The sequence below is a fragment of the Pseudomonas sp. Ant30-3 genome, assembly GCF_000690905.1.
Classification (GTDB): Bacteria; Pseudomonadota; Gammaproteobacteria; order Pseudomonadales; family Pseudomonadaceae; genus Aquipseudomonas.
In genome coordinates this window covers 1-57001 of sequence record NZ_JMCL01000093.1, presented here as the reverse complement: position 1 = coordinate 57001, position 57001 = coordinate 1, and the positions used below count along the sequence as shown (strand labels likewise).

Annotated in this window: 52 protein-coding genes and 3 pseudogenes (1 of these 55 cut by a window edge); 29 read left to right on the top strand and 26 right to left on the bottom strand. The window is 58.6% G+C overall.

The genetic code is table 11. The features are described 5' to 3' along the window. From DU29_RS0121510 to yaaA, 10 genes are all read right to left on the bottom strand, one after another. Window positions 1-101, bottom strand: the 5' end (the start) of a protein-coding gene (locus DU29_RS0121510) for an MBOAT family O-acyltransferase (RefSeq protein WP_028623553.1). Its footprint begins 1465 nt before the window's first position; only the first 101 of its 1566 coding nucleotides appear in the window; the start codon lies at window positions 99-101; its stop codon lies beyond the left edge, outside the window. Window positions 102-315: 214 nt separating this feature from the next. Then, entirely contained in the window at window positions 316-1437 is a 1122-nt protein-coding gene (locus DU29_RS0121505) for a mannuronate-specific alginate lyase (RefSeq protein WP_028623552.1), read from the bottom strand. A 7-nt stretch (window positions 1438-1444) separates the two neighbouring features. Next, window positions 1445-2893, bottom strand: a complete 1449-nt coding sequence (locus DU29_RS0121500; RefSeq protein ID WP_028623551.1) for an alginate O-acetyltransferase — start codon at window positions 2891-2893, stop codon at window positions 1445-1447. A gap of 10 nt (window positions 2894-2903) precedes the next feature. Further along, window positions 2904-4475, bottom strand: coding sequence for a mannuronan 5-epimerase AlgG (gene algG, locus DU29_RS0121495; protein ID WP_028623550.1), 1572 nt, complete (start codon window positions 4473-4475; stop codon window positions 2904-2906). Window positions 4476-4501: 26 nt separating this feature from the next. Then, window positions 4502-5986 (bottom strand): alginate export family protein, encoded by a 1485-nt coding sequence (locus DU29_RS0121490; RefSeq protein WP_028623549.1) that lies wholly within the window; start codon window positions 5984-5986, stop codon window positions 4502-4504. After that, window positions 5983-7488, bottom strand: a complete 1506-nt coding sequence (gene algK / locus DU29_RS0121485; RefSeq protein WP_028623548.1) for an alginate biosynthesis TPR repeat lipoprotein AlgK — start codon at window positions 7486-7488, stop codon at window positions 5983-5985. The genes DU29_RS0121490 and algK overlap by 4 nt, the downstream gene beginning before the upstream one ends. A 15-nt stretch (window positions 7489-7503) precedes the next feature. After that, on the bottom strand, window positions 7504-8673 hold the full coding sequence (locus DU29_RS0121480; protein WP_028623547.1) for an alginate biosynthesis protein Alg44: 1170 nt from the start codon (window positions 8671-8673) through the stop codon (window positions 7504-7506). Window positions 8674-8708: 35 nt separating this feature from the next. After that, entirely contained in the window at window positions 8709-10190 is a 1482-nt protein-coding gene (gene alg8 / locus DU29_RS0121475) for a mannuronan synthase (protein WP_442961322.1), read from the bottom strand. 188 nt (window positions 10191-10378) lie between these two features. Then, complete coding sequence (locus tag DU29_RS0121470; RefSeq protein WP_028623545.1) at window positions 10379-11695, bottom strand: nucleotide sugar dehydrogenase; 1317 nt, start codon at window positions 11693-11695, stop codon at window positions 10379-10381. A gap of 828 nt (window positions 11696-12523) precedes the next feature. Further along, entirely contained in the window at window positions 12524-13303 is a 780-nt protein-coding gene (gene yaaA, locus DU29_RS0121465; RefSeq protein ID WP_028623544.1) for a peroxide stress protein YaaA, read from the bottom strand. Between the two features lie 230 nt (window positions 13304-13533). On the opposite strand from yaaA, the gene DU29_RS0121460 reads away from it, so the two are divergent. The 14 genes from DU29_RS0121460 (at window position 13534) to DU29_RS0121395 (ending at window position 26464) form a co-directional block, all read left to right on the top strand. Further along, entirely contained in the window at window positions 13534-14658 is a 1125-nt protein-coding gene (locus DU29_RS0121460; protein ID WP_028623543.1) for a polysaccharide deacetylase family protein, read from the top strand. 337 nt (window positions 14659-14995) lie between these two features. Continuing rightward, entirely contained in the window at window positions 14996-16390 is a 1395-nt protein-coding gene (locus DU29_RS0121455) for a PhoH family protein (RefSeq protein WP_028623542.1), read from the top strand. A 243-nt stretch (window positions 16391-16633) separates the two neighbouring features. Then, entirely contained in the window at window positions 16634-17107 is a 474-nt protein-coding gene (gene moaC, locus DU29_RS0121450; protein WP_028623541.1) for a cyclic pyranopterin monophosphate synthase MoaC, read from the top strand. Continuing rightward, complete coding sequence (gene moaD / locus DU29_RS0121445) at window positions 17104-17346, top strand: molybdopterin converting factor subunit 1 (RefSeq protein ID WP_028623540.1); 243 nt, start codon at window positions 17104-17106, stop codon at window positions 17344-17346. The genes moaC and moaD overlap by 4 nt, the downstream gene beginning before the upstream one ends. 3 nt (window positions 17347-17349) lie before the next feature. Then, entirely contained in the window at window positions 17350-17802 is a 453-nt protein-coding gene (gene moaE / locus DU29_RS0121440; protein WP_028623539.1) for a molybdopterin synthase catalytic subunit MoaE, read from the top strand. A 435-nt stretch (window positions 17803-18237) separates the two neighbouring features. Further along, window positions 18238-19014: an ABC transporter substrate-binding protein gene (locus DU29_RS0121435; protein WP_028623538.1), complete on the top strand. Its 777-nt coding sequence runs from the start codon at window positions 18238-18240 to the stop codon at window positions 19012-19014. Between the two features lie 363 nt (window positions 19015-19377). Further along, window positions 19378-19887: a disulfide bond formation protein B gene (locus DU29_RS0121430; RefSeq protein ID WP_028623537.1), complete on the top strand. Its 510-nt coding sequence runs from the start codon at window positions 19378-19380 to the stop codon at window positions 19885-19887. Between the two features lie 813 nt (window positions 19888-20700). After that, window positions 20701-21648, top strand: coding sequence for a ubiquinol oxidase subunit II (gene cyoA / locus DU29_RS0121425; protein WP_028623536.1), 948 nt, complete (start codon window positions 20701-20703; stop codon window positions 21646-21648). 3 nt (window positions 21649-21651) lie between these two features. Beyond that, window positions 21652-23682 (top strand): cytochrome o ubiquinol oxidase subunit I, encoded by a 2031-nt coding sequence (cyoB, locus tag DU29_RS0121420; protein ID WP_028623535.1) that lies wholly within the window; start codon window positions 21652-21654, stop codon window positions 23680-23682. Window positions 23683-23685: 3 nt separating this feature from the next. Then, complete coding sequence (locus DU29_RS0121415; protein ID WP_028623534.1) at window positions 23686-24312, top strand: cytochrome o ubiquinol oxidase subunit III; 627 nt, start codon at window positions 23686-23688, stop codon at window positions 24310-24312. Further along, complete coding sequence (gene cyoD / locus DU29_RS0121410; protein ID WP_028623533.1) at window positions 24313-24648, top strand: cytochrome o ubiquinol oxidase subunit IV; 336 nt, start codon at window positions 24313-24315, stop codon at window positions 24646-24648. 11 nt (window positions 24649-24659) lie between these two features. Beyond that, window positions 24660-25547, top strand: a complete 888-nt coding sequence (gene cyoE, locus DU29_RS0121405) for a heme o synthase (RefSeq protein WP_028623532.1) — start codon at window positions 24660-24662, stop codon at window positions 25545-25547. A 261-nt stretch (window positions 25548-25808) separates the two neighbouring features. Continuing rightward, a complete protein-coding gene (locus DU29_RS0121400) occupies window positions 25809-26153 on the top strand; it encodes a hypothetical protein (RefSeq protein WP_028623531.1) in 345 nt (114 codons plus the stop codon). Continuing rightward, the gene (locus tag DU29_RS0121395; protein ID WP_028623530.1) at window positions 26150-26464 is read left to right on the top strand and encodes a helix-turn-helix domain-containing protein; all 315 of its coding nucleotides are present in this window, start codon (window positions 26150-26152) and stop codon (window positions 26462-26464) included. The genes DU29_RS0121400 and DU29_RS0121395 overlap by 4 nt, the downstream gene beginning before the upstream one ends. 44 nt (window positions 26465-26508) lie before the next feature. Here DU29_RS0121395 and DU29_RS0121390 read toward each other — a convergent pair whose 3' ends face one another. After that, complete coding sequence (locus DU29_RS0121390; protein WP_028623529.1) at window positions 26509-27933, bottom strand: aminotransferase-like domain-containing protein; 1425 nt, start codon at window positions 27931-27933, stop codon at window positions 26509-26511. 148 nt (window positions 27934-28081) lie between these two features. Between DU29_RS0121390 and DU29_RS0121385 the strand changes: the two genes are divergently transcribed. The 10 genes from DU29_RS0121385 (at window position 28082) to DU29_RS0121340 (ending at window position 37303) form a co-directional block, all read left to right on the top strand. Next, complete coding sequence (locus DU29_RS0121385) at window positions 28082-29182, top strand: hypothetical protein (RefSeq protein WP_028623528.1); 1101 nt, start codon at window positions 28082-28084, stop codon at window positions 29180-29182. Window positions 29183-29223: 41 nt separating this feature from the next. Further along, window positions 29224-30504 (top strand): ATP-grasp domain-containing protein, encoded by a 1281-nt coding sequence (locus DU29_RS0121380; protein WP_028623527.1) that lies wholly within the window; start codon window positions 29224-29226, stop codon window positions 30502-30504. 34 nt (window positions 30505-30538) lie between these two features. Beyond that, window positions 30539-31036: a RidA family protein gene (locus DU29_RS0121375; protein ID WP_028623526.1), complete on the top strand. Its 498-nt coding sequence runs from the start codon at window positions 30539-30541 to the stop codon at window positions 31034-31036. A gap of 81 nt (window positions 31037-31117) precedes the next feature. Continuing rightward, window positions 31118-31582, top strand: a complete 465-nt coding sequence (locus DU29_RS0121370; protein WP_028623525.1) for a cupin domain-containing protein — start codon at window positions 31118-31120, stop codon at window positions 31580-31582. A gap of 188 nt (window positions 31583-31770) precedes the next feature. Beyond that, on the top strand, window positions 31771-32415 hold the full coding sequence (gene yfcF, locus DU29_RS0121365; protein ID WP_028623524.1) for a glutathione transferase: 645 nt from the start codon (window positions 31771-31773) through the stop codon (window positions 32413-32415). A gap of 30 nt (window positions 32416-32445) precedes the next feature. After that, on the top strand, window positions 32446-33786 hold the full coding sequence (locus DU29_RS0121360; protein WP_028623523.1) for a KamA family radical SAM protein: 1341 nt from the start codon (window positions 32446-32448) through the stop codon (window positions 33784-33786). Between the two features lie 24 nt (window positions 33787-33810). Then, complete coding sequence (locus DU29_RS0121355) at window positions 33811-34683, top strand: branched-chain amino acid aminotransferase (RefSeq protein WP_028623522.1); 873 nt, start codon at window positions 33811-33813, stop codon at window positions 34681-34683. A 20-nt stretch (window positions 34684-34703) separates the two neighbouring features. Further along, window positions 34704-35462, top strand: coding sequence for a TauD/TfdA family dioxygenase (locus DU29_RS0121350; protein ID WP_028623521.1), 759 nt, complete (start codon window positions 34704-34706; stop codon window positions 35460-35462). A 66-nt stretch (window positions 35463-35528) separates the two neighbouring features. Then, on the top strand, window positions 35529-36488 hold the full coding sequence (locus DU29_RS0121345; protein WP_028623520.1) for a diiron oxygenase: 960 nt from the start codon (window positions 35529-35531) through the stop codon (window positions 36486-36488). 14 nt (window positions 36489-36502) lie between these two features. Further along, entirely contained in the window at window positions 36503-37303 is an 801-nt protein-coding gene (locus DU29_RS0121340) for an N-acyl homoserine lactonase family protein (protein ID WP_028623519.1), read from the top strand. Window positions 37304-37419: 116 nt separating this feature from the next. On the opposite strand, the gene DU29_RS0121335 is transcribed toward DU29_RS0121340, so the two are convergent. From DU29_RS0121335 to DU29_RS0121320, 4 genes are all read right to left on the bottom strand, one after another. Further along, on the bottom strand, window positions 37420-38847 hold the full coding sequence (locus tag DU29_RS0121335) for an aminotransferase-like domain-containing protein (protein ID WP_028623518.1): 1428 nt from the start codon (window positions 38845-38847) through the stop codon (window positions 37420-37422). A 283-nt stretch (window positions 38848-39130) separates the two neighbouring features. Next, window positions 39131-39835: a hypothetical protein gene (locus DU29_RS0121330; RefSeq protein WP_028623517.1), complete on the bottom strand. Its 705-nt coding sequence runs from the start codon at window positions 39833-39835 to the stop codon at window positions 39131-39133. Between the two features lie 108 nt (window positions 39836-39943). Continuing rightward, window positions 39944-40957, bottom strand: a complete 1014-nt coding sequence (locus tag DU29_RS0121325) for a sensor domain-containing diguanylate cyclase (protein ID WP_028623516.1) — start codon at window positions 40955-40957, stop codon at window positions 39944-39946. 72 nt (window positions 40958-41029) lie between these two features. After that, a complete protein-coding gene (locus DU29_RS0121320; RefSeq protein ID WP_028623515.1) occupies window positions 41030-41935 on the bottom strand; it encodes a LysR family transcriptional regulator in 906 nt (301 codons plus the stop codon). A 101-nt stretch (window positions 41936-42036) separates the two neighbouring features. Here DU29_RS0121320 and DU29_RS0121315 point away from each other — a divergent pair, with 101 nt between their 5' ends. Continuing rightward, complete coding sequence (locus DU29_RS0121315) at window positions 42037-43212, top strand: aspartate aminotransferase family protein (RefSeq protein WP_028623514.1); 1176 nt, start codon at window positions 42037-42039, stop codon at window positions 43210-43212. A 5-nt stretch (window positions 43213-43217) separates the two neighbouring features. On the opposite strand, the gene DU29_RS0121310 is transcribed toward DU29_RS0121315, so the two are convergent. The 3 genes and pseudogenes from DU29_RS0121310 to DU29_RS01000000130300 all read right to left on the bottom strand — a co-directional run. Further along, window positions 43218-43472, bottom strand: a complete 255-nt coding sequence (locus DU29_RS0121310; RefSeq protein WP_028623513.1) for a Txe/YoeB family addiction module toxin — start codon at window positions 43470-43472, stop codon at window positions 43218-43220. Continuing rightward, window positions 43469-43723 carry a type II toxin-antitoxin system prevent-host-death family antitoxin gene (locus DU29_RS0121305; protein ID WP_028623512.1) on the bottom strand — a complete coding sequence of 85 codons (255 nt, stop codon included), beginning with the start codon at window positions 43721-43723 and terminating at the stop codon, window positions 43469-43471. The genes DU29_RS0121310 and DU29_RS0121305 overlap by 4 nt, the downstream gene beginning before the upstream one ends. Before the next feature lie 164 nt (window positions 43724-43887). Beyond that, window positions 43888-44799, bottom strand: a pseudogene (locus tag DU29_RS01000000130300) (alkaline phosphatase family protein); the annotation flags it as partial. A 40-nt stretch (window positions 44800-44839) separates the two neighbouring features. Here DU29_RS01000000130300 and DU29_RS1000000133810 point away from each other — a divergent pair. After that, window positions 44840-44971 (top strand): annotated as a pseudogene (locus tag DU29_RS1000000133810) (hypothetical protein); the annotation flags it as partial. On the opposite strand, the pseudogene DU29_RS01000000130295 reads toward DU29_RS1000000133810, so the two are convergent. The 4 genes and pseudogenes from DU29_RS01000000130295 to DU29_RS0121285 form a co-directional block, all read right to left on the bottom strand. Beyond that, window positions 44969-45829, bottom strand: a pseudogene (locus tag DU29_RS01000000130295) (alkaline phosphatase family protein); the annotation flags it as partial. The pseudogenes DU29_RS1000000133810 and DU29_RS01000000130295 sit on opposite strands and share 3 nt — an antisense overlap. A 112-nt stretch (window positions 45830-45941) precedes the next feature. Beyond that, the gene (locus DU29_RS0121295; RefSeq protein WP_236645637.1) at window positions 45942-46940 is read right to left on the bottom strand and encodes an Abi family protein; all 999 of its coding nucleotides are present in this window, start codon (window positions 46938-46940) and stop codon (window positions 45942-45944) included. Window positions 46941-47128: 188 nt separating this feature from the next. Then, window positions 47129-47386 carry a hypothetical protein gene (locus DU29_RS0121290; protein ID WP_028623510.1) on the bottom strand — a complete coding sequence of 86 codons (258 nt, stop codon included), beginning with the start codon at window positions 47384-47386 and terminating at the stop codon, window positions 47129-47131. Next, window positions 47376-48167, bottom strand: coding sequence for an MlaA family lipoprotein (locus DU29_RS0121285; protein WP_028623509.1), 792 nt, complete (start codon window positions 48165-48167; stop codon window positions 47376-47378). The genes DU29_RS0121290 and DU29_RS0121285 overlap by 11 nt, the downstream gene beginning before the upstream one ends. Before the next feature lie 170 nt (window positions 48168-48337). On the opposite strand from DU29_RS0121285, the gene DU29_RS0121275 reads away from it, so the two are divergent. From DU29_RS0121275 to DU29_RS0121265, 3 genes are read left to right on the top strand one after another with little or no spacing between them, the layout of a single operon-like run. After that, on the top strand, window positions 48338-49048 hold the full coding sequence (locus DU29_RS0121275) for a response regulator (RefSeq protein WP_028623508.1): 711 nt from the start codon (window positions 48338-48340) through the stop codon (window positions 49046-49048). Continuing rightward, the gene (locus DU29_RS0121270; protein ID WP_028623507.1) at window positions 49045-50388 is read left to right on the top strand and encodes a sensor histidine kinase; all 1344 of its coding nucleotides are present in this window, start codon (window positions 49045-49047) and stop codon (window positions 50386-50388) included. Before DU29_RS0121275 ends, DU29_RS0121270 begins: the two co-directional genes overlap by 4 nt. Before the next feature lie 28 nt (window positions 50389-50416). Beyond that, on the top strand, window positions 50417-50785 hold the full coding sequence (locus DU29_RS0121265; protein ID WP_028623506.1) for a PH domain-containing protein: 369 nt from the start codon (window positions 50417-50419) through the stop codon (window positions 50783-50785). Between the two features lie 670 nt (window positions 50786-51455). On the opposite strand, the gene DU29_RS0121255 is transcribed toward DU29_RS0121265, so the two are convergent. Genes DU29_RS0121255 through DU29_RS0121240 form a run of 4 tightly spaced genes read right to left on the bottom strand, consistent with a single transcriptional unit; the run spans window position 51456 to window position 56588 of the window. After that, a complete protein-coding gene (locus tag DU29_RS0121255) occupies window positions 51456-51677 on the bottom strand; it encodes a formate dehydrogenase subunit delta (RefSeq protein ID WP_028623504.1) in 222 nt (73 codons plus the stop codon). Beyond that, window positions 51674-54556: a formate dehydrogenase subunit alpha gene (gene fdhF, locus DU29_RS0121250; RefSeq protein ID WP_028623503.1), complete on the bottom strand. Its 2883-nt coding sequence runs from the start codon at window positions 54554-54556 to the stop codon at window positions 51674-51676. The genes DU29_RS0121255 and fdhF overlap by 4 nt, the downstream gene beginning before the upstream one ends. After that, entirely contained in the window at window positions 54553-56115 is a 1563-nt protein-coding gene (locus DU29_RS0121245; RefSeq protein ID WP_177326975.1) for a formate dehydrogenase beta subunit, read from the bottom strand. Before DU29_RS0121245 ends, fdhF begins: the two co-directional genes overlap by 4 nt. After that, window positions 56112-56588, bottom strand: coding sequence for a formate dehydrogenase subunit gamma (locus tag DU29_RS0121240; RefSeq protein ID WP_028623501.1), 477 nt, complete (start codon window positions 56586-56588; stop codon window positions 56112-56114). The genes DU29_RS0121245 and DU29_RS0121240 overlap by 4 nt, the downstream gene beginning before the upstream one ends. Window positions 56589-57001: the final 413 nt, after the last annotated feature.

The following is a 57001-nucleotide window of genomic DNA, read 5'->3' as shown; positions in this document are numbered from 1 at the left end:
AGCAGCAGCAGCAGATTGCGATAGCGTATTCCGCTCAAGTAGTACATGCCGAGAAAGATCGGCAAGAACAGAAACAGGAACACGTTGGATGAAAATACCATCCCGATCTCTCCAGTTTTAACCAACAGTCAAGGGCCGCAGCCCCCCCAAACCCCCCACCGTAAAACCGGGGGGTTAACTCAAAACACTCCAGACTTGCACTGACCCTGTGGGAGCGAGCCTGCTCGCGATGGCGGTGTATCAGTCGACATCATTGCTGGATATCAGACCGCAATCGCGAGCAGGCTCACCCCCACATGGGATTCGTGTTCGGCGTCAGGAACCTTTGCCTTTCTCACTCGCCGGGTCGTAGACCTTGGTCAGGTCACCCCCCAGGCGGAAGGTTTTGAAGGGCTGCATCTCGTGTTTCATTTTCAGCACGTCCGGCGAGCAGGTGTAGAGCGTGCAGTACGGTTCGAGCCAGGAGAATTTAGAGTCGACTTTCAAGTCGGTCATGTCCTGTTTCTCGCCGTTTTTCTTCTCGAAATCATCCGGGTCTTCAACGCCGGAGAGCACACGCTCGCCCAGACGTTTCAGTGCGCCGTTGTTTTCCTGACGCAGATCCACACCATTGACCTGAGCAAAACTGGCGATCATTGCCAGCGGCGGCAACGAGTAGTTGTGGTAGGCGAGGGCGCGTTGCTGGCGTTTCAGTTCGTTCGGCAGGTAACCCTCGGCATCGACCTGATTGACGCCAACCTTGTATTCCTTCACGGCCCAGTCGAACAGGTCACGACGGTTGGTGGCGATCGACGTTGCCATCACCGACCAGGCGGCCCAGTACGAATGGTTGTTGGTTTTTTCCAACGGCAGGTTGTCCCAGTCGCTGACCACCTGATCGCCCATCTTGCTGAACCAGGCTTCGATCAGCTGCGATTCCTGCTGACGGTTCGCCAATGGATGCGATTCCGAAAACTTCAAGCGGATGTACGCAGACGCCATGCTGCCCAGCGCCCACTTGCGCATGGACTTGCCGGTGTGGTTGAACTCCTTGGACATCAACGCATCGGCCTTGGCCCAGGTGGTCAACCAGTTCAGCGTGCATTCGAGCTGTTCCGGGCGACCGTCGCGCATGAACTGCATGACGCGCTTGCTGGTGCCGCGCTCTATTTTGGTAATGTCGGCGGTGCTCTCGCGGAAGGCTTTTTCCGACTGCTTGTTCAGGGTCGAACGAGCCTTGTCGGAACCTTCGTATTTGCTGCGAAATTCCAGCGAACCGGTGTACGGCGTCGGCGTCGCGTCACAGCTGTCCTTGTGGTCGCCGGTTTTGACTTTCTCGATCGGCGCAAAGTAACCCTGTGGCGGGCGCAGTGGCGCGGCGGCCTGAGTGGCGCCGGCGAACATCGCCAGCGTCAGCAGGGAGGGCGCGAGCAATCTTTTCAAAGTTCGGGTTTGCATAGTTGCCTCATTGCCCGGCCTGAGCGGTTTTCAGCCCAGCGCCCGGGAATACGTTGCGTTTGCAGATTTTCGCTTCGACTTTCTGAGGTGCGGCACCCGGTTGCGGGCCCTGGATTTCGACAGCCAGCAGGTTCTGCGAGGCCCAGTCGGTGTCCGTACGCATCTCAAAGGCGAAACGCCCGTCAGTTTCGGAGGTTTCCGGTTTTTCCAGCTTGATGTCCTCATGGCGACCGTTCATGTACCAGAGGGTGGCTTGCAAGGTTTTCACCGATGTATCGGCGAAACGGATGTCGAGCTGATGATTGCCGTTTTGCAGGTTCAGGTTGTTGCTGTTGACCATCACTTCGTTCTTGCCCGGTTTCAAAGTCTTGCTGGCGGTCAGTTGAGCATCCTTACCCTCGCAGCCGTTATCCAGCAGCGCCATCACCTGGCGGTACATGTTTTCCTGGTCGAGGGGGTAAAGCGGCGAGAATTCCCAGATCAGAATCTTCGGCGGCTTGGTCTGGAATTCTTCACTGCCCAGGTACTGCAGCATCGAACCTGACAGGCCACCGCCGGGGAACGCCACGTTAAGGATGTCAGCGCCGATGGCCTCCTGGAGGAAACCGGCGAAGTTGTAGTTCTTGCCGCTGTGGCTGGTGCCGACCAGGGTGATTTCCGGATTGCCGGAATCACTGAACAGGTCGCCGTCGCCGGCCTCGCCTTTTGGTTCTGTGGTGAACTGGTCCATGTACTGGACCGCGTAGCTGGTGCCACAGAGTTGACCAGCCATGTTGTGCAATGTTCCGGTCTTGCCCATGCGACCCGACTTGTGGGTCTCGAATTCACGCTTGGGAATGTCAGCGAAGGCCGGAAGCTGCTTGACCTTTTCACCGACGATTTTCGCCGTGCGCTGAGCACCGTAAGGCGTCCAGTGCTGGTCGCCACGGAAGTAGAAGTCGTGGGCGGGCAGGGTTTCTGGCAGCGATTCGTTGGTCAATGGCGACAGGTCCGGCACGACATAACCCATGGCGGCCAAGCGGCCGAGCATGGTTTTGTAGTTCTTCAGTGCCTTGTCGAAATCAAAGGCAGCCTTGTCCTGAGGATTAAGCTTGTCGCGGTTCACCAGACCACGGGTCGGCTGGTAAACCAACACCAGTTCTACGCCTTTGCTCTTGAACGCATCGTGCAACTGTTGCATGCGTTTGTAGCCTTCGGGCGTGGTATTGAACTCGGTGCGCAAGTCTTCCTGGGTACGGAACAGCCAGTCGCCCTGAGCCTGCACCAGCGTGGTGAAGTTCTGCTGATAACGCGTGGTGTAATTCTTCGCGTCGTGGGCGGCCGGGCACAGGTTGCAGCACGGCTCAGCCGTGAATTTCGGCGCCTGGACTTCATCCGCGCGAGCGCCGGTGCTGGCCGCGAGAATCCCGGCGGTCAGGGCCGACAGGCTGAGTAATTTGATCAAGTGTGGGTGCATAAAATTATCCTCAGTCCTGCAGGTCGGTCTGGCGTTCGACAGGGTCGATCAGCACGGCTTTCTGCTGGCGCACCAGCAGGTCAAGAATTTCGTCCTGACGCTCGCCAAGAATCCCGGTGAAACTGATGCCACTGGATTTGGTCGGAGCGAGCATGGACACGCGATACAACTCGACACTCAAGGGTGAGTCGATGGACAGCGGGCCGCTGCCGTTGCCGGCCAGTTCGCCGCCAACGATGATCAACGACACCTGGGCATCGAACGGATCGAGCTTGAAGTCGCGGTCGGTGTCGCTCAGGTCTTTGATGTGGCCGTAAACGCCAGTCAGGCCGTTGGCCATGGAGAGGTTTTCGTAAAGGCGAATGTTTACGCTGTTACGAACCCGGATACCGTGGCGACGGTTGCTGATCACTTTGTTGCCGTACAGCAGGTTGTCACCACTCTCGTAGAGCGTGATGCCGTCCGTGTGGTTCTTGTAGATCTCGTTGTAGGCAATGATGTTGTTCACGCTGTTACGGTCGATCACCAGGCCTGACAACTTGTTGTCGTAGCTGCGGTTGTTGAAGATGAAGCTGTCGTTGACCTCACGGGAAATAATGATCCCGTGCTTCTTCTTGGTCCCGTAAACGGTGTTGTCGGCAATGATCAGACCGTGGGAACGGTCATGCGGGTCAATGCCGTACACGATGTTGTCTTTGTAGGTGTTGCCCTTGACGATAAAGTCGCGGGTTTCGTAGCAGTAGAAGCCATACCACATGTCCGAGAACTCGGAATCGATGATCCAGCCGCTCGGGTCAGGACGCTTGAGCACCTTGGCCATGTTCGGCGTGTATTGGGAAATACTGACGCCGTAGGACTTACTGTTGGCGTAGCCGAAGCTGGCCATCTTGCTGTTGGAGATGTAGGTCTCGGTACCACCCCAGGACAGCAGAAACGGACGGAAAGCATTCGCCGACTTGAACGTCGCCGGGCCGTTGGCCTTTTCACGCCAGCCAGTGATTTTGGTATCACGCACAAACAGCTGGCCGTCGTTGACCAGGAATGAGCCGGCCTCTTCGGACAGGCGCAGTTCCTGAGTCTGCTTGTCGATTTCAAGGATACCTTTCTGGCCGACTACAATCGGCAACTTCGCCAGGAATACACCGGGCGAGGTTTCGCTGAGGTACTGCTTGGGCACCTTCTTTACGAGGTCCTTGAGGTTCATGTAGCCGTCGTCGATGAAGATCGCCTGCGGGATGCCGTGCTGACGCACTACCCATTCGGCCATCTTGTTGTCACCGCCGATGAAATCCTTGAGCGCGTTTTCCTGCATCATCCGACGCACACTGACCTTGCCGACCTTGGTGCGAACGATCTTCGCGGCGATGGCCTGGTCGGTGTAGCCCGTGATATCGGGCATGACCGGTTTCGCCAAGTCCAGCGGCGCAGTCGGAGCGCTGCTGACGGTGTACGTCTTGGCCTCTTGCAGTTCTTTTGCCATGGTAACCGGCTTCGCCGGCTCCACTTTGGCGAAGGCGGCCGAGCTTGCCAGCAGCATGGCGCCGGCCAGCAAGGTCAACGAGCCTCTCTTTGGTCTGTTCATGTGAGGAACTCCCTTCGCGGTTTGCATCAGAAGCGCCAAATCACGTCGACAAACGCGCGGTGCATGTACGAATCGACTTCTTTGCCATAAGCATCGCCCGGCTTGAACACACCGCCACGGAAGCGCACGAGGGCCGAAGGCTCATCGATCGACTGGCTCAATGCGGCTGGCAGCAGGCCTTGCTTGAAGTACTTGGTGACCACCAGGTCCACTTCCTGACCGAGGTCTTTTTCGCCATCCTGCAGCGGCAGCGACGAGGTCGAGAGAATCGCGCCGGTTGGATCGGTGTTGTTCTCGACGGCGTTGATGCCATTGCTGCCGACCGGCTTGTTGCCGTCGACACGCCAGAACTTGTGGTAGACCAGGCTGGCGTCGTAATCGTCGTTGAGCATCCACGAACCGAACAGCGTCGCGGTTTGCATGTTGTTCATTTCGCCGCGGAAGGCTTCGCCGAAACGGTGAACCCGCGAGCGAGTGCCGGTATAGTTCGAGCGGTTGCTTTCCAGGCCGTTCTGTTGGTATTCAGCGCTGGCGCGGGCATAGGCAGCGCCGACTTGCCATTGCGGATCGAGGCGCAAACGTACGCCGATATCAGTGGCCCAGCCGTTGAGATCTTCACCACGTTTGGCTTCGGTCGGGCGCGTGCCATCAGCGTTCAGCGCATTGACCGTATCGGTGTCACCATTCATGCCGGTGATGCTGCCCCAGTAATTGAGGGTGTTGGTGTTGCGGTAGTTGTAAGCATCGCTGTCGGCGGTGAGGCCGAGCCAGCTGATGTCACCGTTCTGTTTCTTGTCCAGCGAATCACCAGCAACACCCGGTTCCGGGTAGTCGAGCTTGCCGTCATCATAGGTTTGATGACCGCGAATGCCGACCCAATTGCCCGGCATCCATTGATAGGCGGCATCGGCGTAGAGGTGCAGGCGATCTTCGTCTTGCGGCGACAGCTCTTTGAGGTCTGTGCGGTATTCGCTGAAGCGTTCGGCAACACCGACGTTGGCGCGCAACAGGGTGGTGTCGAAGGTCCAGTTCAGGGCTTCGATGTTAGTGTCGCGCCATTGGCCGTCGTCATTGCGCAGGCGTTGGCGACCCAGCTTCAACTGCTCGCCCGGGTACGGGGTGAGGCCGCGGTAGCCAATCCAGAATTCACGCATGGCCAAGTAGTTTTTCTTGGTCTCGCGATCGCTGTTTTGAGTGGCCTGGGTGGCACTGTCGTCAGACTGCTGCAAGGTGTCGGTTTCGATGATATCGGTCGACGTGACAGCCTGACCCATCGCGTAGGCGCTCCACGCACCACGTTCGCCGTAAATCCATGGACGCAGGTCAAGGCCGACGCCGCTGACGTCGCCGCCGCTGGCGGTGCCAAGGTCACGGTCGTCTTCGGACTGGCCGGTGATTTTCACATCCAGACCGAAATTTTTGGATTCGGTCAATGCCGCCAGGGTCGGGCACGACCACAGCAAAGCGCACGTCAGGCCGATACCGGCCTTCACAAATGGGTTCAACTTCATAGGGCTTCCTCGCCTTCTTCTTCTTTCAGGGCGTGCAGTTCCAGCGTGTTCTGGCTCGAGGTGCCACGAATGGCCTGTTCTTGTTTCAACAGGCGTTGGGCCTCGGCACGTTGGGCAGGCGGCAATTGGGCTTCAAGTGTTAGTGCAAGCTCGGTGGCCTGCGGGGTGTTCTTGGCCTTGGCCAATTGGCTGAAGACGTAGGCATTCAGCGGATTGGGCTTGGTGCCACGGCCTTGGGAAAACAACTGGGCGAGAGCAAAGTCGGCGCTGTTCTGACCATTGCGTGCAGCGGTCAGCAAATGATCCAGCGCTTTTTGCGGATAGACCTGACCCAGGTAACCGCGACGATAGATTTGGCCGAGGTAGTAATCGGCGGCCACTTCGCGGCCAACGGCTTTCTGGAAATGAGCTACGGCCTGGTTGGCGTCCGCCGGTACCATTTTGCCTTCGTAGTACAGCTTGCCAAGCAACAGTTCAGCGCGCGGTTGGTCCGCAGCCCGGCCGTTGTCGAGGTACTTCATCATCTGATCGACATCGCCCAGTTCAGGGAAGTCGTAGAGCAATTGCGCCAGGCTCACCCACGAAGCGGGGTTACCCGGAGCAATGTCTTCCAGCAGCGCCTGGGCAGTTTTTTCGTCGGTCTTGCCCAGGGTGGCGTCGCCCAGCACGCGCGCGACACTGTCCACGCGTTGCGCGGAAACGGTGCCGCGGCTGTAGCCGGCCTGCATCTGCTTGATCAACTCGGCTTGCTGCTCCGGTTTGCCTTGTTTCTGGTAAACCGTGGCCAGTTCGACGTAGCAGATGTCGGTGCTGTTCAACGCGGCTTTGCAGATGGTTTCGACTTCGTCCAGATGCTGGTCGTAAGTGCCCTGGGTGCGATAGAGCAGCACCTGAGCCAGACCTGCTTCCGGCTTGCCTTCAGCGCGCCATTGGCTGATCTGCTGTTGTGCGTTGACGTTGGGGAAACTGTGCGGGTATTGCAGGTAGAGCATCGCCAGCGGGATCAGCGTGTTGCCTTCGCCTGCGGCCGAGGCTTTCTTCAACAGGCCTTCGGCTTCGTGCTGTTCGGCTTCGGTGGAACCGGGCTTGGCCACCAGCAGACGACCCAGGCGAGCCTGGGCCCGCGGCGAAACGCTGGCCGCAGCGCGGTAAGTCGCCTCAGCCTGTTTCATCTGCGCCGGGTCACGACTGTCGACCTGGATATCGGCCAGGCCCACTTGGGCCTCGCTGTAACCGAGGTCGGCCAGTTGCTGATAATTCTGCGCCGCCAGCGCGGTGTCGCCGCGCTTGAGGGCTTCGTTGGCCAAACGCTGGTCGGGCAGACCGGCGCAACCGGCCAGGCTGACGGCCAACGCCACTGCACACAACGCATAACCTTTGTGGACGCCAGTCTGCTGGCGATTCACGCGCGCAGATGCTTCAGACAGATCGCGCCGATCCCATCGCGAGCAGGCTCGCTCCCACAGGGATTGCGGTGTTCTGAGGATAAATGGAATCGTCACAGGCATGTCCTCGACTTAAAGACCGGAAGCCATGGCTTTGTCGATCAGCCAGTTCAGGTTAGGGCCGCGGTCGCTGTTCACTTCAACCGGGCGACCGGCGAACTTGCTGTCCAGTGGCTCGTCCGGCTGGATCAGGACGCGGATGTCGGAAGACAGGTCGGCGCTTTTCAGGCTGGTGCTGCTGACGATTTTGCCGGTGCGGACGGTGTCTTCGCCGGCGATCTGGAAGCTGACCGCAGAGCCTGGACGCACGTCGGCGAACTGACGGTAGGTGAAGCGGGCTTCAACGTTGGCTTCGCTGTTGCGCGGTACCAGTTGGAAGATCACGTCACCCTTGCTGGCGTATTGACCATCGGCGACCAGCTGCTGCGCCACGGTGCAATCGCACGGCGAAGTCAGGGTGCCGGTCATTTGCTTGCCGAACAGGTCTTCGACATTGGCTGGTTTCAACTGATCTTCGTTCAGATGGCCTTTGAGCACGTCGAGCATGCTGGTGCTGAAGGTCGCCAGCGGGGCGCCTTTGGCCGCAACGCCATCAGTTTTCACCAGGCTTTGCACGGTGCCGTCACGCGGCATGGTGATGTTCATGCCCGGCACGCTGACCAGACCGGCCTGAGCGTGGCTGACGAAGTACATGCCGTACACCGATTTGAAAATGAAGCCGAACGCTGCCAGACCGACCAGGAAAATCGCCAGGCTGAAGGTCACTGCACGCAGACGACCGAACGCGCTCATGCCGTGGCCGCCGTCCTTGACCTTGCGCGCCTTGGTGAAGTTGTCGCGCTGCAGAGTCGCCAGCACTTCACCTACGCTGACGACGTCGCCGGCCAAGTGCGAAGTGATCAGGTGGCGCAGGGTCGAAATGTCCTGCGGCTCCAGGTTCTGGAACTGGCAACCGACACGACCGGTCGGGCGGTCAATGGAACGAACCTGCAATTCGACGTCCATGGCCAGGCCAAGGTTATCAATCACGAATTGCAGACGCGCCTTGTGCACATCGCCCTCTTTCAGCGGTAGCTGACCGGCGTTGAACGCCAGGCCACCGGCGGAAAGGTCGAGCACTTTGGCTTCAAGCGGCGTCCGGTCAGGACCGAAGAAACGCAGCTTGGCCGGAATTTTCACTCGGGCGTGCTGGCGCTGGGCTTCTGATTCGTGCACTACGTTAGCGTTGACGGCGGTATTCATAGGGGCAATTTCCTTGTTAATTCAATAAGGGGCGGTCAGACCATCATCAGCAGGACGGCGACAAAGATGCTGCCGGCGGAGAAGGTCATGGTCCGAGACGACCAGGTGTTGAACCAACGTTGAAAGCTGGCGAGATCACGGGTCAGGGTTGTGGGTTGGCGAGTCCATGATTGTTGGTCGAGGCGGAAGAAGACGTAGATCTTCACCAGCGCGCCAACGATCTGGTTGTAATAGAGAATCGCCGGGTAGGCCGGGCCGATCGTGTGACCGGAGCAGGCCAGCAACAGGGTCAGGATCAGGCGGGTGATGCCGATCCACAGCAAGTAAACCAGGATGAACGCGGTGCCGTACTTGAAGGTGGCGATGATTGCCACAGTCAGGCCCAGCAGCGAGGTCCACATCGAAACGCGCTGATCGAACAGCACCACCGAGGTGAACATACCCAGACGTTTAACACCCAGGCCCAGCGCGCGAGCGTTCTGGCGCAGGTTGTTGCCGTACCAGCGGAACATCAGTTTGCGACTGGCCTTGATGAAGCTTTTTTCCGGCGGGTGTTCCACGGTGTGGATCGCCGCGTCCGGCACGTAAAACGTGTCGTAGCCCAGGCGCATCAGACTGAACCAGCTCGACTTGTCGTCACCGGTCAGGAACTTGAAGCGGCCCAGGCGCCAGTGCTGCAGCGAGTCGCTCTCAACGTCGGCGATGAAGTCCGGGTTGGTCACCACGGTGGCGCGGAATACCGACATCCGGCCGGTCATGGTCAGGACGCGTTTGGACAAAGCCATCGAGCACATGTTGATGTGGCGTTGAGCGAAGCGCAGTTTGTGCCACTCGCTCATGATGTAGCCGCCGCGCACTTCGCAGAACTCGTTGGTGGTCAGGCCGCCGACGTTGCCGAACATCTGGAACCACGGCACGGTCTTGAGCACGACGCCTTCAGCGAGCACGGTGTCGCCATCGACCACAGCCACAACAGCGCGGTCGTCGGGCATGTGCCGCGAGATCGCGCGGAAGCCGTAAGCCAGGCCATCGCGTTTGCCGGTGCCAGGAATGCGCACGAAGTCGAGCTTGACGCGCTCCGGTGGATTCATCCGCGACCACAGGCTTTTCACCAGCAGTTCATCGGACATTTCCACGATCGAGCACACCACCGTGGTTGGCAGGCCGCAATCGATCGCTTCACGAATCACCGAGCTGTACACCTGCGCGGTGGTCAGGGCATCGATACGGAAACTGGTGACCATCAGGAACACGTGCGACGGGTCTGCCGCTTTACCCAGCTTGCGCACTTTGCGCCGCAGGTGCGGGTAGACCACGTACAGAAACAGCATGCCGCGCAGAAAGTGCGTGGCACCCATCGAGTAGCGCCAGATACCGACGATACCGATCAGAAAAATGAAGTCCTTCGACTGAGAGTCGAACGTGGACATAGGCAACGCCATGGCGAGGCCCATTAACAAAATCAGGTAAAACAGCCAACCGGCGGCCTGTAGTAGGCCGTGCTTTAGCCTGTGCATAATCTGCATCCGTCTCGATCTCGGGCGAGCCTGTGGGCTGGCCCGATGGGGTTAAGGCAGGCGTAAAATGCCGAAGGTTGTGGCGTCCTTGGGGACGCTACCGCCCGCAAGCCGGCTCCTACAGAACTGAGTTGGTCTGTAGGAGCCGGCTCGCTGGCGATCAGCGCGAAGCGCTTACAACCTGCCGGTTACCAGCAGATGCCTTCAGTCCGGCCACTCACACTGGTGGCTTTAGACATGAAACCGACCAGGTCGATCACTTGCTTGCCTTCCGGAGCGTTCTGCGCCAGGGCGCGGAATTTCTCGTCCCGGTTGCCAAGGATGATCACGTCGGAGTTGTTGATCACTTCATCGAAGTTGGAGTTGAGCAAGGACGAGACGTGAGGAATCTTCGACTCGATGTAATCCTTGTTCGCACCGTGAACGCGGGCGTATTCAACGTTGGCGTCGTAGATGCTCAGGTCGTAGCCTTTGCCGATCAGCATTTCTGCCAGATCAACCAGCGGGCTTTCGCGCAGGTCATCGGTACCGGCCTTGAAGCTCAGGCCCAGCAGGGCAACTTTGCGCTTGTCGTGGCTGGAAACGATGTCGAACGCGTTCTGCACCTGGGATTCGTTGCTGCGCATCAGCGAGCTCAGCAGCGGCGATTCCACATCCAGAGCGCCAGCGCGGTAGGTCAGGGCGCGTACGTCTTTTGGCAGGCAAGAGCCGCCGAAGGCGAAACCAGGGCGCATGTAGTACTGCGACAGGTTCAGTTGCTTGTCCTGGCAGACCACTTCCATCACTTCACGACCATCGACGCCGCAAGCTTTGGCGATGTTGCCGATCTCGTTGGCGAAGGTCACCTTGGTGGCGTGCCATACGTTGCAGGTGTACTTGATCATCTCGGCAACAGCGATGTCCTTGCGGATGACCGGTGCGTCGAGCTCTTCGTACAGCGCTTGCAGAACGTCACCGGATGCAGTGTCGAACTCGCCGATAACGGTCATCGGAGGATGATCGTAGTCAGCAATCGCGGTGCTTTCGCGCAGGAATTCAGGGTTGACGGCTACGCCGAAATCAACGCCTGCCTTCTTGCCCGAGCAATCTTCGAGAATCGGGATGACGACGTTTGCGACGGTGCCCGGCAGCACGGTGCTGCGAACCACGATGGTGTGGCGGGTGGTCTTGTCACGCAGAACAAAACCGATCTCGCGGCACACGGCCTCGATGTAGTTCAGTTCCAGATCGCCGTTCTTCTTGCTCGGCGTACCAACGCAAATCATCGACACGTCGGTGTCGCGGATCGCTTCGGCGAAGTTGGTCGTACCGCGCAGTTTGCCGGTATCGATACCTTTCGCCAGAAGTTCGCCCAGACCCGGTTCAACGATTGGCGATTTGCCGGAGTTGATCATGTCGATCTTGTCTTTGGCAACATCCACGCCTACGACGTCATGGCCCCGAGCAGACAGGCAACCGGCACATACTGCACCCACGTAACCCAAACCAAATATGCTGATGCGCATCGCATTTACCTCTCGTTAATCGAAATCAAGACTGTTTTCAACAAGCCATTAGATGGCTGAAGTTATGGTGTCCAGTGGTCATAGCGCACTCGGAAGTGTGGCAAGCAAGCGCCACGGTGCCGTGTGCAGGCATCTAAGTTCCGAGTGTCCAAATAAATGCACTCAAGATGTGCGCAACTAGGCCTTATTGTTATGACTTGCCCTGTTATGCAGCTGGATCCTCTGGCCTGAGGTCCTTTGTGCAAAAATCCTGCTCGCTCGACGTCAGGCCCATCGCCCAAAAATCAAGCGGTTAGGTGCTCTGAAAAGCACGCTGTCAAAATGTCGCCTCGGCTGTGCAGGGGGTGACAGTGGTGCAATCCTGCGAGTCAGCCGGCGGTGCCCGAGGCAGAGCTCATTTAGCCAAAGTTATTGTGACAACTTTGCTATGTGGGTTTCAGCCCTGCGTAAGTTATCTCGTACATGTTCAGAGATAATCGGTACCGGTGGTATGAGCTGCGAGTGTAGACATAGTTCCTGGCCGCCCATCGCGAAATTCGAAATTTTTTGAAATATTGAACTGTATGGCGGTGGTTTCAAAATGCTGGCACATCCGTCGCAGCCTTTGTAAACAGGGGTTTAGAGGTGTGAGATATTTTTGTGCCACTATCAAAAAAATTTTTTCGTGCCAGCACAAAAAAACTCGAAAGATGTCGAGTGAAATAAAAGTTAGATAAGTAGTTGTTGTTTAATTGGCGCCAAGAGCTTGGCAAACAGTAGCGGAAGTTGTTGGACAGTTTAACGAAGGCGCACTACCAAGTTTGAGTTGCAGTGCGCTAACAGGGTGCGCTACTCCGGTGCGTGGTCGCGCAGGAATACCAGGTTGTCCGGCGTGGAGTGCCCGGTGCTGTAGCGGTAGCCCTGAACATCGAACTGCTTGAGTCCCGCGGAGTCATCGATACGCTCGTCAATGACAAAGCGGCTCATCATGCCGCGAGCCTTTTTCGCGTAAAAGCTGATGATCTTGTATTGGCCGTTTTTCAGATCCTTGAACTCGGTATTAATGATGCGGGCCTTCAAGGCGCTGCGTTTGACGGCCGAGAAGTACTCGTTGGACGCCAGGTTCAGCAGCACGTTATCACCCTGATCGGCCAAGGCTTCGTTCAACCATTCGCTGATTCGCGTGCCCCAGAAGGCGTACAAATCCTTGCCGCGCGCGTTAGCCAGTTTGGTGCCCATTTCCAGACGATAGGGTTGCATCAGGTCGAGTGGGCGCAGCAGGCCGTAGAGTCCGGAGAGCATGCGCAAATGTTGTTGAGCGTAATCGAAGTCGGCTTCACTGAAGGTTTGCGCATTCAGCCCGGTGTAAACGTCGCCCTTGAAGGCGAGCAATGCCTGTTTGGCATTTTCCGGGGTGAAGGCGGGCGTCCAGCTGCCGAAACGCGCGGCGTTGAGGCCGCCGATCTTGTCGGAGACATGCATCAACTCGCTGATCTGCGCCGGGCTCAACTCGCGCAATTGCTGGATCAGCTCTTGGGAATGGTCAAGGTATTGCGGCTGAGTAAAGCGCTGGGTCGCCGGCGGTGTTTCGTAATCGAGGGTCTTGGCTGGGGAAATCACCATCAGCATGAAGTCGTCTCCTTTAAACGTGGTGGCGATTCTAGGGGGTAGAGCGTGTTGACTCCAGCTATGGGTTTCATAGGTGATCAGTGGTGTCATGCAAAAGATCGCAGCCTCGCGTTGCTCGACAGCTCCTACAGGGGCTCAAGTTTGTAGGAGCTGTCGAGCAACGCGAGGCTGCGATCTTTTCATCTACCCGCGATATAGTGCCGCGCGGGTTTTGTTATGGAGACATCCCATTGCGTATTGTTCTTTTATTCTCGGCGTGGCTTCTAAGCTGCGGTGCCCTGGCGGCGCCGGGCGACGTGGCGACGCTTGATCGCAGCACCTGGCCGGAGCAGCTCAGCAGCCCGACGATGTTCGACGTCGCGTCGCGGGCGGAAATTCTCATGTTCGCGCGCATTCTGCTGGCCACCGAATCCCTGGATGAAACCAGCCTGGCCCAGCGCCTTAACCTGCGCACGGTCAACGTCGACTCGATCAACCGCCTGCGTCAGCGCATGTGGCAGCGTCTGCTGAGCAATTACAATTTCGCCCAACAGAGCTGCGATCAGGATGCCTCTTTCTGTTTCCTCGTCGAAGACATGGACACTTTGCGTCAGCAAGCCGCCAAGTTTCAGATCAGCGACGACAGCTATTACATCAAGTGGGCCGAACCGAGTCGTGTGTTCCACGTCCTGTACCTGGACGAACAGTTGCGTAAAGCCGCGCTGTTCCCGCAGACCAGCAGCGAAGTCGATCTTTTTGGCGACCATGAGCGCAACGGCGAGGCGATGCATGACCGGCTGTTTCTGCTGTCGTTCGACAGTGCCGCCAATGCCGCGCCGGACAATACCGCCTGGCTTGCGGATTACCTGCGCAAAGCCAACCTGAACGGTACCTTCTTCGTCCTCGGCAAGGATATTCAGGCGCGTTTGGCGCAAAGTTCGGTGGCCAGCCTGCAAGCGCTCTATTCAACGCAATGCATCGGCGTCCAAGGCTGGGAGTTCCGCTCCCACAGCCATTGGCAGGATTGGCAGGATTCGGTGCGGCGCAGCGTCGAACTGGTCAAAAGCAAATTGCCGGAGAACTTCGTGCCGCTGTTCCGTCCGCCCGATGGCCAGCGCCGTGCGGATGCTGAAGGCTTCTTCAAGGCCCAGGGTTTGCAGGTCGCGTTGTGGGACATCGATGCCCAGGACGGCGCTGGCAAGCTCAAGGCCGAGCAGAGCGCGCAACGCGTTCTGACCCTGATGCTGCTATGGCGCCACGGCGTGATCAATTTCAATGCGAAGCAGGACGGCGTGAAGACGGCAGTGCCCTGGCTGATGACGCAAACGGCGCACAGCGGAATCGGCTGGGAGGATTGTCAGGAGGCGTTTCGCTGAGTTCGACAAAGCCCGGGAACATTGGGCCAAAGGCGATTTTGAAGCAGCATTCGATGCAGGCGGACTTCCGACTTTAACGGGGTGATGGCCTACCGCCAAGTGTTATTGGTCACTCTGAAAAATAAACTTCAAAAAAACGTCAAAGTGCTTTTTCCTGTCACATGTTTTGGAGTATTACGAAAGCAGACCGCCGAAACCTGCAACACAGGTGGCGTCTCCCAAGACCCAGTTTGTGTGTGCAGTTCACTTGATCCCTTGCAGGTGAATTCGGCAGTCACTTCGAGGCGCAGCACCGCTCAGGTATTGCGTCTAATGGCTCCCACAAAGGTGACCGAGTATGGATGACCACGGACGTAGTTCTTCCTCCAACCAGCCAATCCTTTATGTACTCGATACCAACGTATTGATTCACGATCCAAACGCCCTGCTTAACTTCGAAGAACACCACGTCGCAATTCCGATGACCGTGCTGGAAGAGCTGGACAAGCTCAAGAGCGGGCATCACAGCGTGGCTGCGGAATGCCGTCAGGCGATTCGTCTGATTGACAAGACCCTGGGCGATGCCAGCCCGGAAGACGTCGAACTGGGCGTGCCGATTCAGCGCGGCAAAGGCGGGCCCAAAGGTTTGCTGTCGATTCTGATGAGCAAGCGCGCCGAGCCCAATATCATTCTGCCCGAACACCTGAACGACAACATCATCATCAACCAGTTGATCGACCTGCACGCTCGCGAGCCCAAGCTGCCCGTGGTGCTGGTCACCAAAGACATCAACATGCGCCTCAAGGCCCGCGCTTGCGGGATCGCGGCCGAGGACTACAGCACCGACCAACTGGTCGACGACGTGTCGCTGCTGCCCAATGGTTACCACAACATGGACGGGTCCTTCTGGGACCGTGTGAAGAATGTCGATACCCGTCAGGACCATGGCCGCACCTGGCACCAGGTGCAACTGATCGACAACCTGCCGGCGGTGCACATCAACGAGTTCATCATCGACGAGCAGGGGTTTGTCGGCTGGATCAAGGAAATCGAAGAAGACAGGCTGCTGATTCTCGACCTGCACCAGGAACCCTTGTTGCACCAGGAAGCCTGGGGTCTGAAACCGCGCGACATTTATCAGAGCCTGGCGTTGTACGCGCTGTTGGACCCGGACATTCACCTGGTCAACCTGACCGGCGCGGCGGGTTCCGGTAAAACCATCCTTGCCCTGGCCGCTGCGATCGAGCAGACCATGGTCAGCAAACGTTATCGCCGCATCATCGCCACGCGCAGCGTGCAGGGTCTGGACCAGGAAATCGGTTTCCTGCCCGGCACCGAAGCGGAAAAAATGGAGCCTTGGCTGGGCGCCATCACCGACAACCTCGAAGCCTTGCACATGGATGACGAGAACACCCATGGCAGCGTCGACTACATCCTCAGCAAAGTGCCGCTGCAGTTCAAATCCCTCAACTACATCCGGGGTCGCAGCTTCCAGCAGAGCCTGATTCTGATCGACGAATGCCAGAACCTCACGCCGCACCAGATGAAAACCATCATCACCCGTGCCGGCGCTGGCTCCAAAGTGGTGTGCCTGGGTAACCTGGCGCAGATAGACACTCCTTATCTGTCCGCGACCAGTTCCGGGCTGACCTACCTGACAGAGCGCTTCAAGGACTTCCCGAACGGCGTGCACATCACGTTGCAAGGGGTGCCTCGGTCGATTCTGGCTGAATACGCTGAATCGCATTTGTAACTGCATCACCCAAACCGGGCGGCCGTCACAGGTCGCCCGGTTTTTTTTGTGTTCAACACAAATCAAACTGTGGGAGCCAGCCTGCTGGCGAAGCGTAGTGTCAGCCAATATCTATGGCGACTGACACTCTGCAATCGCCAGCAGGCTGGCTCCCACAAGGGGATCTGCTGCGATCGGATAAACTTGCGTGCGGAAAATTGACCCGCAGGTTTACAATCGCCACTCCTGATCAGGAGTAACTCCGTGCTGACTCATCTCGATTCCCAAGGTCGCGCCAACATGGTCGACGTCACTGAAAAAGCCGTGACCTTCCGTGAGGCGACCGCGCAAGCGCTGGTGCGCATGCTTCCTGAAACCCTGCAGATGATTGTCAGCGGCGGTCACCCCAAGGGCGATGTGTTCGCCGTGGCGCGCATCGCCGGCATTCAGGCGGCGAAGAAAACCAGCGATCTGATTCCGCTGTGCCATCCGCTGATGCTCACCGGCGTCAAGGTCGAACTCAGCGCTGAGGGCGATGACACCGTGCGCATCGTCGCGCGTTGCAAACTGTCCGGGCAGACCGGCGTCGAGATGGAAGCGCTGACCGCCGCCAGTGTCGCGGCGCTGACGATCTACGACATGTGCAAGGCCGTCGACCGTGGCATGACCATCGAGAGCGTGCGCCTGTTGGAAAAAATGGGTGGCAAGAGCGGGCATTTTCAGGCGGATCAGCCATGAACATTACCGTGAAGTTTTTTGCCCGTTATCGTGAAGCGCTCGGTGTGGATTCACTGGAAGTTTCCGGCGATTTTGCCACCGTTGATGACGTGCGTGAGTTATTGACCCGGCGTGACGGCGCCGTGGTGCTGACCGAGCAGAACCTGATGTGTGCGCGCAACGAAGACCTCTGCCAACTGGACGAACCGGTCAGCGACGGTGATGAAGTAGCGTTTTTTCCGACCGTAACCGGGGGCTGAGCCATGGCGATTCGCGTGCAACCCACGGCTTTCGACCCGGGTGCTGAAGTCAACGCCATGCATGCTGCCAATGTCGGGGTGGGTGCGGTGGTAAGTTTTGTTGGTTATGTGCGCGACTTCAATGACGGGCTCGATGTCGCCGGGATGTTTCTGGAACACTACCCGGGCATGACCGAAAAGGCCTTGGCCAGGATTGCCGCCGAGGCCGAACAGCGCTGGCCGCTGCTCAAGCTGGAAGTGCTGCATCGCATTGGCTCGCTCGAGCCGGGTGAACCGATCGTCTTCGTCGGCGCCGCCAGTGCCCATCGCCAGGCCGCGTTCGATGCCTGCGCCTTTGTCATGGATTACCTGAAAACCCGTGCGCCGTTCTGGAAAAAGGAAAACACCAGCGACGGGCCGCGTTGGGTCGAAGGTCGCGACAGTGATCATGCCGCGGCGGATCGCTGGAAGAAATAACTTGGCAGCATGATCGTTCCCACGCTCAGCGTGGGAATGCTGCCGGCGACGCTCCGCGTTCCGTTGGTGGAAGTGACGCAGAGCGTCACCGGATGCATTCCCACGCAGAGCGTGGGAACGATCAAACAGCCTGCTGCTTTGTTGTCGACAGGTCTGGCCCCATCGCGAGCAGGCTCACTCCCACAGTTGGTCTCCATGAAGACAACATTTGTGTACGAGGAGATCCCTTGTGGGAGCGAGCCTGCTCGCGAAGGGGTCATCAGCTCCAGCCACCACCTTGATGGTTCAACACCTGACCATCGGTCGGCACATATTCCTCGCTGAAATTGACGTCTTATACACAAAAGTCCAGTATGGAATTCCAAGTACAAAATTCATCCGCTTCAGCTCTTCTTCCATCTTGCCAAACCAACAACAAACCGCGAGAGAACGAACATGAAGAAACTCCCCCTCATCACCGGTCTGGCCTTCAGCCTGCTGACGTGCTCCAGCCTGTTCGCTGCTGAAAAACCGCTGCGCATCGGCATCGAAGCCGCTTACCCGCCGTTCGCTTCGAAAACCGACAAGGGTGAAATCGTCGGCTTCGACTATGAAATCGGCAATGCGTTGTGCGCGCAGATGAAGGCGCAGTGTGTCTGGGTCGAAGGCGAATTCGACGGCCTGATCCCTTCGCTGAAGGTGAAGAAGATCGACATGGCGCTGTCGTCCATGACCATTAATGAAGACCGCAAAAAGTCGGTCGATTTCAGCCACAAATATTACTTCACCTCTTCGCGTCTGGTGATGAAGGAAGGCGCGTCCGTCGACGATCAGTACGCCAGCCTCAAAGGCAAATCCGTTGGCGTGCAACGTGCGACCACCACCGATCGTTTCGCCACCGAGGTGTTCGAGCCCAAAGGTGTCACCGTCAAGCGTTACAGCAACAACGAAGAGATCTATATGGATCTGGCTGCCGGGCGACTCGATGCCATTTTCGCCGACACCATCCCCTTGAACGACTTCCTGAGCATGCCGCGCGGCAAGGGCTATGCCTTTGTCGGGCCGGAACTCAAGGACCCGAAATACGTGGGCGAGGGCGCCGGGATTGCGGTGCGCAAGGGCAATACCGAACTGGTCAGCAAGCTGAACACGGCTATCGACGGTATTCGTGCCAGTGGTGAGTATCAGAAAATTTCCCAGAAGTATTTCAAATCGGATATCTACGGCGACTGAGCCATCGCATCGCCAGCAGGCTGGCTCCCACAGGTAAGTGCATTCCAGAGTGGGAGCCTGCGGGCTACCCCTCGCTCAGCAATGCATCAACAGGCTGGTTCCCACTCGCGAATCCATTTAACTGTGGACCAGCCCCCGCCAGCCCCCGCCAGGTCTCGCTTTGGAACGCGCTCAACTGTGGAAGCCAGCCTGCTGGCGATTCGATCGTGTGATCATGCAAATCTCAGGAAATAGCCCAAATTTAATCCCTTCTTAACCGCCCTGGCGTTTATTCCCCGTCATCCATTCCATGCGTCTCGGGCTCTCCAAGGTCTGGGCCAGCGTGTAAACTGGCGGGCATTCGAAATTCAGAAGGGAAACGCGATGAGCGAAGAAACAATGCGGTTGGGCCGTGAACGGCGCTATCTGGTGCTGTTGGGCATCATCTGCCTGGCGTTGATCGGCGGCGCCCTCTACATGCAAGTGGTATTGGGCGAGGCGCCGTGCCCGCTGTGCATTCTTCAACGCTACGCGCTGCTGCTGATCGCGATCTTCGCCTTCGTCGGCGCGGCCATGCGCACCCGCCGCAGCATTACCGTGCTCGAAACCCTGGTGGTGATATGCGCCATCGCCGGCGCTGCGGTCGCTGGTCATCACGTTTACACGCAATTCTATCCAGCGGTCAGCTGCGGCATCGATGTCCTGCAACCGATTGTCGACGGCCTGCCGTTGGCGAAAGTCTTCCCGCTCGGTTTCCAGGTTGATGGTTTCTGCTCCACGCCGTACCCGCCTATCCTCGGTCTGTCGCTGGCCCAGTGGGCGCTGGTCGCCTTCGTGTTGGTTATCGTGCTGGTGCCGTTGCTCACCTCGCGCAACCGCAAAGCCCTGCGCTGAGCTCAGTCGCCAAAACGGCCATCAGCTGCAAAAACGCCCCGGTCTTCGTAGAGAGCACCGGGGCGTTGTGCGTTTCAGAGCTCACGTAAAAAGTTTGTGATGTATGGCAATCGGGGGTGTGGCACATGTGCGACATGTTGTCACAGCGGTGCGGTCGTAGGGCGTTGCGAAGGCACGGATCTATGACGGCGCAGCAAACGAATCGGGTCATTCGCAGGCCTTGCGATTACAAACGTAACAATCCTGAACAGGCAGTTTTAACAGCCTTTGGCAAATTGCCAGAGGCCTTGCCCGATAGGGGCTGCGGCGGTGTCGCAGGGGGCCGTAGAACCGTGGAAGCTGTCTGAATTGCGGGCGATACACCTACTGAATTTGGTGTTTTTATTGAGAATCGATTTCGATAACATGGCGTGCTTTTGCAATAACTGCGAATGATTGTTGCTGGATTGGATATAAATTATTTCGGGATGAGACGTGGTTTCTGCATCGCTACCTAACTACAATCGCCCGCACTGAATTCCCGGCACTGCTCACCTTTGAGCACTTAACAGGGCGTCGAGAAGCGCGTGTGCTTCGTGCGACTCCCGGTGTCGGTGCCTTCCCATTATCCGCACCAAATGGAATTGGTCTGTAACCAGGCCTTTGACCACGAATTCGAATAAGAACTCACCGCTGACCCAGGATTTGTCGAACAGCGTCTGACGCGCGACGGGCAGCCCTTATTCAATCAAGAGAAATGCCAACCCTTGGCAGGGTGAAGTGTTGGCGATCAAAACCCAACTGCATTGCGCAAGCTGCTTTAGAGGTCGTGAGATGAGTAAAAACAGGTACCCCAGACTACTAGGCTTATTGCCGCTGCTCAGCATGCTGTTGCTGGGAGGCTGCAACATGACCTTGCTCAATCCTACGGGCCAGGTTGGCCTGGAGCAGCGCAACCTGATCATCACTGCAACGTTGCTGATGCTGTTGGTTGTGGTCCCGGTCATCGTCATGACCTTCCTGTTCGCCTGGAAATACCGCGCGACCAACACTAACGCCGTGTACACGCCGAAGTGGTCGCACTCCACCAAGATTGAAATCGCGGTGTGGGCTGTTCCAGTGCTGATCATCATTGCCCTGGGTTACGTGACCTACGTGTCGACCCACGAACTTGACCCGTACCGTCCGCTGGAATCCGACGTCAAGCCGATCACCATCGAAGTGGTCTCGCTGGACTGGAAGTGGGTGTTCATCTACCCGGAACAGGGTATCGCCACGGTCAACAAGATCGTGTTCCCGACGAATACGCCGGTTAACTTCAAAGTGACGTCGGACTCCGTGATGAACTCGTTCTTCATCCCGGGCCTGGGCGGCCAGATCTACGCCATGGCCGGCATGCAGACCAAGTTGCACCTGATTGCCAACCGTGACGCTGAAATGGAAGGCATCTCTGCCAACTACAGCGGCGCAGGTTTCACCGGCATGAAATTCAAAGCGATCTCAACTTCTCAGGAGAATTTCGACGCCTGGGTAAGCGAAGTCAAAAAGGCACCTAAACAGCTGGAAAAAGCTGAGTACGAAGCCCTTACCAAACCAAGCCAGAACAACCCAGTCGAGCTCTACTCCTCGGTCACGCCGGGCCTGTTTCAGATCATCGTCGACAAGTACGAAGGCATGAAACCAGGCAAGCCGATGCACCACGAGAAGAAAGAGAAAGACGTGGCGCACAACATGGAAGGGATGGACATGAGTTCGCATTCAGCTGCCGGGGCAGAGGAGTAAACGATGTTTGGTAAATTAAGTTGGGAAGCGGTCCCGTTCCACGAACCGATCGTGATGATTACCATCGCCATGATCGCGCTCGGTGGCGTGGCGCTGTTCGCTGCGATCACTTACTTCAAGAAGTGGACGTACCTGTGGACTGAGTGGCTGACATCGGTCGACCACAAGAAAATCGGCGTGATGTACATCATCGTCGCGATGGTCATGCTGCTGCGCGGTTTTGCCGACGCCATCATGATGCGTACCCAGCTGGCCATGGCCACCGAGGGTTCGCCTGGCTACCTGCCACCTGAACACTATGACCAGATCTTCACCGCTCACGGTGTGATCATGATCATCTTCATGGCGATGCCATTCTTCACCGGCCTGATGAACCTTGCAGTGCCGCTGCAGATCGGCGCGCGTGACGTTGCCTACCCGTTCCTGAACTCCTTGAGCTTCTGGCTCCTGGTGTCGGGCGTCGTGTTGATCAACCTGTCCCTGGGCGTCGGCGAATTCGCCAAGACCGGTTGGGTTGCCTATCCGCCGCTGTCGGGCCTGCAATACAGTCCGGGCGTGGGGATGGATTACTACATCTGGGCACTTCAGCTATCCGGGCTAGGAACGACGCTGACGGGGGTCAACTTCCTCGCCACCGTGCTGAAAATGCGCACCCCTGGCATGAAGCTGATGGACATGCCGATCTTCACCTGGACCTGCACCTGGGCCAACGTCCTGATCGTGGCTTCGTTCCCGATCCTGACCGCTACCCTGGCTTTGCTGACGCTTGACCGTTACATGGATTTCCACATTTTCACCAATGAACTTGGTGGCAATCCAATGATGTACGTCAACCTGTTCTGGGCCTGGGGTCACCCCGAGGTGTACATCCTGATTCTGCCGGCGTTCGGGATCTTCTCCGAAGTCATCTCGACCTTCACCGGCAAGCGTCTGTTCGGTCACCACTCGATGGTCTATGCATCGGGCGCGATCTCGATCCTGGGCTTCATGGTCTGGCTGCACCACTTCTTCACCATGGGTTCGGGTGCGAGCGTCAACGCCTTCTTCGGTCTGGCGACGATGCTGATTTCGATCCCGACGGGGGTGAAGCTATTCAACTGGCTGTTCACCATTTACCAGGGCCGTCTGCGCTTCACCAGTCAGGTGATGTGGACCCTGGGCTTCATGGTCACCTTCGCCATCGGCGGCATGACCGGCGTACTGCTGGCCATTCCGGGTGCGGACTTCGTACTGCACAACAGCCTGTTCGTGATCGCTCACTTCCACAACGTGATCATCGGCGGCGCGGTATTCGGTTACATCGCAGGTTTCGCCTTCTACTTCCCGAAAGCGTTCGGCTTCAAGCTGCACGAAGGTTGGGGCAAGGCAGCGTTCTGGTTCTGGATCACCGGCTTCTTCGTCGCATTCATGCCGCTCTACGTACTGGGCTTCATGGGCATGACCCGTCGTTTGAACGCCACCACCAACCCCGAGTGGGTGCCGTACCTGTACGTCGCCATGTTCGGTGCGGTGATGATCGCTGTGGGCATCGCCTGCCAGCTGATCCAGCTGTACGTCAGTGTGCGTGACCGCAACAAGCCGGAAAACATGTGCGAACACGGTGACCCGTGGAATGCCCATACGCTGGAATGGTCGACCTCGTCGCCACCACCGTTCTACAACTTCGCGGTACTGCCAAAAGCAGAAACCATCGATCCGTTCACTGAAGCCAAGGAAAACGGCACCGCGTACCAGGCTCCGGCCAAGTACGAGCCGATCCACATGCCAAACAACACCGCGACCGGTGTGGTCATGGGTGCTCTGTTGACCGTGTTCGGTTTCGCGATGATCTGGCACATCTGGTGGCTGGCGATCGTGAGTCTGGTTGGCACCGTGGTGTACTTCACCATCCATGCCGCCCGTGACGATCAGGGCTACATGGTGCCGGTGGATGTCATCGAGCGCATCGAAGCCGAGCAGCACAAACGTCTGGTAGCGGCCGGGAAAATTCCTGCCAATGCCACCCGTGTTGAAACCTCGTTGGAACAGGCTTAAACCATGTCGAACTTAGTGACCAATGCTGGACACACCCATGTCGATGGACATGGGCACGATGACCATCACCACGACTCGGGCGAGATGACCGTATTCGGTTTCTGGCTCTACCTGATGACCGACTGCATCCTGTTTGCGTCGATCTTCGCGGTGTACGCGGTACTGGTTAACAACGTAGCGGGCGGCCCGTCGGGCGCCGACATCTTCGAGCTGCCGTACGTACTGGGCGAAACCGCTCTGCTGCTGTTCAGCTCGATCACCTACGGCTTCGCCATGCTGGCGTTGTTCAAAGGCAAGAAGAGCCAGGTACTGGGCTGGCTGGGCATGACCTTCCTGCTCGGCGCCGGCTTCATCGCCATGGAGATCAACGAGTTCCACATCTTGATCGCCGAAGGCTACGGCCCTAGCCGCAGCGGCTTCCTGTCCGGGTTCTTCACCCTGGTCGGCACCCACGGTCTGCACGTGACCAGCGGTCTGATCTGGATGGCGATCATGATGTATCAGGTGCAGAAAAACGGCCTGACGGCGACCAACAAGACCCGTCTGAGCTGCCTGAGCCTGTTCTGGCACTTCCTGGACGTGGTGTGGATCTGCGTATTCACCGTTGTTTATCTGATGGGGACTATGTAAATGGCTAACGCTCATTCCCACGATAGCCACGACGCCGGCCACGGCAGCGTCAAGTCCTACGCTATCGGTTTCATTCTGTCGGTGATCCTGACCGTCATTCCATTCGGCCTGGTGATGTACCCGACTCTGCCGAAAGCCATGACCCTGTGGATCGTACTGATCTTCGCAGTGGTCCAGGTGCTGGTGCACCTGGTGTACTTCCTCCATCTGGACCGCTCGGCCGCCCAGCGTAACAACGTGATCGCGTTTGTGTTCGCTGCGATCGTGATCGTCCTGTTGGTTGGCCTGTCGCTGTGGATCATGTTCAGCATCCACACCAACATGATGGCGCACTGAGGAAACTCCGCATGTCCTTTAAGCACTTTATCCAAATCACCAAACCGGGGATCATTTTCGGTAACGTGCTTTCAGTGGCAGGCGGATTTTTCCTGGCCTCCAAAGGGCATGTCGATCTGGCCATTTTCCTGGCCGCCATGATCGGCACGTCCCTGGTCGTCGCTTCCGGTTGTGTGTTCAACAACTGCATCGACCGTGACATCGACGTGAAGATGGAACGCACCAAGAATCGCGTGCTGGTCCAGGGCCTGATCTCCCTGAAGCTGGCGCTGATCTACGCGACCGTCCTCGGCATTGCCGGTGTTGTGCTGTTGTACAAAGTGGCCAACCCGTTGGCGGCTTTGTTCGCGGTGATCGGTTTTGTCATCTACGTCGGTTTCTACAGCCTGTACCTCAAGCGCAAGTCGGTTCACGGCACGCTGGTGGGCAGTCTGTCGGGCGCGATGCCGCCGGTGATCGGTTACGTCGCCGTCAGCAACTCGTTCGACATGGCTGCACTGACGCTGCTGGTGATGTTCAGCCTGTGGCAGATGCCGCATTCCTACGCTATTGCGATCTTCCGCTTCAACGATTACCTGGCCGCCTCCATTCCGGTGTTGCCAGTGAAGCGCGGCATCAAAGTGGCGAAGCGGCACATCCTGCTCTACATCCTGGCCTTCCTCGTGGCGACCTTGATGCTGACCTTCAGCGGCTACGCCGGCATGAGCTACCTCGCCGTCGCCGCTGCCATGGGCATGTACTGGTTGTACATGGCCTGGACCGGTTACAAGGCAGTGGATGACACGGTTTGGGCACGCAAGCTGTTCGTGTTCTCGATCTTCACCATTACCGCGTTGAGCGTGATGATGTCGCTGGATTTCAAAGTGCCGAGTGAGTTGTTGCTGACTTACGCGCCTTGAGATTGGGTTGCTGAATTGAAAAGCCCCGCCTTCGAGAGAAGAGCGGGGCTTTTTGTTGGATGATTTTTTGGAACCGGATGTTTCAGTCGCGTGCAGGCTGACTGCCACAATTGACTCAGTGTCGCCGCGATTCTTGTGTTCGCCTCCATTCCTTTGGGAGCGAGCCTGCTCGCGATGGAAGTATTGAAGGGGGCGGAGCAGCTTGTCTGAGGGCTCATGCTGCAATTGCCAAGCTGTGAGCAAATTGCCTATAGTTTGGCCATGCAAACTGTCTTCTTTGAAACCACATCATTCACTGCCACAGTCGGCAATTATCTGACTGATGACGAGTATCGAACGCTGCAAAATCATATGCAGCTGAATCCACACGCTGGCGACGTCATGCCTCGGACGGGTGGCTTTCGCAAGCTGCGCTGGGCTGACGGTCGCAGAGGCAAAGGCAGGCGAGGTGGCTTGCGGGTAATCTATTATTGGCTTATGAATAATGGCCAATTCTGGATGTTTGCCATTTATGACAAAGACGAGCTTGAGAATCTGACGGCCGACCAGGAAAAGGCTCTCAAGAAAGCCATAGAAACAGAGTTGAAAGTACGAGGTACCCCATGAAAAAGCGCGACCTGTTTGCAGAATTGATGCAGGGCGTTGAAGAGATGGCAGCTCAACGCGAAGGCAAGATCACGCTGCGCAACACGTCGGTGGTAGATATTCCGCCTCCAGATGTTGGGGCACAAGAAATCGTCGCACTGCGGACCAAGCTACACATGTCTCAGGCTGTTTTTGCCAAGCGTATTCGGACCAGCCCGAGCACACTGAGAAACTGGGAGCAGGAAAAGTCGAAACCTAACGCCCAGGCTGCCTTGTTGATCAGGTTAGTGGAGAAGTTCCCTGACATGGTTGATCGACTGGCAACTGTATGAGCTGTATGAATGGATAGTCGAACTGCGTAGACGCACGCTCGCCACTACGGGTCCTCGCGTTGCATGTCCAGCAACCGCAAAAACCGCTCCCGCACCTGGACGTTGTCGCTGTGCGCGACGTTGAAACGCAGGAACTGGCTGGCGTCCGGCGCTTTGCTCAGCAGGGTCCCGGGCGCCAGTACCAGGTCGATGTCCAGACCTTTCCTGGCCAGGGTTTCGGCATGAAAACCTTCCGGCAATCGCGTCCACAGAAATAACCCTTCGTGCGGCAGCGATGACAGTGAGCAGCCAGCTTCGAGAAGCCAATGGGTGACCCGGCTGCTCGACTCATAAAGGCGATCCACCGTGCGCCGGGTGTGTTTGGCATAGCTGCCGTCGCTGAGCATCGTGCAGATGATCTGCTCCGCCAGCTCCGACGTCATGCCACCGCAGGCCATTTTCAGGGTGATCATGCGGGCGGCCAGTGGCGGTGACAGCACCGCGAAGCTGACGCGGCTGTTGGCGGTCAGGGTTTTGGAGAAGCCGGAAACGTAGCTGACGTTGTCCAGCCCGCCCGCAGCCAGGCGAGGGGTGCTGCGTTGTTGCAGGTCGCAATACAAATCATCTTCGACGATGTGGAAACCGTAGCGGTGGCTCAATTCCAGCAAGCGATACACCTGGGCCGGAGTGAATGAGTGCCCGGTCGGGTTGTGCAGTACGTTGTTGGTCATGTAGAGCACGGGCCGATGCACGATCAGCAATCGCTCGAAAGCCTCCAGGTCCATACCCTCCGAACCACGGGGAATGGTAATCACCTTGGCGCCGTGCAAGGCCAGATTGGTGTGCATGGTGAAATAGCACGGATCGTCGAGCAGCACCGTATCGCCGGGTTTGACCAGCAGGCGCATGAGCATGTCGATGGCCTGCACCGTGTTGGCCGTGGTGACGATCTGGTCCACGGGCGCTTCGATGCCGATGGCTGCCAGTTTGACCTGCAACGCTTCGCGCAGCGGCACGTAACCGGCGGCTACGCCATATTCCCCCATGCGCAGGGAAGTCGCGCGCAAGGTGCCGCGCACGGCTTTGAGCAATTCATCGGCCGGCAGCCACGAAGAGGGCAGAAAACCCGCGCCGGGCCGTAACGCGCCGGTGTCCTGCAGCACCGCACGGCGCACCACGCTGAGGGTGTCCTGCGGTTGCAAGTCCGGGCCGGCGTCGGTTTTCAGCGTGGTGCTGGAGCGGTGCACGTAATGCCCCGAGCCCTGCCGGGAAACCACCAGCCCTTTGGCGCGCAATCGGTCGAGCGCATCCACCACCGTCGACTTGCCCACATTCATCAGGTCAGAGAGCTCGCGAATCGGCGGCAGCTTCGCGCCGTGCGGCAGACCACCCTGACTGATTGCCGTCGATAACTGATCGACGATCTGCTGCACCAGCGGCACTCCTGGCTGGAACTCGATCGCGGCGATCACTGCGCGCTGCACCTGCATTTTACTGGTCTCTCCGGCAGTAAACTTCGTTCGATTCTAATCAGATTTGCTCTGATCAGAACAAGCCTGTGTCTCTACCATCACCTTACAGACTTTCCCGATTGTTCGCGCTGGACGCCTGAACAATCGATGTTTCCAGAGGTGTTGCATGAGTGCTCCAACCACACTGGCGGTTGCCAAACCAGTGATCAACATCCGCCTGTTCACGATCCGGATGATTACCGCTGTTTCGCTGTTTGCAGTGCTTGGCAAGGCTAACGTCTGGCTCGATACGGCTACCAATAGCATCCTCGCCCTCGGCTATCGCGCCTTGCTGTTGTTGCTGCCGCTGACGTTGCTGGTGCTTGGCCGTCGCTCCCTGAGCGTCACGCTGATGTGCGCCGCACTCGGGCTGGTGCTGCTGGCGGTCACGAGTAATCAGGGCATCGTCATGTTCGCTGCGGCCTTGTTCGCCTATGGCATCGCTATCGCCGGTTACCTGATCAAGAGTGAAGCCGCGCAGACCAAAGAGGGCGCAGCCTACAACCGCGTGGCCATGAACATGGGCAGCCTGGTGGCCGGTTTGATCCTTTTGTCGCCACTGCTCACGCCCACCCTGTTCTTTCTCGGTGCCGCAGGGTTTGTCCTGCTCTGTCTGCCGATCGCCATGGGCGCGACGTTCACCACGCAGCCCTTGGTTGCCAATCCATCGAGCCATGATGGCAGCGGGTGGCGCAACAAACTGCCGTGGGTCATCGCCGGCCTGATCATGGGCATCAAGCTCTTCGGCGTGTTCTCGATTCTGCCCCAGGCGATTCTGCTGAAGACCGGCGAATTGCCCGCCTGGTATGGCTTGATGCTGATCCTCAACAGCGCGGTGGTGGTGTTCGCCCAGATGCCGGTCATGAAACTGATCGAGCGTACCGGTCGCTTCAAGGTGGTCGCGGTCATCGCCATCATCATCGGCGGCTTCCTCGTCCTTTCATCACCGGCCGCATTTCATGTGGACACACTGATCGGCGCGCTGATCTGGGTTGCATTGCTGTCCCTTGCCGAATGCGCGTTCAGCTACCTCGACTACTTCTCGGTCAAGCAGAACAACATGTTCGTCAAGGAAGTCTCGCTGGGCGTTGGCGCCGGGCTGACGGTGCTGATCATGCGCGTCGTTCCACCGCCCTACAACGCCTTGATCCTGGCCGCCATCGGTGCGGGCGGCATCCTCGCCTGGTACTGGCTCAACCGTAAGTCCAACGCGTCACTGCACGACTGAGTCATTGCGTTTGCGTTTTTACTCCATAGTTCGGAGGCTTCATGAACACCACGTCATGCGTAGTAGTGGTCGGTTACAACGGCAATCGGGTAGACGATATCCGCAAGCTGCGTGACCTCTGCAAGACACTGTACAGCGCCCGGTTGATCCTGGTGGTCGATGGCATCCGGCCCGGCGACGATCAGGTAGCCGACCATGTCTGCAGCGCCTCGCTGGCGCCCGAAAGTGTGGTCGATTCCCTCGAATGGGTGGCGGGTTGCCTGAGTGCCGACCGCTGGAAGCTGATCGGTGTGTTGCCGTTTTCTGACCGTGGCGTGCTGCTCGGCGCGGCGCTGGCGACGCATTTCGGTTTGCCGGGGATCACGCCCGCCGAGGCTCGCGCGGGATTGGACAAACAGATATTTCGCCAGCTGGAAGCCCGCTCGATCAGCGCGCCGCAAGACTACCGGCCGGTATTCTCCGCGCGCGTCGAAAGCCTCGGCGAACTGCGCCAGCGAGTGGTCGAACTGGGCGGCAAAGCCTTCATCAAACCGGCGTGCGAAGGCGCGAGCCGAGGGTGCCGCGTCATCCATCATCCGTGCGAATGCGAAGAAGCCTGGCTGGCGCTCAAACCGTATCGCGCCGGCGGTATCGTCATTGAGGAGTTGATCCAGAACGCCCGCGAATACAGCTGGGATTTTGTCGCGGGTAGCACTTGGGTCACCGAAAAAACCACCACCGATGGCGCCTATCGCGCGGAAATCCAGCAGGTCGTACCGGCGCCTTTGACGGCTGACGTACAGGCTCGGCTTGCAGCGGCCGGGCAGCACATGTCGGCGCTGGTCTCGCTGGAAAACGGCGCTTATCACAATGAAGTGTTCCTGCGCAGCGACGGCCTGACCTCGGCCGTCGAAACCAACATGCGCCCCGGCGGCATGCACATCTGGGACCTCGCGCGACTGGCGTTCGTCGATTTCGATCCCTGGGAGCACTGGGTACGCTGGGCCGTGGAAGGTCAGCCGGCAGCTCATCAACCGGTGGCTCGCGGCTATTGCGGCATCCGATTGCTGCGAGCCCCAGCCGGCGGCCTGTTGCGCGCCGCCCCCGACATTGAATTGCTCGCCCGGGAACTGGGTATCGAGCTGGTGGAAGCGGTGTACAGCCGACGCATCGGCGATTCGGTCAGCGCTGTGGTGAAAGACAACATGTCGTTCATCGGTCACATCGTCCTGTTCAACGAGCACTACGCACAACTCAGCGACGACCTGCTGCGTTTGGCCGAAGCCGTTGAATCACGCATTGAAATCAACTGTCTTGCAGTACCGGCACGGGCAGCGGGCTAATTCTTCAGGAGTATGCGTCATGAGAGTACAAAGAATGTTTGCGCAAAAAATGTCCTGTGATGAACGCTTTATCGCCCTGGCGAAAGAGTTGCGTTACGACATCTACGGCGAGAACACCGCTGGCGGCCATTACGCGCCGCTCGTCAGGCATCACGATGAACTGTACATCAGCGGTATGGTGCCGCGCATGAATGGGGAAATTCAGTACCCGGGGCGAGTGGGCATGGAACTGACCCTGAGCGATGCGCAGACGGCTGCCAGTATCAGCGCCATGCGCGCGCTCGCACTGATCGTCGATGCGATCGGTTCGCTGGACAAGATCAAAGCGCTGCTGCGCGTTACCGTGTACGTCAAGTCCACGGCAGATTTTGTCGACCTCAGCGAAGTCGCCAACGGTGCGTCGGATGTGTTCAGTCATGTGCTCGGCGATGCGGGCAAACATACCCGTACCACCGTGGGCGTTTATCAGCTGCCGAAAAATGCTGCCGTCGAAGTGGATATGATTGTGGCGCTTCGCCCTTCGGCAATATGAAGGCAAGTGGCGTGACTTTAAAAGCGTTAGCTTTTGGCCCAGTGTCGAATGATCAAATCGATAATAAGCCGGTGTGTGCGCATGAATGATATTAAAGGTGGATATTTTCCGTATCAGGAATTTCGCGAGAGTTTGAACCGGCCGCCACAGACTGCAAAAGTGTGGAGGCGTGATGAACTTGCGCAAGTGCGCCAAAGCCTGGAGTCCAGCGATGTCGATATTGTCGCCCTGGCTCATCACAACAGCACCGATGGCTGTAACCTGATGCCAGGGATGGCGGTGTCCATGCAGTGGCTGAAGCCCGGCGGGACACTCAATGGCCATGCTCATGCCTGGTGGCACCTGTTCATCATTCAGTCCGGTAGCGGTGAGTTGACCTTAGGCGACGCCCAAGCGGTCACCGTCAGCATCGGCGATGTGCTGCTTGTGCCGGCCTGGACCCGGCACGGTTTCGTCAACAGCAGCGATCAGCCACTGGCGATGCTGAACATGAGCAACATGCCGCAAATGGCGCAACTCTGCAGTTCCGCCGAGGCAGTGGTTTGATCGTCCCGGAATAATTTCTCTTCGCTATAAAAAGGGAGTTTGCTTTGCAGACTCCCTTTTTTATTTCTGTCGCTTTTAATTTCTGTATCCGTCGAAACAAATAAATTCTGTATCTATTCAGCGAAAAGCCAACTCAATACGATCGTTCCCAAGCAACCTCTTGTGAGGTTAGAGCAAAGGAGCGTTCTATGGAAAGTACCAAGCTTGAGCTGTATCTAGGCGCCGATTATGTCAGCGCATTTGCAATGTCGGTATTTGTAGCGTTGAAGGAAAAACAACTTTCGTTTGAACTGGTCACGCTCGATTTAAAGGCACGCGAAAATTATCAGGCCAGTTATCGCGATATTTCCATGACGTGCAAAATTCCCACGCTGGTACATCAGGATTTTGCCTTGTCGGAATCGTCGGCGATCGCTGAATACCTGGAAGAACTGGCGCCGGGGCACAACAAACTTTATCCGCTCGACATCCAGCAACGTGCTCGTGCCCGGCAGCTCCAGGCCTGGCTGCGCAGCGATCTGCTGGTAATTCGCAAGGAACGCCCCGCAGACCTCATCTACTTCGGCAAGAAAGACACCCCGCTGTCAGACGACGCCTTGGCGGCCGTGGGCAGACTGTTCTTCGTCGCCGATCGGCTGCTGGAAGAGGGCGCCGAGCATCTGTTCGGTGCCTGGAGCATTGCCGACACCGACCTGGCAATCATGCTCAACCGACTGCTCGCCAACGGCGACCCGATGCCCGCACGACTTGCCGACTATGTCCGCCGCCAGTGGGACCGCGACAGCGTTCGGGCATGGATGGACATCGAGCGCGCAGCGCCCTCCATTCAGTAGTCACCGCCACAACGATTCAGGAGCGTCGCCATGCAGGGACTGTCGGAGCACGAGAGATACAAGCCCTATAACTCGCGCACCATTCGCGAGACGCCTTACTGGAACAAGCTGACGCCAGCGTTGCAGGAAGCCATGAACGTCGTCGCCAGGGTCATGCCGTTTCGCACCAATGACTATGTCCTGAGCACGTTGATCGACTGGGACAATATCCCGGACGACCCGATTTTCCGCATGACCTTTCCGCACCAGGACATGCTGCTGCCGGACGAATACGCCTCGCTCAAGCAACTGATCGAGGCCGACGATGCGGTCGCGATCAAACGTCGGATCGAGGCCATCTGGCTGCGCATGAATCCGCATCCGGCCGGGCAGCTGACGCACAACGGCGCGATGTTTGAAGGAAAACTCCTGTCGGGCATTCAGCACAAGTACCGCGAGACCGTATTGTTCTTTCCCGGCGCCGGTCAGACGTGTCACGCCTACTGCACGTTCTGTTTCCGCTGGGCGCAATTCATCGGCGAGGAAGAACTCAAGTTCAATGCGCGCGAATCGCAAGAGCTGGTGAGCTACTTGCGGGTGCACACCGAAGTCACCGACGTGCTGATCACCGGTGGCGATCCGATGATCATGAACACCCGATCGCTGGCCGCGTACCTGGAGCCGTTGCTGTTGTTGCCTCATCTGAACAGCATCCGCATCGGCACCAAGTCCTTGGCGTACTGGCCGCAGCGCTTTGTCAGTGACAAGGACGCGCCGCAACTGTTGGCGCTGTTTGAACGGATTGTCGCGGCGGGCAAACACCTGTCGATCATGGGTCACTACAACCACCCGGTTGAGCTCCGCCAGGACATCGCCCGGCAGGCCGTCGAACGTATTCGTGCCACGGGAGCAACGCTGCGCATGCAGGCTCCGGTGATTCGCCACATCAACGACAACCCGGGCGATTGGGCGGCGCTGTGGACGGAAGGGGTACGCCTCGGTGCGGTGCCTTATTACATGTTCGTCGAGCGCGACACCGGGCCCAGCCATTACTTCGCGCTGCCGCTGGCCCGTGCCTTCGAAATCTTTCAGGCGGCCTACCGCAGCGTCTCCGGGCTGGCGCGCACGGTGCGCGGGCCTTCCATGAGCACCTTCTACGGCAAGGTGTTGATCAACGGCATCGAAACCGTCGCCGGAGAAAAAGTCTTTGTGCTGCAGTTTTTGCAGGCGCGAAATCCGCAGTGGGTGTTGCGCACGTTTTATGCGCGTTTCGACCCTCACGCGACGTGGTTTGACGAGTTGCGTCCTGCCTTTGGCGAGCGGTGTTTTTTCTTTCAGACCGATTCTTCGGCGACGGCGGAATTAATACCGGTCCTGCTCGAAACCGCGTAGGACGATTCATCAGGAGATAGGGAAATGAATGGCATCCCGTTTGATCAGCGAGAAGGTTTTATCTGGCTCGATGGCGAGTTCGTCGAGTGGTCGCAGGCGCGCCTGCATGTGTTGAGCCATGGTCTGCATTACGCGAGCACGGTGTATGAAGGTGAGCGCGTGTATAACGGCAAAATCTTCAAATTGCGTGAACACAGCCAGCGTCTGTATCGCTCGGCGCAACTGATGGATTTCGCCATTCCGTTCGAGCTTGCCGAGCTGGAAGAGGCGAGCCATGAACTGTTGCGGCGCAATCAGGTTGTCGACGGGTATCTGCGCCCTGTGGCGTGGCGCGGCAGTGAAATGATCTCCACCTCGGCGCGGTTTAATCGTGTGCACGTGGCCATCGCCTGCTGGCAGTGGCCGAGCTATTTCGACCCCGCCGGGCACATGGCCGGCATCCGTTTGAAAACCGCCGAGTGGCGCCGGCCGCCACCGAGCAGCACCCCGTTCGAAGCCAAGGCTTCCGGGCATTATCAGATCGCCACACTGAGCAAACATGATGCCGAGAACAACGGCTTCCACGATGCGCTGATGCTCGACTGGCGCGGCAACGTCGCCGAAGCCACCAGCGCCAATGTGTTCTTCGTCAAAGGCCGCACGCTGCACACGCCGCTGCCCGATTGCTTCCTCAATGGCATCACCCGGCAAACCGTGATCCAGCTAGCGGAGGCTCTTGATTATCAAGTCGTCGAACGCACGATTCTTCCTACCGAGCTGGGCGACTTCGACGAGTGTTTTCTCACAGGCACTGCAGCCGAAATCACACCCGTGCATAGCATTGATCATCAGCGCTATCAACCGGGCAGTGCCTGCCGCGACTTCATTGCCGCTTACACCACAACCGTCAACGACTGATAACCGCCAGGAACTTCACCATGTCAGATCAAGGGATTGTTGCATCCAAGCCTTATGTTGCACTGGGCCACCGCCACGAAGAACTGGCGGCACAAGGTTGGGCGGTGTTGACGCCGGACGAGTTTGCCGATGATGTTGTAGGCACACTGCAAACGTTCGGTCAGATCATTCCGCAGTTCAACGGGCAAATTGCCTTCGCCATTACCCGCAAGCCGGGCTACGAAGAATTGCCGTATTCCCAAAGCATGAACGGCATCGGCCCGCACACCGAAGCGCCGGTGTACGGGCCGCCGCCGCGCTACCTGGCGTTGCACTGTCATCAACAGGCAACCTGCGGCGGCGGGCATACTGGGTTGGTCGACGGCTACGAGTTTCTACAGTTTCTGCAGCGCACCGAGCCCGCGTTGCGCGAGTGGCTCGATGACACGCCCGTGGAGTTCGTCGCCACGGCCAAACCCGGCGAGGCGGCGCAGCGTCGGGTCAAGGAGTACATCCTCACACCGACCGAGGACGGCGACATCTTCCGCTTCAGCTACAACCAGTTTCACTACGGCGATGTGAATCCGTCCAAGGCTGATTTGCAGCGCTCGAAGGTCGCTGGCAGCTCATCGCCACTGGCTCGATTCGCGAAGCTGGGCGAAGCCTATTTTGTGCAGCACAACACGCCGGTGCTGATTCCTGATGGCTGCCTGCTGATCTGGGATAACTGGCGCATGATCCACGCCCGCAGTCGTTACACCGATCCGGCGCGGAACCTGACCCGCTATTGGCTGGCCTGATGTATCCGTCGTGCACTTTTCAATTGGCGTACTCCGCGCGGGTACGCGTCCTACAGGTAATGTGTCATGCAAACAGCAATCGAGATCGCCAAGGTCGATCATCAACTGGTCGTGCGGCTCAATCAGGCCTGGACCAAAAGGGCGACCGTATGTTCGCCGGACAAGCTCGCGGTCAGCGAAGCATTCGATCCGGCGTTGGCGGACTACCCGGAATGCATGGTGCCGTTTTTCCACCATCCGACCTTCCAGGCGCTGAGCGATGAGCTCAAAAGCAGCGTGCTGACCTGGGGCTGGATCGGCTACAACCTGCGCACCGTCACTGCCGAGGAACATGTGGTCAACCCGGCCCTGAGCGTCATCGCCAATCAGTACCTCGGTAAGGACGACTGGCATTTTCGCGAGGCGATGCAGCAAACGCTGATCGATGAGCACTACCACACGCTCATGCACCTGCGCGCCATCGAGCGAACCAGAGAGCAGCGGTCGCTTGATCAGGATCTGGACCTGCCGCCGTCGGTGACCTACCTGCGCCTGATCGCCTTGCGCGAAGAACTGCCGGAGCAATGGCAGCGTGATCTGGCGGCGATCACTTTTGCAGTGGTGGCCGAAATCAGCGTCAACGCGTACCTGGATTTGCTGGCGGATGACCACACTATCCAGCCGCAAAACCGTCGCGTGGCCGAGCTGCACAATCGCGATGAATATGCGCACAGCAAGATTCTCGCCGAGGTGGCCAAGGTCATGTACGCGAACATGCCTGACGTGCAACGCAGCTTTTTCGCACGCACTTTGTCGGTGGCGCTGAGTGCATTTGTCGCGCAAGACTATTCGATGTGGGAGGCCATTCTGACGCAGCTTGGCGTCCAGGACGCCGCGCAGATCATCGCCGACACGCGGGAGAGCAACAAGAACGCGACGATCATGCGTGACTACAGCGGCCTGCATCGTCTGGCGGAGGATCTGGGCATTCTTGAGCAGATCGACTTCGATTTTCGACCGACCCTCAAAGCCTCAGCAGCCGCGTGAACCGGGAGGTGAAAATGACCATTCCTGTGTATGAAGTGTTCGCCATCCGTGTCGGCGCCAATGCCCAGCGCACCGCGCGGGAGAACTTTCTCTACGATGCCTGCTGCGGCGACCCTAACGCGTCGATGCCGCTGGATTATTACTTCTGGGTGATTCGCAATGAGCAGCGCGTCATCGTCGTCGACACCTGTTTTCAGCCGGCGACGGCGCAGCGGCGTGACCGTCAGATGTATCGCCTGCCGGAAGAATCCCTACGCTTGCTGGATATTGATCCGACGCAGGTTGATGATTTGATCCTGACGCATCTGCATTGGGATCACGCCGGTAATCTGGGCTTGTTTCCGAAAGCGACGGTGCATCTGCAGGAAGCGGAACTGCGTTTCTGCACCGGTCCGAAAATGGCCCATCGCACGGTAAACAAAACCTACGAGGTCGAGGACGTGATGTCGGCGTTGCCGCCGTTGTTCGAAGGGCGGATGCGTTTGCACAATGGCACGGTCGAGGTGCTTGCGGGCGTGTCGCTGCACTGTGTCGGCGGGCATACGCCCGGCAGCCAGGTGGTGCGTGTGCACACCGAGCGGGGCTGGATTGTGTTGGCCTCGGACGCAGCGCATTTGTGGGCGAACATCCGCCAGCGCAGCCCGTTTCCGATTCTCGATGACATGGCGCAGACGCTGGAAGCGTTCAGCCTGATCGACTGTCTGGCCGATGGCGAAAATCATGTGATCCCCGGCCACGACCCGCTGATCGCCGAGCTGTTTCCGCACTGGAACGACGATCCGCACATCATCTGCCTGCACCAGAACCCGATCTGAAAATCACTCGAGCCCCGTGGGAGCAAAGCTTGCTCGCGAACAACGATCACGCGGTTCTTCTGAATGACCGCGTCATCGTTCATCGCGAGCAAGCTTGCTCCTACGGTTGGTGGTGATTAACGCTGGTGTTTCAGCAGTTGCCCCAACGTCGCCAGCGCTTCATCTACCTTCGGCGAATACGGTGCGCCGCAGCCGATACGTACGAAATGGTTGAAACGGTTGTCGTTGGAAAAGATATCCCCAGGCGAAATCTGGATACCGGCCTTTAACGCTTCATGAAACAGCACCATGGACGAATACTCACGAGGCAGTTCCACCCACAGCAGCGTGCCGCCACCGGGGCGGGTGACACGGGTGCCTTCGGGAAAATACCGCAGGATTGCCGCGCTCATTTGCTCGCGTTGCCGGGTAAGCGTTTTCCGCAAACGTCGTAAGTAACGTTCGTAAGACGGCGTACTCATGAACGCACTCACGGCCAATTGCGCCAACGTCTCGCAACTGCGGGACTGCGTATGCTTGAGCATTTCCACCCGGGCATGCCACCGGCCCGCGCTGACCCAGCCCAGCCGCAGGCCTGGCGCGAGGGTTTTGTTCAGAGACGCGCAATAAATCACGTTGTCGGTGCGGTCCCAGTGCTTGAGCGTGGAACACGGCTGGTCGGTATCGACCAATTCACCGTAAGTGTCATCTTCGATCAGCACCGTGTTGTACGCCGCGCACAGTTGCACCAGCCGCGCCTTATGGGCGTCGGGCATGATGCTGCCCAGCGGATTCTGCAGGTTGGGCATAACGATCAGTGCCTTGATCCGTTCCGGGCCATTCAACAATTGTTCGAGGGCGAACAGATTGATCCCGGCGTGGGCGCTCGTCGGCACTTCCTTCACCCGCAGGTTCAGGCTTTCGATGATTTGCAGCAACCCGTAGAACGTCGGCGATTCCACCGCCACGATGTCGCCGGGCCGGGTGACCGCGCGCAACGCCAGGTTCATCGCTTCCGTCGCACCGTGGGTGATCACAATTTGCTCGGCGCTCAGATGGGTTTTGGCGGTTAGCGCTCGTCGGGCGAGCACGGTGCGTAATGCGATGTGGCCAGCGGTTGTGCCCGTCGTGCCCAGCACTGCCGGCGCTCGGCGCAGGGCCTTGATCATGTGGTCCTGCAGGGTTTTCAACGGATAGAGTTCCGGCGCGCAGTAGGCGCTGGCGAAGTTGACCTTGATCGTCGCGCGCTGGCTCGCCCTGAGCACCAGCGACACTTGCTCGTGAATGCCCGCATAAATATCCCTGTCCAGCGGGGGAGGAGGGGCTGTCTTGGGTTTGGCCAAGGTGTCGGGTTGGCGAATGTAATTGCCGGACCGCGGTCGGGCCTCCAGCACACCACAGTCCTCGAGCTCGCGGCACACCTGCACCGCCGTCGACAGGCTGACCGCGTGTTTTTCCATCATCAGCCTGATGGACGGGAACCGTTCACCGGTTTTCAAGGTGCCACTGCGGATCGCGTCGAGGTAGTGGTTGGCTAACTGACGGTATAAAGGGGTTGCGTGCATGATGACCTCAGCAATCGCACCACTGAAGTCTTGGGCTGGAAAGTGAGTTGACGCTCCCCGCAGGCGGACCCGTGGTGCTCAAGGGTTGGGGAAAGTAATTCTGGTGCCGTTACGGGACAGCGTAGCGGCGAGGATCAGAATTGACTGCTGAAGGATATGGCACTTTGCAACCACCTTTTGGCGGGTGCTTTAGGTGGTGGTTTCTGGAAAGCCTGAGGGCGCATCAAGCACGCAATAAAAAGCCCCACGCTGCAGGGCAACGTGGGGCTTGGGTGTATCAGCGTTATTGCGCGGTGATGCTGTAGCCGTCGAACGCGGTCTGCTGCTGCAGCGCGGTGATGATGTTCTTGCGGTTGATCGCTTGCTCGGTCCCGGCGTTGTCGAGGAAGGTTTCGCCCTCCAGCTCTGCCTCATCGCCCTCGCCGACGAAGGTGAAGCCAAGGAACTCCAGCGCTTTACGGTCCACGTTCAATCGCGAGCGCGGCGTGCGCAGCGGCAACGTCACACTCTCGCCATCCTTGCTGATGGTGAACACTTCGGCGTCTTTCTTCGCGCGAGCCGCTTTGCTCTTGCCGCTGGTCGGGTTGCTGATCGCCTGGTGCGTCTGCTTCAACACCTTCAGCGCCAGCCCGTAAACGATTTCCTGAAACGCCGGGTCGTCCTTGAAGCTGGACAGAATGCGACTGATCGGGAACTTGCTGCTCAAGTCTTCCAGAGCGGCAATGTCCGCCGCTTCGGCGTCTTTGAGTTGTTTGAGCTCGCCCATTAATTCGTAAGCTTTATCGTCGTCGAAACGGTCGTGCGCCTGACGGATGGCAGTGCGCAGTTCGCGGATCTGCTCGCTCTCACGGGTGGACTGGAAAGCGTCCAGGACCATCTCGCTGATGGTCTTGGCCTGTGGCGCGTGCTGTGAAAGATTGATGGAGTTTTCGTATTCCGCTTTGGACGACAGGGTAACTACGGATTCGGCGGTATTGGAATCGGACATTGAAATTTCACTACTTCTTTTAACTTGAGTTGAGGCGAGAAAGCCTTGGGCCTTTTCAGGGCGCCTAATCTATTGGACCTTCGCGGCGTTGTCACGAATCAATGAACCTCACGCCGAAATCACATTCTTGCCCGCGACTTTCGATCGAAACAGCGCCTGATCGGCTCTGGCCAGCAGCCCGGTTTGCTGTTCTTCGTCAAAGCGCTGGACCACGCCGAAGCTCAGGGTCAGGCGAAAATCACCGACTGCGGGCAGGGCCGCCAGGCTATGGCGTATTTCTTCAGCGAGAAGTCTGGCGTCGGCCAACGGCGTGTCGGGCAGAATCAGGATGAACTCGTCACCGCCCCAGCGCGCCAGCAGATCGCCCTCGCGCACGCAGCGCCTGACGCTCTCGACCACTTGCACCAGGGCCGCATCGCCCAGGGCATGGCCGTAATGGTCGTTGATTGCCTTGAAGTCGTCGATGTCCATGGCGATCAGCGACAGTGGCTGGCGGAAACGCTGAGCACGGTCGCACTCCTGCGGCAGGGCTTTGCTCAAGAGGTAACGGTTGGCGATCGACGTCAGTGCATCGGTTTCCGCGAGTTTGCGGTTTTCTTCCAGTTGGATTTGTAACTGTTGATTAACCTGGGACAGCTCACGGGTACGTTCTTCGACGACGGCTTCAAGCGATCGATTGCGCAACTCCAGCGCCTCGAACAGGCGCTTTTTGTCGTTGATGCTGCGATGCGCGCCGACCATCCGCGCCACCGAACCGTCGGGGTTGCGGGCCAGCACGTAACCGCGGTCTTCGATCCAGATGTAACTGCCGTCCTGCATGCGGCAGCGGTATTCGGCTTGATAGCGGGGCACGCGCTCATTCAGATAATCATCGAACAGCGCCATCACCCGCGGGTAATCATCCGGGTGGATCACGCTTTCCCAGGTCAGCACCGTGTTGTTCAGGGAGTGAGGAGGGTAGCCAAGCATCTCGTACCAGCCGGGATTACGGTAAACGAACCCGGTGTTGGCGTTCCAGTCCCAAATCCCGTCGCTGACCAGCTCCAGAATGGTGTGTAGCATCCCTTCGTTCAGATCCGACAGATTGAGCTTCAGTGACTCAGTGTTCGAGGTCTGCACCATCACACTCTCCTTGTCGCTTTGATCACAGTGAGCTGCCAGTGGCGCAGATTAGTTCAAGGCGAGTCGGGCCCGCTAGTGGTCGCCCCATTTCTGCAGTGCAAAATCGACGAAACTGCGTAATTTCGGCAAACGGTAGCGATCCTGGGCGTACATCAAATGCATCGGCCGGCTCGGTGGCCGGTAATCTTCCATCAGGGCGACCAGTTTTCCGTCTTCGAGGTCTTGCTCCACCAAAGCATCGGGCAGCATCACGATGCCCATTCCGCTTCGCGCCGCTTGATGCAGGCCCGCCGAGCTGTTGATCAGCATCGGGCCGCTGACCGCCACGGTGACCTCACCTTCCGGCGCGTTCAGGCGCCATTCCTTCTCCATCGAATACCAGTCATCCCCGGCCGGGTAGGCGAAGGACAGGCAGTCGTGCAGTTGCAAATCGGCGGGTTGCTCGGGGATACCGCGGCGGGCCAGGTACGTCGGCGATGCGCACATGGTCAGGGTGTACGGCAGCAGTGGGCGGGCGATCAGGTTGGTCTGCTCGCTCACGCCCAGCCGAAACGCGACGTCGAAGCCGTGATCGAGCAGGTCGGGGCGGCGGTTGGTCAACACCACGTCCAGTTTGACCCGCGGATGCAGCAGCGTGAATTCACTCAGCGCCGGCGCCAGTTTCTCGGTGCCGAACGTCAGTGGCGCGGTAATGCGCAGTGTGCCGCTGGGTTCATCCAGAGCCTGCTCGGCAAGGCGCTCGGAATCGGCCACCAGGCCCAGCACTTCGAGGCAGCGTTGATAGTAAGCGGTGCCAAATTCCGTCAAGCGTTGACGCCGGGTCGTCCGGTTGAGCAGGCGCACGCCAAGGCGTTTCTCCAGTGCGCGCAGATGATTGCCCACCATGGTCGTGGACATTTCGCACGCTGCGGCGGCACCGGTCATGCTGCCGGCTTCCACCACTTTGACGTAAACGGTCATTGCCTGGAACAGATCCATTATCAAGCTCTGCTTTTAGATGATTGAAGTTTTGCAGCGTTTATCCAGCTGAGGTGGCTAACCATACTGCAAATCACTGACCTGTGATGGAGCTTGATGTCATGACCGCCGCCTGCCTGATGAGCACTTACCAACCGCTGGCCCTGAGTTTCTGCAAAGGGCTGGGCACGCGTCTGTGGGATCAGGCCGGGCGCGAATACCTCGATGCAGTGGCCGGGGTGGCGGTGACCAATGTCGGTCATTCGCACCCCAAAATCGTCGCTGCGATCAGCGAACAGGCCGGTCTGTTACTGCACACCTCCAACCTGTACAGCATCGACTGGCAGCAACGCCTGGCGCACAAGCTGACGCAATTGGCGGGCATGAACCGGGCGTTTTTCAACAACTCCGGCGCAGAGGCCAACGAGACCGCGTTAAAACTGGCGCGGCTGTACGGCTGGCGCAAAGGCATCGAGCAGCCACTGGTGGTGGTCATGGAAAACGCTTTTCATGGCCGCACCCTCGGCACGTTGTCCGCCAGTGAGGGGCCGGCGGTGCGCCTGGGCTTCAGCAAGCTGCCGGGGGATTTTGTCAAAGTGCCGTTCGGAGATTTGCCGGCGCTGGACCAAGTGCAGCAGGCGCACGGCTCGCGCATCGTAGCGATCATGATTGAACCGATTCAGGGCGAAAGCGGTGTGCACCTGGCGCCGCCCGGTTACCTCAAAGCCTTGCGTGAACGGTGCACCCGGCACGCCTGGCTGTTGATGCTCGACGAAATCCAGACCGGAATCGGCCGCACCGGCGAATGGTTTGCGTGCCAGCACGAAGGCATCGTCCCGGACGTCATGACCCTCGCTAAAGGTCTTGGCAATGGCATTCCCATCGGCGCCTGCCTGGCCCGGGGCAAAGCGGCCGAACTGTTCACCCCCGGCAGTCACGGCAGCACCTTTGGCGGCAATCCACTGGCGTGTCGCGTGGCTTGCACGGTGCTGGAAATTATCGAAGAACAGCAGCTGTTGGAAAACGCCAGGCTTCAGGGCGAACGGCTGCTGGGCAGGTTACGCAGCGAACTGGCGGACAATCCGAATGTGCTGGCCATTCGGGGACAGGGCCTGATGATCGGCATCGAGCTCAAACAGCCCATCCGCGACCTTACCCTGATCGCCGCACGGGATCACGGCCTGCTGATCAACGTAACGCGCGGTAAAACTATCCGCCTGCTGCCGCCGTTGACGATAGACCAGCGCGAGGTCGAGATGATTGTCAGAGGGGTTGGTCGGGCAGTCTGTGAGGGGTGATTAATTCAGTAATGGTATCTGCACAGCACCACCAGTATCTCTTCGTCCTGAACTGCATAAACCAATCGATGCTCGCCAGTAATTCGGCGTGACCAACAGCCGCTCAGGTTGTGTTTGAGCGGTTCAGGTTTTCCGATGCCCTCGAACGGCTGACGCTGGATGGCTTTAATCAGCAAATTGATTCGTTTGAGCCCTGCCTTATCGTTTTGTTGGAACCACAAATAGTCTTCCCAACCTTCAGTCGTGAACTGAATGTTCATTCTTCGATGAGTTGGCGAGTTTTAGTGTTCCCCGCACGCAGATTGGCCATCGATTTGATCAGGCGTTCAGCATTGGCGGGTGAGCGGAGCAAATAGGCGGTCTCTTCGAGCGCGTTATATTCCGCTAGGGACATCATCACGACCGGCTCGCCCTTCTGACGAGTTACCAATAACGGAGCACGGTCTTCGTTGACGCGATCCATGGTTTCGGCAAGGTGTGCACGTGCAGTGGTGTAGTTGATGGTTTGCATTGAATAGCCCTCGCTTGATGCAAGGAACGTACAGAAATGAGTACAGGATGACAAGGCGATACCTACGAGTGGTCGTTACGCAAACGGTGCATCTGCGTCTGGACTGAGTATCGTTGAAGATGCCCCGAGACGTTTCTGCGTTTGCTGTAGTCCCTATCCGCCGCTCAACCCATCGGCGAACTGCCGCAATCCTCTTCAGGCGCGACCATCCGCGTCTTCGGCGAGCCATCCGCATTCAACTGATAAATTTCCCGCGGCTGGCCCTTCTCGTTAAAGAACACCTGCCCGACACCGGCCGAATTCCACAATCGTTCACCCGCTTCAGCATGCTCGGGAACGTGCGGGACGATGCGCATACGTCGGCGTTTGGTCAGCCAGTTCAGTGGCGAGCGGGGCGAATACAGCCAGCGGTTCAGGCGGTCAAACCACTCCAGCAGGCTCGGTGGAAATTCGTTTTTGATGCCGCTGCTGGTTACCTGCCAAATTCTCGGGCCGGCCGTGCGATGTCGGATCAATACCTCGTAGACGAAGGAATAATGCACGTCGCCGGACAGTACCACGTAGTTCCCGGGCGTTCGCGAGTGTCGGAAAATGTTCAGGATCACCTGCGCTGCGCCGCGATGGGCCATCCAGTTTTCTGCGTCCACCAGTAACGGAAAACCGAACCAGCTGAACACCCGTTGCACGGTTTCAATCAGCTTGACGCCGAATACCGGCGCGGGCGAAACGATGATTGCCGACGGGTGATCGAGCAGCTCCTGCTGCAGTTCGCTGAGCGCTTCCCAGTCGAGCAAACCCGACGGTTGCTTCAACGTCATCTCACTGCGCCAGCGCCGGGTGCGGGTGTCGAGTACGACGACGGCCGGGCTAGTCGGCAGCACGTAATGCCAGCGCTGAAACTTCAGCAGATCATCGATCAGCTCGTCCTGCACCGGGCTATCCAGATACCGGTCGTCCCCGGTCGAAATCAGCCCGGCGGTCTTCTTCAGCAGCGTGCCGAACGCATCCGGATTGTTGCCCCAAGCCTGGCACAACATATAAGCAATCAGCGCGTTGCCGATGATGCGCTTTGAGAACCGCAAGCGTTATGCGCTGGAGCAGACGCGTATCGACGACTTCAAGGCCGGGCTGCCCGGCGTGGCTCGGGCCTTTGCGCACATCCCGTGTCTGATGATTTTCGATGACCACGATATTACGGACGACTGGAATCTTTCCGCGCAATGGGAGGAAACGGCCTACGGCCATCCGGCGTTCGGGGATCAGTTTCGGCGGCTTCGGTGCGATCAGTGTCCACGGTGTCGGCGACCAAACCAAAAAGTACATGGCCATGACTTCGGCAAACGTCACCAAGTGATTGTCGGCGCTGCTGCTGGTGAAAATCGGCTTACGCGCGCCGCCGAAAAATCGCTCACGCAACGTCTCATTACCCTGCAGCGCGGGTAATAAATCCGCACGGTGGTAATAACTGGCGGCATGTTCGTAGAGCTTGGCGCTGTCGCTCACCACGGCACCTTCAAGGTGCTCCTCGAACAGGCCAAGCCGCTCGATCAGGGCATGGATCGCGCGCAACGTCGGGCCGGCAACATCGTCGGCGTACACCTGATCGCCGCTCATCATTAGCAGCGCCGGGCGATCTTTCGCTTCATGCTCCGCCGCCAGCAAACGATCCACACACAGCAAACCATCGGCCGCAGGGAAGTGCGGTTTGCGGCAGGAACCGTGCAGCAGCTGATCAATTTTTGAGCGAACAACCAGGTTGGGCGACCGCGCTTCGCCGTACAACAGATGCGGCGCCCACTCGGCGATACCCGTCGCGGCGTCATCAATCAGCAGGTCGTATTCGATCAACGTATCGCAGGGCAGGGCGGTGTCCAGCGCCACGTCGATCAAATGAACAAACGCCTGCGCACCCACCGGAATGATCGTGCACTGCCCGGCATCCAGGCGCATATCGGCACGGTTTTGCAGACGCAACGTCAGCGACAACGCCCGCGACCCGACCAGCCACAACACCAGCCGCGTTGGCTCAAGACGCCGCAACAGCGGGCCGACCAGAACGGGAGGAAGAGGTTGCGAGGCGTCGGGGAGTGGCGAAGGCATGGACATCCAATTCAAAAAAATCAAGGTGCGAAGGCGCCAGATAATACCGCAGGTGGTGTCAACGAATTGTTGCCAATCTTGCCGGAACGTAGATGTCAGTCGTGGAAAGGGCGCAAGGTTAGATACTGAACATTTGTCTAGGGAACCCAGCCTCAGTCGGCAAGCCCAGCGCTGAGAAAGGACAGCCTGGCACTTCCGGTTTGGAGTCAATGACGTCCGCTACTTGGGATATCCATTGTGAATTGGCACCGATTCCTTTGACGAGATACCAAATCACTGCAATCAGCCCGTAGAGACGGGTGCGCGCATTTGCGTCCAGGGCAAGGCGTTGAAAGTAAGGATTCTCAGGCACGGTGGGCAGCGGGTTCGTCGAGACCTGATTCCAGATACGGCAGTGGTGGGCGCAGCGGTTGCGGAGTGTGTTTATTTCCTGCAGCCATTCTTTGAGAACCTTTGCGTTCTTCAGGCCAAGCCGTTGGCTGATTCTGTTCCTGTGCAAATCTTTGAGAATTTCGAAATACTTCGATGCGGTTCCGAAATCCCATGCCTCGACTACTACCCAGAAGGGCATCGCTTTACTGTGAAGTCGATGCCATTCAATGCTGTCGTCGCCGCTGCGTCCTATCTGCTCAGATTGGCGGTTGAGCCATTCATTCCAGATATTACGTTGCCGGCCCTGCTTGTTACTAAACATCCGGGTTTGCGACGGATTGATAAACCTGCTGCTTTGGTATGCCAATGGATCGTGGTAACCCACCTCGTGCGCGATGACTGAACGCACGTGCACCTCAATACGCTCTATGGCATCAAGCATCAACTGGCGCAGTTTTTTATCAAAAAGGTAGATTTCAAACGCCGCATCAAAGTAGGTCCCTGGCGTGAAGATATTCTGTCGTAGGGGTTTTTTGCTGACATTACAGATGACCACGTTGTCATCAGCATCGCGCAAAAACTCTCGGCATGGGTACCAAAAACCGCTCAGTCGATAGTAGCCAACTTGACTGAGTTTGCGCTCCGCACGCACTACATCAGTGATCCGCATTCCTCTTTTGATGAGAAGTGCAGAGAGTTCACGATAGGACCGAAACGGTTTTGGCGGGGCTAATTGCTGCAACATTCCATGTCCCAGAAAGAAGAAGGCCCAAACATAGTGCCGGACTAGCCAGCACCAGAGGTCTGGGCGCGATTGCGGTGATTTTCTGCGACGAATCCCCCAGAGTCAATGCGATGAAGCGGGTTGGAGCCGTATTTGGACTTAAAGTGTGTAACCGATTTTTGGCAATGAATTCCAACAATTCAATATCGTCACTTGGTCCCCGAGCTGACCACCCCCAACTCCCCATTCGCCACCAGCCACCGAAACACATCGCTTACCATCACCGTGTGACTGCGCTCGATCCAGCGCACCAGCGCCGGGCCGTAGTGTTCGGTGTAGCGGCTGAGTACCAGTTGGCGACAGTCCGGCGATAGACGCAGGGTGATTTCCCGGCAATGCAGGTTAGCCGGGTCCTGCCAGGCCACCCGTTGCTGCAGAATCAGACTTTGTTGCTGTTCAGAAGCCATCGGCCGATGCTCCTGTGCACTGTGGTTTTGTGTCATGCGGTGAGCCTTGTTTGCCGTCGGCTACGAACGCCGCGCGATGCTCGGCCACCACGTTGCGCAAGGCGCTGTAATAGTCCGGCAGTTTTTGCAGGCTGTCGGTCAGCGGCAAGGCTTCTGCGCGACCGTCAATGATGCCGCCGACGGTGTTGATCGTGGACAGCGTCTCGACGGTGTCGCTGTTGCTGCCCAGGGGGTCGACCACAAAACTCAGCACTCGTCCGGCCGCATCGCGGCTGTTGGATGTGCCGAATAACGGCAACTCGAGAATCGGTCCGTTACCGATGCCCCACACGCCGAACGTCTGGCCGAAGTCTGCCTCGTGGCGCGGTATGCCGGCCATGCCCGAGACGTCGATCAAGCCGAGCACGCCGACCGTGGTGTTAAGCGCGAAGCGTCCCAGCGTGTTGACCGAACGCATTGGGTTGCCTTGCAGCACGTCGTTGATGAACACCTTTGGCTCACCGAAGTTTTCCACGAAGTTATGCACACCCGTCTGGAAAAAGTTCGGCAAGTAGCGATAGCCGCGAGCGACCGGTGCCAGGGCGTAATCGTCAACGACCCGGTTAAAGGCGAAGACCCCACGATTGAGCGGTTCCACCGGGTCGTACACCGAATAGGCAATGTCGGCGCAATTGACCTGCGTATCCGACGGCGACTGGCTGCTGCAACCCGCCAGTCCTGCAACCATCACGACAATCGAAGTGTTTCGGGCCAGCCAGGGAGCACAGTTGAAAGGCAGCATGGACGCAAGTCTCGGGTGGGAGGAAGTGGCCGTGATGCTGGGCCTCGAGGCTTGCGCGAAGATGTCAGGTTTGTTGCGGCGCTGAAGTTTTATTGCAGTGTTGAAATATATGACGCGACGCCGTTAATGGTTTTAGATGACGCTTCCATTCGGCCCTCAAGTGACCTTCGGTGAACAGCCTTTTAATTGTCGACGACGACCTCGAAGTTCTCGATCTGCTGAAAAAGTTTTTCGTGCAGCACGGCTACAGTGTCGCCGTCGCCACCGACGGCGCGTCGCTGTGGGCGGCCATCGAGGGCCAGCCGCCGGACTTGATCATTCTTGACGTGATGTTGCCCGGCGACAGCGGACTGGTCCTGTGCCAGCAATTGCGTATTCGCCACGCGATACCCGTAATCATGCTCACCGCCATGGGCGAGCTCAGTGATCGGGTCGTCGGCCTTGAACTCGGCGCCGACGATTACCTGACCAAACCTTTCGACGCCCGCGAACTGCTGGCCCGCGTGCGCGCCGTGTTGCGCCGCGTCGACGATCGTCGGCCGCTGACGCAGGAACGACCCCGGCCGCTGATCGACTTCGCCGACTGGCACCTGGACGTCACCCGCCGCGAATTACGCTCGCCCGACAACGTGATGATCCCGCTCTCGGCCGGCGAATTCGATTTGCTGCTGGTCTTCGTCGAACACCCCCAGCGCATCCTCACCCGCGAGCAACTGCTGGACCTGGCGCGCGGGCATTGCCACGACGCGTTCGATCGCAGCATCGACGTCCAGGTCAGCCGCTTGCGGCGCAAACTCGAATCCGACACCAAGCGCCCGGCGATGATTCGCACCGTGCGCAATGGCGGTTATCTGTTCACGCCCAGCGTGACCCGGCGATGAATTGGCTGAGGTGGATTCGCCGCGATACGGTGGCGCGCTGGATCGCTTTGACGATCCTCTTGGCGATGCTGATTTCGCTGGTGCTCAATGGCTTGTTTATCCAGCTGGCCGGCGTGTGGGCACGTCCTTCGCTGACGGAAATCGGCTTGCTGGAAAAAGCTGCGGCCGTCACTCGCATCATCGAAGCCGCCCCGGCAGCGTTGCGTGGCCAGTTGGCCCACGCTGCCAGCGAGGAGGGCTTCATCGTCAGTTGGCACCGTGATCGACAGGGTCTGAATCTGCCGCCCGTGGAGGACCAGATTTCCGAAGACGGTTCAAGAATATTGCAGCCATTGCTCAATGCCGGGCAGCGACGCATCGAAACCTACGAGCCCAGCGACTGGACCGAGTCCTCGGCAGACGCGCGTTACGCGCTGCTGATAGAACTGACCGATGGCTCGTGGCTGATGTTCTCGCCGCCCACCCGCAGTTGGGGCCTGGACGAAGCGCCGCGCGTGCTGATCATCATCCTGCTGGCGCTGATTTCCACTGCGCTGGTCGCGCTTATTGCCACACGCCGTCTCGCCACGCCCCTGCAACACTTCACCGAAGGCGCTCGCCGTTTTGGTGTCGACTTTCGCGCCCCACCCATCGCGCCGCTCGGCCCGCAGGAAATCCGTCAGGCGATCGTCGCTTTCAACGCCATGCAGGCTCAACTGCAACACTTCATCCGCGACCGCACGCAAATGCTCGCCGCCATCTCCCACGACCTGCGCGCGCCCTTGACGCGAATGCGATTGCGCGGCGAATTCATCGAAGATGCCGCGCAACAGCAGCGGCTTTTCAGCGACGTGGATGAAATGCAGGCGATGATCAATTCGGCGCTGGATTTTTTCCGCGACGATGCGCGACTGGAACCGGCCACCCACTTTGACCTGGCGGAACTGCTGCAAACGTTGCTGGATGATTACCGCGATCAAGGTGCCGACATTGCCTTTGAAGGGCCGGCGCGGCTGGTGTATTTCGGGCGGCCGTCCGGGCTCAAGCGCGTGATGACCAATCTGCTGGATAACGCGATCAAGTACGCCACTGAACCGGCGGTCGAACTGTTTCCCACTGCTGGGGAAGTGCGGATCAAAGTACTGGATTGTGGGCCGGGGATTCCGGAAGCCAGCCTTGAACAGGTTTTCGCACCGTTCTTCCGCCTGGAAGGCTCGCGAAACAAAAGCACCGGCGGTGTCGGTTTGGGATTATCCGCGGCGCGTGCGATTGTGTTGGAACACGGCGGCGAGTTGAGCCTGCGTAATCGGTCTATCGTTGGCCTGGAAGCGCTGGTGGTACTGCCCGTGCATTCGGCTTAGCTGTTCATTTGAAAACAGGGAATTGCAGATGATTGATTTCAACAACAAAGGCTTTTTCAAGCTCAAGCAAAACGACGAATACGCTGAGCGCGTCACCGCACTGTTGCTGGACGACGAGCGAGTTATCGACTCCTATAAATCCATGCGCGACGGCGTGGTGTTTACCAACAAGCGCATCATCGCGGTCAACGTGCAGGGCCTGACAGGCAGCAAGAAAGACTTCACATCGTTGCCGTACAAAAACATTGTCGCGTACTCGGTGGAAACATCCGGCACGTTTGATCTGGATTCCGAACTCGAGATCTATTTCTCGTCGCTGGGCCGAGTGAAGTTCGAGTTCACTGGCAGAACCTCAATGGTCGAGATCTCAAAGTTGATCTCCCAGCATTTGCTCTGAGTCTTCATTTCAAACACAACACAACCCCTGCAGGAGCGAGCCTGCTCGCGATGAGGCCAGCACCTTCAACATCAATGTTGGCTGTCTTGACGCCATCGCGAGCAGGCTCGCTCCCACAGTGTATGGATGCGTACTCTAGTTGGGGTTCGACCATGCCTATTGTGGGAGCGAGCCTGCTCGCGATGGCGGCTTTACAGTCACCATTTCGGATGGCCGATATACCATTATCGCGAGCAGGCTCGCTCCTACAGTGTCTGGATGCGTACTCTAGCTCGGGTTCGACCATGCCTATTGTGGGAGCGAGCCTGCTCGCGATGGCGGCTTTACAGTCACCATTTTGGATGGCCGATATACCATTATCGCGAGCAGGCTCACTCCTACAGTGTCTGGATGCGTACTCTAGCTCGGGTTCGACCATGCCTATTGTGGGTGCGAGCCTGCTCGCGATGGCGGCTTTACAGTCACCATTTCGGATGGCCGATATACCGTTATCGCGAGCAGGCTCGCTCCTACAGTGTCTGGATGCGTACTCTAGCTCGGGTTCGACCATGCCTATTGTGGGAGCGAGCCTGCTCGCGATGGCGGCTTAACATTCACCATTTCGGGTGGCTGATACAGCGTTATCGCGAGCAGGCTCATTCCCACAGGTTTCAGGTCAGGCTTGAGAGCGTTAAGCTCCCCAACCCGCCCCGCTGACTGCCTCCTGCGCCAGCGGATGCAACTCCGCGCCCTGATGCTCGGTCTGCCAGGCGAGCAATTCCTTGCGCATGCTCGGCGCCCAGAACATCTGCAGGTGATTGCGCACGCCGAGTACCGCCTGTTCATGGTCCGTCTGGCTGGCGAAGTAATTGGCGATCTGGTTGGCCATTTTGATCAGGTTGGCAGTGCTCATCGGCGTACCTCCGCTTTCGCCCCACGGGCCTGCAGGCGATCCTTGAGCAAACGGTCCTGTTCATCACTGAATGCCTGATAGCGTTTTTGCCACTCGGAAGGGTGATAGACGCGGCTGACTTCCACGGCGGTGACCTTGTACTCCGGACAGTTGGTGGCCCAGTCGGAATTGTCCGTGGTGATGACGTTGGCCCCCGATTCAGGGAAGTGGAACGTGGTGTACACCACGCCCGGCGCGACCCGTTCGGTGATCCGCGCGCGAAGCACGGTCTGCCCGGCGCGGCTGCCGATGCCGACCCAGTCACCTTCATTGATGCCACGGCTTTCAGCGTCAGTCGGGTGAATTTCCAGACGATCTTCGGCGTGCCAGGCGACATTGTCGGTGCGCCGGGTTTGCGCGCCCACGTTGTACTGGCTGAGGATGCGCCCGGTGGTCAGCAGCAGCGGATAACGACCGTTGACCTTTTCCTCGGTGGGCACGTAGCCGGTGAGCATGAACCGTCCCTTGCCGCGCACGAATTGCTCGATGTGCATGGTCGGCGTGCCGTCCGGTGCGGCGGCGTTGCACGGCCATTGCAGGCTGCCGTGACGCTCCAGTTCGGCGTAGCTGACGTTGCTGAAAGTCGGCGTCAGGCTGGCGATTTCATCCATGATTTGCGACGGATGCTGGTAATTCATCGGGTAACCCAAGGCGTTGGCCAGCGCCACAGTGCCTTCCCAATCGGCCTTGCCGCCCAGCGGTTCCATGACTTTGCGCACCCGTGAAATGCGCCGCTCGGCGTTGGTGAACGTGCCGTCTTTTTCCAGAAACGAACTGCCCGGCAGAAACACGTGGGCGTACTTGGCGGTTTCGTTGAGGAAAATATCCTGCACCACCACGCATTCCATGGCCGACATCGCCGCGGTCACGTGCTGGGTATTCGGATCGCTCTGGACGATGTCCTCGCCCTGGCAATACAAGCCCTTGAAGCTGCCGCCCAGCGCTGCTTCGAACATGTTGGGAATGCGCAGCCCCGGTTCGGGTTGCAGGGTGACGTTCCACGCCTGTTCAAACTGCGTGCGCACCACCTCGTTGGAGATGTGCCGATAGCCGGGCAACTCGTGAGGGAAGGAACCCATGTCGCAGGAACCCTGCACGTTGTTCTGCCCGCGCAACGGATTCACGCCGACGCCTTCGCGGCCGATGTTGCCGGTGGCCATGGCGAGGTTGGCGATGCCCATGACCGCGGTGCTGCCCTGACTGTGCTCGGTGATGCCCAGTCCGTAGTAGATCGCCGCATTGCCAGCGCCGGCATACAAACGGGCGGCGGCGCGAATGTCGGCGGGGTCGACGCCGCAGATCGGCCCGAGCACTTCCGGCGAGTTGTCGGCGCGGCTGACCATTTCACTCCAGCGAGCGAAATCACTGCCCTCGCAACGCTCATCGATGAAGGCTTGATCGAGCAGCCCTTCAGTAACGATGACGTGCGCCAACGCGTTGAGCATGGCGACGTTAGTGCCCGGCCGCAGCGCCAGGTGCAGCTCGGCGCGGGCGTGCACCGAATCCACCAGATCAATGCGCCGTGGGTCGATAACGATCAGTCGTGCGCCTTCACGCAAGCGCCGTTTCAGTTGCGAAGCGAACACCGGATGGGCGTCGCTGGGGTTGGCGCCCATCACCAGGATCACGTCGGCCTTCATCACCGAATCGAAACTCTGCGTGCCGGCCGATTCGCCCAACGTTTGCTTCAAACCATAGCCGGTCGGCGAGTGGCAAACTCGCGCACAGGTGTCGACGTTGTTGTTGCCGAACGCAGCGCGCACCAATTTTTGCACCAGGTAAGTTTCTTCATTGGTGCAGCGGCTGGAAGTGATCCCACCAATCGAGTCGCGACCGTAGGTTTGTTGCAACCGACGAAATTCACTGGCGGCGTAAGTCACCGCTTCGTCCCAACTGACTTCCTGCCACGGGTCGCTGATGTGTTTGCGGATCATCGGTTTGGTGATGCGATCCGGGTGAGTGGCGTAACCCCAGGCAAAGCGCCCCTTGACGCAAGAGTGGCCGTGGTTGGCCTGACCGTTTTTGTCCGGAACCATGCGCACCAGCGTGTCGCCTTTCATCTCGGCGCGGAACGAACAACCGACGCCGCAATACGCACAGGTGGTGATCACGCTGTGTTCCGGCTGACCCAGTTCCACCACGCTTTTTTCGATCAGCGTCGCGGTCGGGCAGGCTTGCACGCAGGCGCCGCAAGACACGCATTCTGACTCAAGGAAATTATCGCCACCGGCCGCCGCGATCCGCGATTCGAAACCGCGCCCGGTAACGGTCAGGGCAAACGTGCCCTGGGTTTCTTCACAGGCGCGCACGCAGCGGTTGCAGACGATGCACTTGCTCGGGTCATAGTCAAAATACGGGTTGGATGTGTCTTTCACATCGGCCAGATGGTTGTCGCCTTCGTAGCCGTAACGCACCTCGCGCAAACCAACCTGGCCGGCGACGGCTTGCAGTTCGCAATTGCCGTTGGCCGAGCAAGTCAGGCAGTCCAGCGGGTGATCGGAGATGTACAACTCCATGACGTTGCGCCGCAGGGTCGCGAGCTTCGGCGTCTGGGTGCGCACGTTCATGCCTGCAACCACCGGCGTGGTGCAGGACGCCGGATAGCCGCGCATCCCGTCGATTTCCACCAGACACATGCGGCAGGAACCGAATGCTTCGAGGCTGTCGGTGGCGCACAGTTTCGGAATAGTGGTGCCCATCAGCGCGGCGGCGCGCATCACCGAAGTGCCTTCGGGCACGCTGATGCTGCGGCCGTCGATATTCAACGTGACCTGCACCTGGCTGTCGCGCGCCGGTGTGCCGAGATCGATGTCGGTTTTCGGGTCGAAGAGAGTGATCATTGGTCGGCCTCCGAGGGCTGCAGACCGAAGTCGGCGGGGAAGTACTTGAGGGCGCTCGCCACCGGGAAAGGCGCCATGCCGCCCAGGGCACACAGCGAACCGTATTGCATCGTGTCGCACAGGTCCTTGAGGACCAGCGCCTGCTCATCGCGAGCGCTTTGGTCTGGCGCGGACAACAAGCGATCAATCACCTCGACGCCACGGGTCGAACCGATGCGGCAGGGCGTGCATTTGCCACAGGATTCCTCGGCGCAAAACTGCATCGCAAAGCGCGCCATCTGCGCCATGTCCAAAGTGTCATCTGCGACCACCACACCACCGTGGCCGAGCATCGCACCGATGGCGGTGAACGCTTCGTAATCCAGCGGCGTGTCGAACTGCGACGGCGGCACCCACGTGCCGAGCGGGCCACCGACCTGCGCAGCTTTCAACGGACGGCCACTGGCGGTGCCGCCGCCGTAGTCTTCCACCAGTTCCCGCAACGTCAGGCCGAAGGCGCGCTCCACCAATCCGCCGTGCTTGATGTTGCCAGCGAGTTGAAACGGCATCGTGCCCAGCGAACGGCCCATGCCGTAATCGCGATAGAACTGCGCGCCTTTGGCGAGAATCAGCGGCACCGAGGCCAGCGTTATCACGTTGTGCACCAGCGTTGGCAGACCGAACAAACCTTGCAATGCAGGAATCGGCGGCTTGGCGCGAACGATCCCGCGCTTGCCTTCGAGCGAATCCAGCAGCGCGGTTTCCTCACCGCAGATGTAAGCGCCGGCACCGACGCGCACTTCCATGTCGAAGGCGTGGCCGCTGCCGCCGACGTTGGCGCCGAGGTAGCCGTGGGTTCGGGCGATGTTTAAAGCCTCGTTCAACGTGGCCACGGCTTGGGGATATTCCGAGCGCACGTAGATATAGCCATAGCTGGCGCCGACGGTTATTCCCGCGATGGCCATGCCTTCGATCAGCAGAAACGGGTCACCTTCCATCAACATGCGATCGGCGAAGGTGCCGGAGTCGCCTTCGTCGGCGTTGCACACGATGTACTTTTGCGCCGCCGGGGTAGCGCGCACCGTGCGCCATTTGATCCCCGCCGGGAACGCCGCACCGCCCCGGCCACGCAGGCCTGAATCGAAGACTTCAGTGGCGGTCTGTTCGCCGCCGATGTCGATGGCCCTTTTCAAACCCTCGAAACCTTTGTGTGCCAGGTAATCGTCCAGCGACAGAGGCCGGGTAACGCCGGCGCGGGCGAACAACAGGCGTTGTTGCGATTTGAGATACGGCAACTCTTCCACCAGACCCAGTGCCAAAGGATGCGCGGAAGGCTCGCTTTGCAACGCATCCAGCAGCGACGGCACATCGGCTGCCGTCAACGGCCCGAAACCGATTCGTCCTTGCGGGGTGTCGACTTCCAGCAACGGCTCCAGCCAGTACAAACCGCGAGAGCTGGTGCGCTGAAAGTCCAGCGGCAACTCGCGCTGCCCGGCCTGAGCGGCAAACGCCACGGCCACCTCATCGGCTCCCACGGCCCGCGCAAGCGAATCACCGGGCAGATAGAAACGCGGCATCATGCGTCCTCCCGACACGCGTCGAGCAACGCATCCAGGCGCTCGGCACTCAATCGCGCATGCACCTGACCGTCCAGCTCCAGCGCGGGCGAACACGCGCAAGCGCCGAGGCAATACACCGGACGCAAACTGATGCTGCCATCGGCGCTACTGCCGTGATCGTCCAGTTGCAAACGCTCGCGCAACTGCGCCGCCAACTGCTCGGCGCCGCGACTCTTGCACGACTCGGCGCGGCACAATCGCAGGATATGCCGGGCCGGCGGTGCAGTACGGAAGTCATGGTAAAAGCTGATCACCCCGCGAATCTCCGCCTGACTCTGATTCAGCGCGTGGGCAATTTCGGGGACGGCGGCATCGGGGATGTAACCGATGCCCGCCTGAATCTCGTGAAGAATGGGCAACAGCGCAACGGGGGAGCTTTTGTGACGCTCCAGCAGACTGCTGACCATCGGCAGGTGCAACATCTCATCAGGCATACAGCATTCCTCACGGTCACGGACAAACCAGGCGGTTGTCGTTCGTCCGAAAGTGTCGGCTGCGGCACTCACACCACGTCACGGTATCGTGGCAATCTCAGGCCGGTGGCCAGGGCACCCTGAACGGGCATCTTGTTGTGCCCGGCACGGTCTTCGCCGCACCTCAATAAGGGCATTAAGGCAGCTTGCCATGGTGGTTTTGAATGGACTGCACCAAAGCGACGTGTTTGGTTCTGCCTGCGACTACGTATTGAGTCTAGATGAGACTGGCGGTCGGGGTTTGCTCGATGGGCTGGGGCGCTGCTCGCGTCTGGATGACCGACGTATACCCGCCATCCCAAGTGAGCAACAGCATCCGATTAGTGCGCAATCGTAAGAGCCGAGCGCTCAATGAACGCGCAGTCAATAACCGC

What these genes read in the sequence shown, in the direction of transcription:
- DU29_RS0121505 (WP_028623552.1), bottom strand. Translation starts at nt 1,437, where the DNA reads ATGCAAACCCGAACTTTGAAAAGATTGCTCGCGCCCTCCCTGCTGACG.
- DU29_RS0121500 (WP_028623551.1), bottom strand. Translation starts at nt 2,893, where the DNA reads ATGCACCCACACTTGATCAAATTACTCAGCCTGTCGGCCCTGACCGCC.
- algG (WP_028623550.1), bottom strand. Translation starts at nt 4,475, where the DNA reads ATGAACAGACCAAAGAGAGGCTCGTTGACCTTGCTGGCCGGCGCCATG.
- DU29_RS0121490 (WP_028623549.1), bottom strand. Translation starts at nt 5,986, where the DNA reads ATGAAGTTGAACCCATTTGTGAAGGCCGGTATCGGCCTGACGTGCGCT.
- DU29_RS0121480 (WP_028623547.1), bottom strand. Translation starts at nt 8,673, where the DNA reads ATGAATACCGCCGTCAACGCTAACGTAGTGCACGAATCAGAAGCCCAG.
- alg8 (WP_442961322.1), bottom strand. Translation starts at nt 10,190, where the DNA reads ATGCACAGGCTAAAGCACGGCCTACTACAGGCCGCCGGTTGGCTGTTT.
- DU29_RS0121470 (WP_028623545.1), bottom strand. Translation starts at nt 11,695, where the DNA reads ATGCGCATCAGCATATTTGGTTTGGGTTACGTGGGTGCAGTATGTGCC.
- yaaA (WP_028623544.1), bottom strand. Translation starts at nt 13,303, where the DNA reads ATGCTGATGGTGATTTCCCCAGCCAAGACCCTCGATTACGAAACACCG.
- DU29_RS0121455 (WP_028623542.1), top strand. Translation starts at nt 14,996, where the DNA reads ATGGATGACCACGGACGTAGTTCTTCCTCCAACCAGCCAATCCTTTAT.
- moaD (WP_028623540.1), top strand. Translation starts at nt 17,104, where the DNA reads ATGAACATTACCGTGAAGTTTTTTGCCCGTTATCGTGAAGCGCTCGGT.
- moaE (WP_028623539.1), top strand. Translation starts at nt 17,350, where the DNA reads ATGGCGATTCGCGTGCAACCCACGGCTTTCGACCCGGGTGCTGAAGTC.
- DU29_RS0121435 (WP_028623538.1), top strand. Translation starts at nt 18,238, where the DNA reads ATGAAGAAACTCCCCCTCATCACCGGTCTGGCCTTCAGCCTGCTGACG.
- DU29_RS0121430 (WP_028623537.1), top strand. Translation starts at nt 19,378, where the DNA reads ATGAGCGAAGAAACAATGCGGTTGGGCCGTGAACGGCGCTATCTGGTG.
- cyoA (WP_028623536.1), top strand. Translation starts at nt 20,701, where the DNA reads ATGAGTAAAAACAGGTACCCCAGACTACTAGGCTTATTGCCGCTGCTC.
- cyoB (WP_028623535.1), top strand. Translation starts at nt 21,652, where the DNA reads ATGTTTGGTAAATTAAGTTGGGAAGCGGTCCCGTTCCACGAACCGATC.
- DU29_RS0121415 (WP_028623534.1), top strand. Translation starts at nt 23,686, where the DNA reads ATGTCGAACTTAGTGACCAATGCTGGACACACCCATGTCGATGGACAT.
- cyoD (WP_028623533.1), top strand. Translation starts at nt 24,313, where the DNA reads ATGGCTAACGCTCATTCCCACGATAGCCACGACGCCGGCCACGGCAGC.
- cyoE (WP_028623532.1), top strand. Translation starts at nt 24,660, where the DNA reads ATGTCCTTTAAGCACTTTATCCAAATCACCAAACCGGGGATCATTTTC.
- DU29_RS0121400 (WP_028623531.1), top strand. Translation starts at nt 25,809, where the DNA reads ATGCAAACTGTCTTCTTTGAAACCACATCATTCACTGCCACAGTCGGC.
- DU29_RS0121395 (WP_028623530.1), top strand. Translation starts at nt 26,150, where the DNA reads ATGAAAAAGCGCGACCTGTTTGCAGAATTGATGCAGGGCGTTGAAGAG.
- DU29_RS0121390 (WP_028623529.1), bottom strand. Translation starts at nt 27,933, where the DNA reads ATGCAGGTGCAGCGCGCAGTGATCGCCGCGATCGAGTTCCAGCCAGGA.
- DU29_RS0121385 (WP_028623528.1), top strand. Translation starts at nt 28,082, where the DNA reads ATGAGTGCTCCAACCACACTGGCGGTTGCCAAACCAGTGATCAACATC.
- DU29_RS0121380 (WP_028623527.1), top strand. Translation starts at nt 29,224, where the DNA reads ATGAACACCACGTCATGCGTAGTAGTGGTCGGTTACAACGGCAATCGG.
- DU29_RS0121375 (WP_028623526.1), top strand. Translation starts at nt 30,539, where the DNA reads ATGTTTGCGCAAAAAATGTCCTGTGATGAACGCTTTATCGCCCTGGCG.
- DU29_RS0121370 (WP_028623525.1), top strand. Translation starts at nt 31,118, where the DNA reads ATGAATGATATTAAAGGTGGATATTTTCCGTATCAGGAATTTCGCGAG.
- yfcF (WP_028623524.1), top strand. Translation starts at nt 31,771, where the DNA reads ATGGAAAGTACCAAGCTTGAGCTGTATCTAGGCGCCGATTATGTCAGC.
- DU29_RS0121360 (WP_028623523.1), top strand. Translation starts at nt 32,446, where the DNA reads ATGCAGGGACTGTCGGAGCACGAGAGATACAAGCCCTATAACTCGCGC.
- DU29_RS0121355 (WP_028623522.1), top strand. Translation starts at nt 33,811, where the DNA reads ATGAATGGCATCCCGTTTGATCAGCGAGAAGGTTTTATCTGGCTCGAT.
- DU29_RS0121350 (WP_028623521.1), top strand. Translation starts at nt 34,704, where the DNA reads ATGTCAGATCAAGGGATTGTTGCATCCAAGCCTTATGTTGCACTGGGC.
- DU29_RS0121345 (WP_028623520.1), top strand. Translation starts at nt 35,529, where the DNA reads ATGCAAACAGCAATCGAGATCGCCAAGGTCGATCATCAACTGGTCGTG.
- DU29_RS0121340 (WP_028623519.1), top strand. Translation starts at nt 36,503, where the DNA reads ATGACCATTCCTGTGTATGAAGTGTTCGCCATCCGTGTCGGCGCCAAT.
- DU29_RS0121335 (WP_028623518.1), bottom strand. Translation starts at nt 38,847, where the DNA reads ATGCACGCAACCCCTTTATACCGTCAGTTAGCCAACCACTACCTCGAC.
- DU29_RS0121330 (WP_028623517.1), bottom strand. Translation starts at nt 39,835, where the DNA reads ATGTCCGATTCCAATACCGCCGAATCCGTAGTTACCCTGTCGTCCAAA.
- DU29_RS0121325 (WP_028623516.1), bottom strand. Translation starts at nt 40,957, where the DNA reads ATGGTGCAGACCTCGAACACTGAGTCACTGAAGCTCAATCTGTCGGAT.
- DU29_RS0121320 (WP_028623515.1), bottom strand. Translation starts at nt 41,935, where the DNA reads ATGGATCTGTTCCAGGCAATGACCGTTTACGTCAAAGTGGTGGAAGCC.
- DU29_RS0121315 (WP_028623514.1), top strand. Translation starts at nt 42,037, where the DNA reads ATGACCGCCGCCTGCCTGATGAGCACTTACCAACCGCTGGCCCTGAGT.
- DU29_RS0121310 (WP_028623513.1), bottom strand. Translation starts at nt 43,472, where the DNA reads ATGAACATTCAGTTCACGACTGAAGGTTGGGAAGACTATTTGTGGTTC.
- DU29_RS0121305 (WP_028623512.1), bottom strand. Translation starts at nt 43,723, where the DNA reads ATGCAAACCATCAACTACACCACTGCACGTGCACACCTTGCCGAAACC.
- DU29_RS0121295 (WP_236645637.1), bottom strand. Translation starts at nt 46,940, where the DNA reads ATGTTGCAGCAATTAGCCCCGCCAAAACCGTTTCGGTCCTATCGTGAA.
- DU29_RS0121290 (WP_028623510.1), bottom strand. Translation starts at nt 47,386, where the DNA reads ATGGCTTCTGAACAGCAACAAAGTCTGATTCTGCAGCAACGGGTGGCC.
- DU29_RS0121285 (WP_028623509.1), bottom strand. Translation starts at nt 48,167, where the DNA reads ATGCTGCCTTTCAACTGTGCTCCCTGGCTGGCCCGAAACACTTCGATT.
- DU29_RS0121270 (WP_028623507.1), top strand. Translation starts at nt 49,045, where the DNA reads ATGAATTGGCTGAGGTGGATTCGCCGCGATACGGTGGCGCGCTGGATC.
- DU29_RS0121265 (WP_028623506.1), top strand. Translation starts at nt 50,417, where the DNA reads ATGATTGATTTCAACAACAAAGGCTTTTTCAAGCTCAAGCAAAACGAC.
- DU29_RS0121255 (WP_028623504.1), bottom strand. Translation starts at nt 51,677, where the DNA reads ATGAGCACTGCCAACCTGATCAAAATGGCCAACCAGATCGCCAATTAC.
- fdhF (WP_028623503.1), bottom strand. Translation starts at nt 54,556, where the DNA reads ATGATCACTCTCTTCGACCCGAAAACCGACATCGATCTCGGCACACCG.
- DU29_RS0121245 (WP_177326975.1), bottom strand. Translation starts at nt 56,115, where the DNA reads ATGATGCCGCGTTTCTATCTGCCCGGTGATTCGCTTGCGCGGGCCGTG.
- DU29_RS0121240 (WP_028623501.1), bottom strand. Translation starts at nt 56,588, where the DNA reads ATGCCTGATGAGATGTTGCACCTGCCGATGGTCAGCAGTCTGCTGGAG.